This window comes from Streptomyces sp. NPDC055140, from assembly GCF_053607285.1.
Window position 1 is genome coordinate 213724 of the sequence record NZ_JBSGTG010000006.1, and the last position, 57436, is coordinate 271159.

Genomic DNA, 57436 nt, shown 5'->3' on the forward strand with positions numbered 1-57436 from the left:
CTCCTGCTTCGGCGCTTCCCCCGCGGGTGGCCGGGCGGGCCTCCCGGGGGGGCGCGCGGGTTTGGCGTTTTGACAACCGGCCCCCGCCCCCCACGACGGTGTCGACCCTGACGCCAGGGGTCTCCTGGATCGCCTGGTCGCCGTCTCGGGTGCGGGGACAGGCTGATGGGATCTTTGAATCTCCGCACCCTGTGCTGAGGATGGCCTCGGAGTTGCTCGCCTTGATTCCTCAGGCAAGCGTGAACTGATCTGCGGGTGGATGCCGAACGTTGAGGGCTGGCCCGGCGGTCGGGCGGCTGACGGCTGGGACGGGCGGCCCGGGGTGAGCGGGCCTTGTCGCGCAGGCGGCAGCGGATGAGCGGACTCAGGGCTCGATGACGAGGCGTTCGATGAGATCGTCGCGGAGTGTGAACTGGTAGCGCAGATCGATGGTGCCACCGGGGAAGTTGCCCTCGAGGTGGTGGGTGGCGATGTAGTGGGTCGCGTCGGACTGCTGGATACCGGCGAGCTGGATGGTGTAGGTGAATTCGCCGGCGGACCGGCCCAGCCACCCTTCGATCGCCTCAGTGCCCTCGTAGGTGTTGCCGTCGTCGATCACTGTGGCTTCGCGGGTGAACGCCGTGACTGCGGTGGCGGTGTCGTGGGCGTGGTGCGCTTCGAGGTAGCGGGTGACCACCTCGGGCAGGCTGTCCGGGGTGGTGGTTCGGGGCTGGTTGTCCTGCATGACGTTCCTTGGCGTGGTGGCGGATTCAGACGGTGGGGGTGGTGCCGCCGTCGATGACGTGTTCGGCGCCAACGATGGCCGAGGCGCGGTCGGAGACGAGGAAGGCGACGAGTTCGGCGACCTCCTCGGGCCGGTTGGGACGGCCGAGCGGGATGCCGCCCAGGGAGTCCATGAGTTGGCCCAGTGCCGCTTCCTGGGAGATGTCTGCGTCGTGGGCGATCCGGGTGACGAGGTTGTCGGCGGCCGAGGTCTGGACGAAGCCGGGCGAGACGGTGTTGACGCGGACGCCGTGCGGGGCGACCTCGTTGGCCAGGCCCTTGCTGTAGGTGGTCAGGGCAGCCTTGGCCGCGGCGTAGGCCAAGGTGCCGTTCCACAGCGGCATACGGCGCTGGATCGAGGTGACGTGCACGACCGCGCCCTTGCCCGCGGTGATCATGTGCGGCAGGAGCGCCCGGTCCAGTCGGACGGCGGCCAGCAGGTTCGTGTTCAGCTCCTTGGCCCAGTCGTCCTCACCGAGCGCCGCGAACCCTCCGGCCGGCGCCTCGGACCCGCCGAGGTTGTCGACCAGGATGTCGACGCCTCCCACGCGGGCCTCCACCTCGGCGACTACATGGGCCGCGCCCTGGGCGGTGGACAGGTCGGCGGCGATGAACGCCTTCTCCTCGACGTCGTCGGGGCGGCTGCGGGCGGTGACCAGTACGGTCGCGCCGGCCTGGGTGAGCCGTCGGGCGATGGCGGCTCCGGTGCCCTTGGTACCGCCGGTGACCAGAGCACGCCGGCCTTCGAGGGATTCACTGATGGATGCGCTCACGGTGTGCTCCGTTCCCGGGCGCGGGCGCAGAAGGCACCGCTCCCGTCATTACTGCTAACTGCTAAAATAGAAGCTACTAACTTCGACTTTAGCAGTAACTGAGGAGATGGTCGCCGTGGCAAGCCGGATCAGGCTGGAGGACCGGGAGTGCCCGCTGTCCACGACGGTGGAACACGTCGGCGAGTGGTGGACGCTGCTGATCCTCCATGACGCCTTCGACGGCTACACCCGATTCGACCAGTTCCAGGAGAGCCTGGGCATCTCCTCCAGCATGCTCACCACCCGGCTGAAAACCCTCGTCGCGGACGGACTCATGGAGCGCCGGCCCTACCGGACCAACCCGGTACGCCACGAGTACGCGCTCACCGAACTCGGGCAATCCCTGCGACCTGTGATCGTCGCCCTGGCCGCGTGGGGCAACTCCCGCCTCACACCAGCGGAACGCAGCATGATCCTCATCGACGCGCACAATGGCGAGGAAGTCGAGCCCGTCGTCGTCGACGCCAAGACCGGCCGCCGACTCGACGACAGTGACACCTATGTCTTCACCGCAGGTCCCGCAGCCAGCGACGCCATGCGCCACCGTTACGCGACACGGCCGGCCACCCCCGCGGAGGCGTAAGGCACCCCGGACAAGCACCGAACGGTCTCGAGCAGGGCCGGGACGCACAGGTCGTACCTGAACGACTGGGCAACACCTGCTCGCCGCCGGTGTCGCGCATGCCAATCATCCCGAGCCGTTGAAGACCAGATCAAGTGAGGCGAGGAGTCGCAACACCCCAGCTCAAGGGGTGCGATGACGTTCGACATCCGGAAGGATCGGAAGCCACATGGGCGCCGGATCCTGGTCCGTGAGCGGGAGGCCGGCGTACGGACCAGGGGGTGAGTAGTGGGGAAGCATGCCGGATTGTCGACCTCGGCGTACGGCCGGAGCCTCGGCGATGAGTGGAACTGGTCCAGGGGTTTCCTGATGGGGAGTCGTACGGGGACCTTCCCGAAGCCCGGTGGGGCACCCGGGCGGTGACGTCGGGCTTCGGGGAAGGCCCCCAAGGTTCAGCGTCGTGGCGCCGCAGACGATGAGCGCCGTGCCGCCCCAAGCATCCCCGTTCGTTCTGCTGCCAGGGAATCCGAGAGCCCGGGGTGCAGGTCCGTGCCCCGGCCATCGCCGCCGCTCTTGGCATCGACGGTGTTGGTCCGGGTCGGCTGGGTCAGTGCGGGCCCCGAGCCCGTGGTGGGCGAACCGGTTGCCGAGCCCTTGGCGGATTGCGCTGACTCGTGCTGGATGGTGGCCAGGCTGGTTCCGCCCGGCGCGAGGGTGATCGTCTCACCGACGGAGGTGTTCACCTTGATCGTGGTGCCCGAGAGGGTTCCCTTGCGGACACCGTTCGCGTAGTACTCCACGGACCGTCCGGGCCACGGGTTGGTGACCGTGAGTTTTCCCCCGGACCGACTGGTGATCCGGACGTATTCCACGGAGTTGTCCCGCATGCTGCTCGAGACCACGAAATTGCCGTAGGCGAGCAGACCGCCGAACTTGGCATCCGAGTCGGCAGGCCAGTTCGGGAAGACCTTGATGTCGTGCTGGAAGGATTGGAGGAGCATCTCGTCGAGCCCCGATGTGGTGACGTTGAGGTTCTCGACACCGCCGCCGTAGTGGTGCACCGCCATGTTCGGGTACGAGTAGGCGGTGGCCTCGGTGTGCAGTTCCTTCATCAGCGTGTCTGGGTCGTAGCCGACCATTGCCGCGGCCGCGTACAAGGTGGCCGGGGAATTGTCGCTGTGCCAGTTGTTCAGCTGCGTGATCGTGTTCCGCGCGGTCTGGAGCAGGTCGGGTGAACTGTTCAGACCCACCTGGAGGCCTGGGTAGACGGCCTGGACGGCGACGTCGTTGCCGTCGCTGACCCAGCCGGAGCCTTCAGAGGTCTGCCGGAAGACCGTCTGACCGTTTCTCGTCATCGTGGGCAGCGGTGCGAGGTTGCTGTCGATGTGCTGCCAGGTGGGGATGAGCGAGTCGTTGACGCCGAGGTCGTTGCTCATGTCGATCAGGCCCTGGAACAGCAGGTGCACCAGACCGAGCGAGAGGACGCTGTTGGTCTGCGGATAGACGCCGCCTTCCTGCGGGGCGTCGTTGTGGATGTTGTACGTGCCCGTGGCCTCGTCCCAGGTCAGGTACTCCTGCCAGAACAGCCCGACCTGTTCGAGATAGGGAAGGACCTTGCGCGCGTAGGAGGCGCTGCGGGTGTACTCGTACTTCATGACCATGTCGCTGGCCAGGTTCACGGCGTTGGACTTCTGGTTGTACAGGTCGTCGGCGGCACTGGTGCCGTTGGGCGAGATGCCCACGGGATAGAGCACGCCCTTGTAGCCGCCTGCCGCGGCTTTCGCCTTGCCCCGGGGCATCCAGTCCAGGATGGGGTCGTCGTAGGAATCCATCTGGGCAACGTGGTTCGAGGACAGCGCCGGGTAGAAGGCCGCTTCGTAGTTGTAGTTGGCGTGGTAGTCGCCGTACCAGTTCATGTTCCCGGTGATCCAGTTGCCCCACAGGCCCGGGGCGTACTTCCCGCCGCGCGAGACCGAGCCGAGCAAGTAGAGCGAGCCGTACCAGCTCTTCTCGACGGCCTGGTCAGGGATCTGCACGAACGACCGGGACCAGTACTTCCGCCACCAGGACTCATGGGCCGCACGCAGCTTCGCCAGCGAGCCGCCGGTCAGCTCGGTGACCGCGGAGTGGGCGACGGACCGGTAGCGGGGTGTGTCGTGGCTGCTCCGTATCGCCGCGGTGACGGTGTAGGTCACGCCGGGCTTGAGGGTCAGGCTGATCCGGTTGCCTGACGGTTTCGCGGCCGTGCCCTGCACCTTTGTCGCGATACGCGCCTGGGGGTTCCCCGGGGCGGAGGCGGTTCCGGCCTGCACGTCGGCGTCAAGTACGCCGTCCTCGACCGAGGTTGACGGAGTGTTCCCGAGCCCGTCCTGCAGGGTGATGGTCGCGTCCTGCGTGTACGAGCCGGACAGGCGCAGGGTGGTGACGAACAGGTTCTCGGTGGCCGAGACCCAGCTCCTGGATGCGAGTGTCTCGCTCCCCAGTGTATAGGTGCCCTCGACCTGTGCCTCAGCGATGTTCTGTACGACGTGGTAGTCGGCGTCGGCAAGGCCCGGGACGGACAGCACGATCCGGCCCAGCGGCTCGATGCCGTTGGTGGCGGTGGAGAAGAAGTCGTTCTTGCCGAGGTAGAAGGTCTGGTCGTCGACGGAGCCGCCGACCGCGACGCCGAGGTCGCCGTTGCCCAAGAGGGGGGCGTCGACGGTCCCACCGTTCGTCAAAGCGGTGGGCGGGGAGTCCCACTCGCCCTGGAACTGCGACACGGTGCGCAGCGCCCGGTCCGGGGTGGGATCGCTGAAGGTCTGTGCGGCTGCGGGCGAGCCGCTTTGAAGGGCTGTCAGGCCGAGGACCATCAGGGCCGAGGCCAGCGTGGTGCTGATGTGTTGCCGGTAACGAAGTGAGGATGTCACTGCGGTGTGACCTTTCTTCTCATCTCTCATCCGGGATCCCGCTCTTGATGAACGGGCGTTTCAGAGCGGCGCGGTCTGGCCACGGTGTTCGCACGCTGTGGCCAAGTACGCCGCATCAAGCAGCTGGGCGTGAGCCGGTTGTCGGGCCGCGCTGATGGCGATGCGTCTGTCACGGGCCGGGGCGGCCTCGGTGAGCCCCGCTCGCAACGGATCGGCTACGAGACCACAGGACGCGGCAATGGGGCCGCCGATGATGCTGTGGCAGGGGTTGGCTTCGTAGCCGTGAATCGTCGGCATGACGATGTCAGTCTCTGCGGGTGTCGCCAGGGTTGTTCAGCGGACCGGGCCGAGGTGCGTGAGCGTTCCCACGCCGTCGACGGACGAGGTGGCGGGCAGGGAGACCGGGCCGCCGGTTGCGAAGGTCGGGTTGATGTCGAACAGAGCGGAGAGCACCGCCTCGGCTCCGGCCGCACCTGCGATGCACTCGCGTGTAGCCACGCCTCGCTCGGCCACTCGGGCCCGCTGCTGCCCGTCGTCAGTGGTGACGATCTCCATGGCCTGGCCCCACAGCCCGCCCGAAGCGGCGGAGGGGAGGTCGCGCAGGAGAGCGATCGCCCGGTCGCGCCGACCGAGGCGGGCCAGGCCGTGGGCGGTGACGCCGGGCCAGGCGGCGAAGGCGCCGGCCGCGCCATGGTCGGGACGGTCGGACGCGGCGGCGATCGGGTCATCGGGACTGAGCGCGCGCATCCAACCGCCCACCAGCAGACGGTTCGTGACGAAGTCGGCCATCTCCCGCCGTATCCGGTCCGGGAGTTCACGGTGGAGGGCCGCCGCGACCAAGCCGAAGTCCAGGCAGTGCCCGATCGTGTCGGTCCCGTCCGGTCGGCGTACCTGCCAGCGGCCCGAACCGGCGTACAAGTCCAGGAGCCCGGCGGCCAGTTGACCGGCCTCGGCCTCGGCCTCCTCGGCCTCCTCGTGGCGGCCGAGCCGCCGGTACAGTCCGGCCAGCGAGCGCGTCGAGGAGACATAGGCGCCGTTGAAGGAAGCGACGACGCCGGTGTATGTGGGCACGCACTCAAGGAGCTGCCACGGATCGTCGCCGAAGTCGGCGAGCACGCCACCGGTGGCCGCGCTACGCCGCGCGCGCCACCCGAGCCCGAGCCGCTCCAGGTGTGCGAGGACGGTCGTTCCACCGGTCGTCTCGTCGAGGAAGGCGAGGTCGCCGGTGATGCAGACGTAGTGCTCGATGAGCCGGAACAGGGCGTAGTCGTTGGCGCTGTAGGCATTGCCCAGGGGACCTCCACCGAGGTTCTCGATGCCGAAGGAGTCCCGGTAGGGGCCGGCCAGAACGCGGAGGAGCCAGGAGCGCAGTCCGTCCGGTTCCAGCAGTGCGTACAGGCGACTCCACTCGCTGTGGTCCCAGAAGTAGGTGGTGGTCGGACCGAGCCGGGGGCCGCCGGTGAGGAACACCGGCTCGTCGGGCCGGATGCGGGTGTTGCGCTGATACAGCGCCTGAAGGGCGCCCATGTAGTAGGTGCGTGCGAGTCCGGTGTCCTCGGTGATGAAGGTCGGCAGATGTCCGGTGAAGTCAGCATTATTCGGAGTGAACATGCTGGCCCATAGCCGCCGCCAGCCGCCCTCCGAGGCGCTCATTGCCGCCTCGAAGCCTTCGACAGCGATACGGGCCTGTGCCGAGGCGGCGTCGGCGTCGGTGCCGTATGCGCAGCTGATCCCGATGGACATGCTCTGCCCCGGCTCGAGCCTGCAAGTCCATGCCGCCCAGCCGCCGGCGCCCTCGGTCCCCAGCTCACCGGATGGCCCGGTGAAGGCGTAGACAGCGCGCGCCGGTGACTGGGAGTCCGCGAAGGCGACCGTGCCGTCCTCGATCCGGGCCGCCCAACGGCGCGATGCGGTCCAGTGCCGTGTACGGGCGACTTCCGAGCCCGCGAGGCACAGCACGACGTGGTCGGGCTCGACGTCCACACGGACGTGATGCCAGTCGCCGACGGTGAGTTCGGCGTCGGTGAACTCCCGTTCTCCTGTGATGCCGACCCAAAGTCGGCCACGGTCGACCCCGATCTGCAGCGAGTCAGGGTGGTTGCCGTGCGTGAGAACCGTCCCGGACTGCTCCGCCGCCTCGAGCTGTAGCTCAAAGCCGATCTTCAGGCCGGAGGAGAGCACGAAGCGATCCGAACTCGTCTCGCCGTCGGGCGTCAGCGCGATCTCCTCATCACCCCACCGGATCACCTCGCCGTCGGCCCCTTCCACCCGAAGTCCGCGCAGGGCTCCGGCTACGCCGACCCGCGGCTCCGGCTCCGTGTCGCCGCTGACGTGCGCCGGGAGCGCGTCGTCCAGGAGCATCGGACCGTGATCCTCGTCGCGCTGGATTCCCGGAATACGGGGCCTGCCCAGCCTCAGCCGCCGTGGCGCCGGTGAGAGCAGGTAGTGCCGCTCGCCTCCGCCCGTGGTGGCACGGATGCGTTCCAGGGCCATGAAGTCGTGGTGCCGGCCGTGGTTCCACGGGCCGTCGTACAACCAGCCGTAGCCGACGTCGGAGTGGGCGACCATCGCGAAGAGATCCTGGGCCAGCTCGACCGTTCTTGTCTCGCTGCTCTCATTGGTGACCACGATCCGCCACAGGAGCAGGTCTTGGGACAGCGCCATCCGGGTGTCGGTGGTCAGGTGCAGCCCGTCCCCGCGGTACTCACGCAACACACCCCATGGCTTCCACAGGAAGTGCTGCGCAGCGGGGATCACGCCGTCCACGGACAGTTCGCCGGTGTGGTAGCCGAAGGTGAACGGCGGGGCGGCCAGCCAGGACAGGGAGGTCAGATCGTGGTTGACGTGGGCCTGGCCCTGCTGATTGCGAAGGGAGGGCAGATGCGCGATCTCGTCCGCGTCGACCCGGTGCCCGGCGACATCGCCCAGATCCGGGACACCCGTGCTGCCGATGCCCACGGTGCGGTCGGTGGCCTGCATGGTCACTTGGTGGCTCCCGAGGTCAGTCCAGCGATGAACTGCTTCTGCAGCGCGAGGTAGCCGGCGACGGGAATGACCGCCGCCAGAAGCATCACGCCGAACAACTGGGCGTAATTAGTGGAGAACTGACCGACCGACAGATACAGCCCTGTGGTGATCGTCTGACCATTCAGCGGACCGAGGATGAACTGCGGGTTCATGAAGTCGTTCCAGATCCACAGCGACAGGAAGATCGCGACGGTCGCGGTGGCCGGACGCAGCAGCGGCATGACGATCGTCCACCAGATCCGCAGCGACCCGGCGCCGTCCACGGTCGCGGCCTCGACGATCTCGCCGGGGATCGACCGCAGGAAGCCGGAGTAGACGAACACCGCGAACGACAGATAACCGCCTCCGACGTTGGCCAGGATCAGGCCCGGGTAGGTGTGGTCCAGGTGCAGGAAGGTCAGGACGCGGATGGTGGGGAGCAGCACTACCGCGGGCGGGATCATCAGGCCTGCGCCGAAGCCCGCCAGGACGATCCTGCGCAGGCGGGCCGAGCGGCGGGACAGCCAGAAGCTGAGGGCCGCGCCCAGCGGGATGATCAGTAGGACCGAGGCGAGGACGGTGACCACGGAGTTGGTCAGCCCGATCTGGACGATCCGGTCGGTACGGTCGAGAGCATCCGTCAGGTTGTGCGAGGTCGGCGGCGCGGGGGGAGCCGCAGGGTTGCGGATGATCTGGTCTTGTGGTTTGAAGGCGTTGACGAGCGTGAGGTAGACCGGGCTGACGAAGGCCAGGGTGAGCAGTCCGGCTGCCACGAGGTGCCCCCGAGCACCCCAGGCACGGCCGTTCCCGCGCGGAGTTGGCATGTGCCGTGGTGTCACTGTTCGCCCCTGGACTACGGGCCGTTGTGTTGTCGACGTGCTCACAGGTCCACCTCCCGGCGGCGCAGCAGGGCGGTCACCGACAGTGCGATGGCGGTGGAGACGACGAGGAGGAGCATCGCGACGGCCGAGGCGTAGCCGTAGCGGCTGTCCGTGAAGGCGAGCTGGATGATGTAAAGGGCGGTGGATTGTGTGGAGTTGGCCGGGCCACCGGAGGTGAGCACCGTGATGATGTCGTAGAGCTTGAGCATCGTGATCAGAGAGATGGTGACGCTGATGGTGGTGCCCGGGGCCAGCATCGGGAACGTGATCCGCCTGAACCGCTGCCACCGGCCGGCGCCGTCGACCATCGCGGCCTGGTACAGCTCGCCGGGGATCGACTGCAGTGCGGCCAGGTGGACGACGGTGGTGAACCCCGTCAGCACCCAGGCCGCGACGAGCCCGACGGACAGGACCGCCAGGTGCGGGCTGCCCAGCCACGTGATCGGCCGGTCGATGATTCCCAGCGAGGCCAGGAGGTTGTTGAGGATGCCGTCCTGGGCCAGGATGTAGCGCCAGACGTAGCCGACGATGACACCGGACAGCACCTGCGGCAGAAACGCCACGGTACGCATCATCCGGAAGCTCATCGAAGTCTTGTTGAGCAGCATCGCGAATCCGATGCCGACGGCGTTGGCGACGATGGTCACGGCGCCGGCCAGCAGGAGTGTGAAGCCGAGACTTCCGGCCAGGGCGCTGTCGTGCGCCATCTCCGTGTAGTTGGACAGGCCGACGAAGTCGGCCTGTGCCAGCAGCGGGTTCTCGTTCGTGAGGCTCTTCCAGGCGCTCATCATCACGGGAACGATGATGAACAGGGCGTAGAGGCCCAGGGCGAGGAGCGCGATCGAGGCCAGGGGCCGGTCGCCACGGCGTGGGCGGGCTCGGATGGTCATGGCACGGATGGACATGGCTCTTTCCTCGGAGAAGGTCTGGGGCGCCAGGGCCGGTGCGGCCGGGGCAGGTGAGGTGACTTACTTGGTCGCCGAGTCCCATGCGGCGTCCAGCTTGGCCAGCTGTCCGCCTATGTCGTCCGCAGAGAACAGCGCCTGACTGGCTGCGTAGAAGGAGTCGTTGAGCCCGGAGGGCATGGAGTCATCGTTGGTCGCCCAGCCGAACGCCGAGACCTTCGTGTTCCGCTGGGTGACGTAGGAGTAGGAGTCCTTGTAGACCTTGGTGACATCCACGTCGTAGTCGTCCAGGGTCTTGCCCTTGAGCATCGGGAACGCGCCGTCCCCCTCGATCAGGGCCTTGTAGTTGGCAGGGTCCAGGGACCAGGCCTCGGCGAACCTGGTGGCCTTGGCCGGGTCGGCTGTCCTGGCGCTGATCGCCATGGAGCCGCCCACCGAGAACGGCACCACGAGCGACCCGTCGTCGGTGGGGGTGAGGAAGGCACCGAAGTCGTCGGCGTGATCCTTGGGCACGGAACCGAGGAACCAGCTGCCCATCATGAACATCGCGGTCTTGCCGGACGTGAAGTTGGTGACGGAATCGGCATACTTGACGCCGAGAGCGCCGTCCTCGAAGTAGCCGTTCTTCGCCATCGTCCGGTACTTGCGTACCGCCGCCTTCACATTGGCGTCGGTGAAATGGACCTTTCCGGCGTAGCGTTCCTTCAGCCAGTTCGGGTTCTTGCCCAGTACGTCAGCGGAGAGGATGCCGACCAAAGGCATCGACGCAGAGAACGGATCGCCGCCGCCCAGTTCGATCGGTGTGGTACCGGCGGCCTTGAGCTTGGCGCATACGTCCATGAACTCGGACCAGGTCTTCGGCGGCGCGGCGATGTGAGCCTTGGCGAACAGCTTCTTGTTGTAGAAGACCTCGGGGATGATCTGCGAGTTGGTGGGCGGGATGTAGACCTCGCCCTTGTTGGCGTTGCCTTTGGGCAGCAGGAAGTTGGCGTTCACCCACTTCTGGTCGTACGGCTTGAGCAGCCCGGCCGTCGCGAACGTCGATGGAGTGATCGACTGAAGCAGGTCCGGGAACTGCCCGGAGGCCTGCAACTGCTTGGCGTATGCGTCCCGGTCCGTGCTCGGCGCGACGATCTTCTTCACAGAGACGTCCGGGACCTTCTTCTGCGCGTTGGCGATCGAGGTGTCCCAGAACTTCGCGTTGAGGCTGGGGGTCTCGAAGGTGAGGTACGTCAGGGTGCTGCGGCCCGTCCCGCTTCCGGTCGACGCAGCAGAGCATCCGGAGAGGGCGCACGCCACGGCTAGGCAGACAAGGGTCGGACGTTTGCGCCTCATGGAAGTCTCCTGGGGACGATGCGGCCCGATGGATGGGGCGGACCGAGCCGGTTCGACGCCGTGCCATCCTTCGAGATAACGTTATCGCGAGGATAGAAGCGGGTTGCGGGAATGTGTCAAGGGCCGGTTCGATATCGGTCCGATGTCTTCGAGGAGGAGCTGCCGGATGACGCGAGCACGGCGGGAGAACGGGGGGCGGCCCAAGCGTCCGACGATGGTCGACGTCGCACGCGAGGCCAGGGTGGCCCTGCGCACCGTCTCACGGGTGGTCAACAACGACCCCACGGTGGGGTCGGAGTATGTCGTCAAGGTCGAGGCCGCGATCGCCGCGCTGAACTACCGCCCTGACGAACGGGCCCGCCAACTGCGCACCGGCGTAGCCGGAACCATCGGCGCCGCCGTCCGCCGTATTGCCGAGGCCAACCCTGAACTGGCAGCCATCGAACGAACGGCCCGGGAAGCCGGCCTGACTCTCCTGGCCGCCTCGACGGACTTCGACGAGACCAGGGAACGCGACATCCTGATCTCCATGTGCCGGCAACGCCTCGACGGCATCATCGTCGAACCGTTCGGCGAGAACCACGCCTACCTCCAGCCCGAACTCGACGCGGGCGTGCCGGTGGTTGCCATGGACCGCCCGATGAGTGGGATCTCCGTGGACTGCGTCATGTCCGACAACGCCGCCGGCATCGGCATGGCTTTCCACCACCTCCACCAGCAAGGCCACCGCCGCATTGCCTTCATCGGCGACAGCGAACGCGTCTTCTCCGGGCGGGAGCGCGCCGTGGCCTTCCGCGCGGCTCTGCGTGCCCACGGCGAGGCAGCCGAAGGCCTGGTGCACTCAGGCGAGATCACCCCCGAGCGCGTGGCTGCAGCACTCGACACGGCATTGCGCGGACCCGATCCGGCAACCGCCCTGGTCACTGGAAACATGGACACCACACTCGCTGTCCTGAGACACCTCGGCCCGCAGGCGGCCTCCCGGCTGGCCCTCGTCGGCTTCGACGAGGTACCCCTGAGCGACCTCCTGCAACCTGCCCTCACCGTCGTCGCTCAGCAGACTTCCGTGATCGGCCGGACCGCCGTCGAACTGCTCCGCGCCCGCATTGCCGACCCCGAGCGCCCTGCGCAGACCGTGACCGTCCCGGTGGCCTTGAAAGTCCGCGGCTCCGGTGAGGTAGGCGCCTGACGCCCGGGGCGGCGCCGTCGATGCCTTGCGCCTCGTGCTCGCACGAAGGGGCACCCGAGTCGCGCGATAACGTTATACGGCGCGCGTCGCCGGAGGTGCCGGGTCACGGCGGCGCGCTCGACGGCCCGGCCGGGGTGCCGACGGCGTACGACACGGACATCGAGCGGAGCCATCTGCTCGAGTACGGTGCGCGGACCGTCGAGGAGACGGTGGGATGCTCGCGGAGAATCTGGCGGGCTACTGGGCGATCGTGCACCGCTGCCCCTCCGGCGAACTGGCGGCGACGGTGGCCCGACTGCTCTCCGAGCGGGGCGCCCGAATCGTGGTGACGCCGCCGGGCCTGCCCGACGCGTGGCTGCCCGACGCGAACGTGAAGCGCATCGCCGACGACGCCGCGCAATTCCCGGCCGCGCTCGACCGCGTCGACACTGTCGTCACCGCCTGCGCCGTCGCGGTGGCCGAGACCGGCGCCATCGTCCTCGACGGCGGCCCGGACCAGTGTGCCGCGCGGGCGAATAGACGATGTGACCGTCATCCCCGTCGGTGACGGTGAACTGGCTGATGGGGCGCAGCAGTCGGGTACTGCTGCCATAGCGGGTCAGGGTCAGTTCAACGGCGTGGTCTCCAGCGCCCCTGGACGTGAGTGACGACGCCCTGGTGCACGCAGTCACGGCTGGGCCGCTCGTTCTCGTCGCCGGCCCGGCTCTCGTGAGTGCGACCGCCACGCACATCCTCACCAGCGTGCGGATGTGCGTGGCCGATGTGTGCTCGTCCGGCCCTCAGTGCGTATCGGCGCCGAACAGTCGCTGCGCGAGAGGGTCCTGCCCAAGGAACGCCGCCAGTGCCGCCCGGTCCGGCGCGGTGGCGGGGCCGCGGCGGGCCACCGCGTAGGCTGCCGCCGCGTTGGCGCCGCGGGCGGCCGTCACGGGGTCGTGGCCCTGGCCGATCAGGGCCAGGAAAGAACCGACGTGGGCGTCTCCCGCGCCGTTGCTGTCCACAGCGTCGACCGGGAATCCCGGCACGTGCGTCGGTGCCTGGCCGGGCGCCGCCAGCCAGCAGCCGTCCTTGTCGGCCCGCACGAGCACGCCCGCGCCCGGGCTCAACCGGTCCCGCAGCGCCGTCACCGCGACCCGCGGATCCTCGTGCCCGGACATGAGGCGGGCCTCGCGGGCGTTGACACTGAGCCAGTCCACACGGGCGAGGACCGGCGCGAGAACGGCCTCGGGGATGTCGGCCACCAGGGGCGCCGGGTCGAGGCAGACGGTGATCTCCGACGGGAGCCCCGCCGTGAAGCCGGACAGCAGCGGGCCGTTGGCCGACAGCACCAACCCGTAGCCGGAGAGTTGCAGCAGATCACCGGGACGCAGCTCCGCGGCAAGCGTGTCGATGTCCGACGATGTCAGCGTGGCCTCAACTCCGAAGCTGGTGACGAAGGTTCGTTCCCCACCGCTGTCGATCAGGGCAACGGTGAAGCCGGTGTCGCCGTCCGTACGGACGGGCAGCAGCGTTCCGATGTCCTCGGCGGCGAGGGCGTCGCGTACGAGATCGCCGTACGGTCCCGTGCCGTGCAGCCCGGCGAAGACCGCTTCCGTGCCGAGGCGGCGGGCCGCGACCAGGGTGTTGAAACCGCCGCCGGCGGTCGTTTCGGTACGGGTGCTGATGACATCGCCGCCGCGTTCGGGCAGCGCGGGAACCTCGATCACGAGATCGGCGATGACGTTCCCGGCGAGGACGAGACGGCCGTTCATTGTCCGGCTTCCTGAAGAGCGGGGGCTGCGGATTCGTTCCCGCTGCCGGCGGCGGAATCGGCACGGCGGGCGAACAGCGCGTACGCCGCGGCACCGACGACCATGGATATCGCCCAGCCGAGACCGTTCACACCGAACCAGGTGCCGGAGAGCGGGCCCGCGAACCAGACGTCGGTCTCACTGGTCGAGGCCTTGGTGAAGAGCAGACCGGCCACGATGGCGGCGGCCCAGCCGAGGACGGCGGGCAGATGGAATCCGCCCGAGTACCAGTACCGACTGGTTCGGGTGGTGTCCATCAGCGCCTCGGGGGCGTACGTACGCCCGCGCAGCGAGTCCACCGCGATGACTCCGATCCACGCCGAGATGGGTACGGCCAGCAGGGTCAGGAACGTCGAGAAGGGCCCGTAGAAGTCGTCGGCGATCAGCATGAAGTAGATACCGCCGGCGAACATCAGCACCACGTCGAGGGCGACTGCGGCGGTGCGCGGCACCCGCAGCCCCAAAGTGATCATCGTCAGCCCGGCGGAGTAGGTGGACAGGTGGTTCGACATGAGCAGCCCGCCGAAGGCCGCGACGAGATAGGGGATCGCCATCCAGGAGGGCAGCATCGCGTTGATGGCGGCTACCGGGTCGGAGGAGGTGGCGAGCGTCCGGTCGCCCGCTGAGAGCAGCGAGCCGAGCGAGATCAGCAGCACGAGAGGGATGCCCGCGCCGAACGCGGAGGCCCCGATCAGCCGGCGGCCGGGAATCTCGCGGGGCAGGTAACGGGCGTAGTCCGCACCCGCGTTGGCCCAGCCGATCCCCGTGCCCGCGGCGATGAAGCCGACACCCGCGATCACTCCGCTGGTCGGCCCCGCCGGGACATGGAGGACCTTGGACCAGTCGACGGTGGCGACGAGGAAACCCATCACGACCAGATTGAGGACGCCGAAGACGACCGTGGCCCACTTGTTGATCCACATGATGGTGGCATGGCCGAGTCCACTGATCAGCAGCGTGCAGGTGATGAAGACCAGCAGACAGACGAGCGTGAGCACGGTGTTCCGGCCGATCCCGAAGGCGGTGTTCAGCATCGCCAGCAGCGCGTACGCGGCGGTCGTGGTGGTGATCGTCTCCCAGCCGACCCGGCTCAGCCAGGTGATCAGGGTCGGACCCGCGTTGCCCCGCTGTCCGAAGACCGCGCGGGACAGGGTGAGTGCGGGCGCGCCCCCCTTCTTGCCTGCCAGGCTCAGGGCTCCCACCAGCGCGAAGGAACCGAAGGAACCGACGACGGCAACGAGTATCGCCTGCCAGACGTTCAGGCCGCGGAAGGCGACGAGGGTCGCTCCGAGCGGGAGCCCGAGGATGCTGATGTTGGCGGCGAACCAGGTCCAGAACATCTGGCCGGCCTGTCCGTGCCGCTCGTTGTCGGGGACCGGTTCGATCCCTCTTGTCTCGATGGCACCGACGCGATCGTTCGCCTTCGAAGCGGCCATGACGGAACCTCCTTGCAGGGTGCGAAAAGGGCGGGTGGGGAGAGCGGGGAAGGTGTGCGCGTGTGCTGGGCGAAGCGGCGGGGCCTCGGGGCCCTGCCCGTGGCCGGGTTCCGGGCGGCTCAGCGGAGCGTGAGCAGCCGGGCGGTCAGAGGTTCCAGGTCGAGGGAGTTGACGTTGCGGAGCGTTCGGACGGCCTCGGGGGGCAGTCCCGAGAGCCCCGTGACCGACCCGGCGACCGCACCGGCGATCGCACCGATGGTGTCGCTGTCGCCGCCGAGGTTGGCGGCGAGCAGGGCAGCTAGCCAGGGATCGCCGCCGGCCACGGCGAGCACCGCGAACGCGGCGGGCACCGACTCCTGGCTTGCGACGCTGGTGCCGACGAGCGCGACGATCCGGTCCAGGGCCTCGGCCTCCGGGAGATCTCGCACAAGGTCCTGCGTCCACTGGATCCGGGACGCGATGTCGGCTCCCGCGATCCAGTTCCCGCGCCGTGCACCGGCGCGCGCCGCGGCCACAGCAGCGGCCACGGCCTCGCCCAGCGTGCCTCCGCCGACGCCCGTGCTGACGGCGGCAGCTACGGCGGCCGCGCCCGCGATCCCGATACTGGTGTCGTGGGTGACCTGGCAGGACTCCACGACATGGTCCAGGAAGGCGTCCAGCGGCTCGACGGCGAAAGCGATTCCGACCGGGGTGACGCGCATGGCCGCGCCGTTCGTCGTGCCGTGCCTGCCGGCCTCCTGAGTCGGGACACCACGAGCCACCGCGTCCAGAGCCGCCTTGGTGGACGGGCCGAGGAGATCGAAGGAACCCTTGGCCTTCATCTCCTTCTCCCAGTCGAGCAGTTCATGGGCGAGGCGCAGGGGGTCGATCCGACCGCGGCCCTCGTCGATCAGCCGGCCGACGATGACGGCCTGGTCGGTGTCGTCGGTGACGGACCCGGCCGGCATACCCGCGCTGACCGGATTGTCGGGGCGAGCGGGTTCGAAGCCGGTGAGCGTCCCGTACACCCGGACGACGTCCTCCCTGGACATCACCTGCGTGGGCATGCCGAGAGCGTCACCGAGGGCGAGTCCGTAGTAGGCACCGAGGGCGCGGTCGAGTCGGTCGGTCACAGTCGGCCTCCTCGGCCCGAGCGTACGTGCAGTTCAAATCTGGCGGGGTCGAGCAGGCTGGTGACATGCTCGACGACCGAGTCGTCGGCCGCCCGGTACACCTGGGTGAGCCGCAGAAAGGACTCGCCGGCTGAGCGGTGCAGTACGGCGGCCTCCGCCGCGTCGAGCCCGCGCACCGACACCACGCCTTCGCCGGAGTCGGTGGTCCGGCCCGCGGCGATCAGCGTCCGGCTCAGTGAGCCACCGTCGAGGCCGCGTTCGGGCAGCCCGGCCAGGCCCCCGGTGGCCGGGACTCTGCTGCGCTCCAGCGATACGCCCTGTCCGTCGGCGAGCCGCCTGACCCGGTCCAGGGCGATGAATGCACCCGAATCGAGTCCGAGCTCCTCGGCCAGATCGCAGTCGGTCACCTCTTCGAAGCGGAGGGTCTCGGTGTGCAGTGCGGTGTCCTGCTCGGCCAGCGCTCTGGTCCAGCCGAGGCGGTTGTCGAGTGGCGTTCCCTCGTAGGTGACGAAGGAGCCGATCCCGGCGTGGGTGGAGATGAGCCCTTCTTCGCCGAGGACCTGAAGCGCCTGCCGCAGGGTGGTGCGGCTGACACCGAAGCGCTGGGTGAGCGCGTACTCCCCCGGGAGTCGGCTGCCTTCAGTGTGGACCCCGGCTCGGATCTCGTCGGCGAGGACGCTCGCGATGCGTTGATGTTTGTGTACCTGTCCAGGCATGTCCAGACAGTAAATGGACAGGTCCTCTCAGGTCCATAGCTGCAGAGGATTTTTTCCGTGCGACCGCGGCTCCGGGGGCCGCTCAGGCCGGACCCGAGATCGCTGTCGGCCTGCGCACACTGAACATCGGCGCGTTACCTGGTCGATCGGTTCGGCCGGAACCGGGGACTGACTGGGGCGATGACCGGAGCTGGACTCGATATCCCGAGCACCATCGCCGACGAGTCCCGCAACCTGGCCGCCGCCGAGGCGGCTCTGCTGGCCGGCGCCAAGCGCGCGGGGTCCGTCCGGGCCGATCTGGCCGTCGCCGATATGCGGGCCCTGATGATCGGCTGCGTAACCCGCGACCGGGACCCCGCGGATCCGGGGGCCCGCGACCGTATGATCGACATCGCCTGCACGGGCGTGCGACCCAAGCGCTGAGCACGGCTATCGACGAGAAGACTCCCGCCCGACAGGCGAAGTGCTGAGCGCGGCTTTCCGCGAGAAGACCCCCCGCCCAAAGGCGGAGTAGGTCTGGGTCTCCGTTCGTCCCGGTTTTTTTCTGCGGTTTTCGTCGTGGCTGGTCGCGCAGTTCCGCGCGCCTCTCAAAAGCAGGTCGCCCGCGCCTAGCGGGACGCCAACAGATCGGCCAGCAGCGGGAGTTGTTCCGGGTCCTCCAGGGCTGAGCCCACGGCGACGACCCTGGCCCCGGCTGCCAGGTAAGCGGCAGCGTTGGACGCGTCGATGCCGCCCGTCGCCACGAACGGCACCTCCGGGAACGGGCCCCGCATGGCCTTGAACCAGCCCTGACCGAGCACGCTCGCCGGGAACGCCTTCAGCCAGGTCAGGCCGAGCGCCCGCGCCGCCTGGACGTCGGAGGCGGTGGCGACGCCGGGCAGGTGCGGCAGGCTCGCGTCGAGGCTGGCCCGCGCCACCTCGGCGGCGAGCCCGGGTGCCACCGTGAACGCGGCACCCGCCGACACCGCCCGGTCGAGGCGCTCGGTCGTGGTGACCGTGCCCGCGCCGACCGCCTTGCCGCGCTCGCGGCTCGCGGCCACCACGGCGGCGAGCACCCGCGCGGCCTCCTCGGTCTGCACCGGTACCTCGACGCACTCGATGCCCAGGTCCCAGGCTCGTACGGCGAGTTCCACGGACTTGTCCGCCGGCATGCCGCGCAGGATCGCCATCACGGGCGACTTGGCGAACAGCTCGTCGAACGTCGGCGTCTCGGGGTCTACGGGGGTCAGGGGCGCCATCCCAGCTCCTTGGAAATCGTCTCGGCGGTGGTCATCAGGTCGGGCAGTACGTCGGCCTCGAGGGCGGCCAGGTCGGCCTTCGCCTTCAGGGCGGTGACGGACACGGCGGCGACCACATCGCCGCCGCTGTCGCGCACGGGGACGGCGAGGCAGTTCACGTAGTCCTCGTACTCGCCGTCGTCGACGGCCCAGCCGCGCGCCCGGGTCTCGTCGAGGGCAGCGCGATAGGCGGCTGCGTCCGTGATCGTCGTACCGGTGTGCGGCGCGAAGTCGCAGCCGGCGAGAAGCGCGTCAGCCCGATCGCGGGGTACGTGGGCGAGGATCGCCTTGGCGACGCCCGCGGTGTGCAGCGTGACGGGTCGGCCGATCTGCGAGTACAGCCGCACTCCGTCCACCGGGTCGACCTTGTCGACGTACACGATCTGCTCGCCCTCCAGCGCGGCGAGGTGCACGGTGTGCCCGCTGCGCTCGCCGAGCCCGCGCAGGTGCTCGCTCGCGACGTCCTTCAAGCCGAACTGTTCCAGGGCGAGTTGGGCGAGCCCGGCGAGCCGGTGGCCGACCGCGTACCGCCCGTCGGGCAGGCGGCGGGCGAGTCCGCCCTCGGCCAGCGCCTCCAGCAGGCGCAGCGCGGTCGACCGGTGCACACCCAGGTGCTGGCCGACCTCGGTCTGCGTGCGCGGCCTGCGGGCGATGCACTCCAGGATGTCGATGGCCCGCCGTACGGTCTGTGACATGACCTCAGCTCCTGTCCTTTGGTGAGATGGGGACGTAGTCCTCGATGCTGCGCAGCGTGCGCCCGGCCAGACGGTGACCGAGGGCGAGGCGCTCACGCGGCGCCGCCCCGTCGAGCAGCCCGCTCAGGTATCCGGCGGCGAAGGCGTCACCCGCACCGACTGCCTCCACCACGTCAACGGCGGGCGCGGCCACGAACTCCTGTGTCCCGTCGGCGAATTCAGTGGCTCCCACGGCGCCGTCCTTGACGACGAGCGTGCCGCGCGGCGCGATGTGGTCGCGGATGTCCTGTGCGGTGGCGGTGCCCCACAGGGTCTCGCCCTCGTCGCGGCCGACGAGCACGATGTCGGCGCGGCGTGCCAGGGCGAGCAGCGCCTCGGCCGCCTCGCCGCGCGAACTCCACAGCGCGGGGCGGTGGTTGATGTCGAACGAGACCAGGGTTTCGGTGCCGGCCGCCCGCTCCAGAAGCGCGGCCACGAGCCCCGCGCACGTGTCGGACAGGGCGGGTGTGATCCCGGTCAGGTGCAGCAGCCGTACGCCGGTCAGGTCGATGCCGTCAGCGTCGGCCGCGCTCATCCGGGAAGCCGCCGAGCCGGCCCGGTAGTAGTGCACGCGCGTGCCGTGGGGCATCGGGTCCTTGAAGTAGACGCCGGTCGGGGCCGAGGTGTCGCGCCGTACGCCGGTGACGTCCACGCCGCGTGACGCGACCGCCGCGACGATCCGCCGCCCGAACGGGTCGTCGCCGACCCGGCTCACCCAGGCGGCGCCGTGGCCGAGGTCGGCGAGGTACTGGGCGACGGTCGACTCGGCGCCCGCGACGGCCAGCCGCAACTCCCCACTGTGCTCGAGGCCTGCGCCGTCGGCAGGCGTGACCTGCGCCATCGTCTCGCCGAGGCAGACAGCCGTAGCGGCCGTGGTGCTCATCGCGCCGTCCCTCCGTTGGCATGAGTGACATGCCATTGACATCCCGCAGTGGTGATGAAGAACGTTATCAGCCCTTGCGCAACAGGCGTGCATATGTTGCAACAGAGGGTGTGAGCCGCACAGAGTCCCCCACCAGCGTGAAGCGAAAGGGAGTGAGATAGGCGCGACGCCGAGCGCATCCACCCACCAGAACACCCATCAGGAGACCGGACCGCAGGCGGCGATGAGCGCCCGCACCCGGCAGCGCCGCACCGCCGCCGCCGCCGCCGGCGTCGTCGGCGTCGGCGTCGTCGGCTCGATCCTCGAGTGGTACGACTTCTTCCTGTTCGGTGCCTCGGCCGCGATCGTCTTCAACACGGTTTTCTTCCCGAGCGTCTCCCCGTTCGCGGCGACGCTCGCCTCCTTCGCGACCTTCGGCCTGGGCTTCGCCGTCCGCCCCATCGGCGGCCTGATCCTCGCCCACCTCGGCGACCGCATAGGCCGCCGCCCGGCGCTGATCCTCACCGTGGTCCTGATGGGCGCCGGCACCCTCGCCATCGGCTTCCTCCCCACGTACCACCAGATCGGCATCTGGGCCCCTGTGCTGCTCGTGCTCTGCCGGATGATGCAGGGCTTCGGCGTCGGCGCCGAACTCGGCGGCGCGTACGTCATGTCGACGGAGGCTGCGAAGGCCGAGAAGCGCGGCTTCTACGGATCACTGCCCGGCGCCGGCGAGTTCATCGGCTTCGTCATCGCCTCCGGCGCGGTCGCCGCCGTCTCCACGCTGCCCGAGGACGAATTCCTCGGCTGGGGCTGGCGCATCCCGTTCCTGGCGAGCGCCCTGGTCGTGATCATCGCTCTCGTCATCCGCAACGCGGCGCCCGAGACCGAGCAGTTCGAGGCCACTCGCGACAGCGGCAAGCGCGAGAAACTCCCCGTCCTCGCCGCGATCAAGAGCCGCCCCAAGGCAATTGCCCTGCTCATCGGCTCCGGCTGCGCCACCGCCATCGCCTCGTAGCCGATCCAGGGCTACCGGGATTGATTCGCAGTGCATCGGGCTTCAGCCCGCTGGTGAAGCGAATCTGGCGATCCCGACACGGAGCGTCGTAGCGTCCCTCCCTGCGGAGCAGGGACGCGTGGCCCTCTGGACTACCAGTGCGGAGCATCATGGCTCGTCCCCGGCGTCCAATGATCATCGGCGGGCGCGATAGGCCGACTTGAGCGCGAGCATCAAACGGGAGGACGAGCGTGATCAGTTCCGATCTTCTGGGGTGGTGCCCGGGAGGGCGCACCTAGGGTGGCGCCCATGCAGCTCCGGTACGCGTTCCGGTTGTACCCGGAACCGGGTCAACGCCTCGCGTTGGGGCGGGCGTTCGGGTGCGCGCGGGTCGTGTTCAACGACGCGGTGCGTGCCCGGAAGGACGCCCACGTGGCGGGTCTTCCGTATCCGAAGGCCGCCGAGCTGTCCCAGACCCTGATCACCCGCGCCAAGCGGACCGTGGAGCGGTCTTGGCTGGGCGAAGTGCGGCCGCTATTGCGTCGCGGCAATCACCACGATGACCGCGGCGACGGCGGCGAGTGCCGTGAGTAGATTGCGGGCCCGATCTCTCCCGTGCCAAGAGGCGCGTACCGCCCCACGGAAAACCGAGTTGAGGCCGCCGCGCGGGCGCCGCATCAGCCCCGGCCGGACGCCGCGCGAGCCTGGCCGCGCACGGCCAGGTCGAGGTCGCGGTCCGCCTTCGCCAGCAGGTCCGCCATGGCTGCTCCCGAGCGGGCGGCGTCGCCGTCCCGGATCGCGTCCAGGACCGCTCGGTGGCTGGGCGCCGGGTCGTCGGCGCAGCCGTGCTGACCGTGCACGATGCTGTCGCGCGCCCGCAGTGCGGGGGCCATCAGGTCGTGCAGCATGGCCAGCATCTCGTTGCCGGAGGCCACGAGGAGCGCGTGGTGGAAGTCGGAGTCGGCGGCCACCGCCTCGGCCGCGTCGTCGCCGGCCCGCGCCATGCGGTCGAGTGCCGCTTCGAGGTCTGCCAGTTGGTGTTCGGTGCGGCGCTCGGCGGCCCGGCGCACAGCGGCGGGTTCCACGATGGAGCGCATCTCGGCGAGGTCGCGCAGGACCGCGTCCGCCTCGCCGCCCTCGATGCGCCAGCGGATCACATCCGCGTCGAGGACGTTCCACTCGGCCCGCGGCCGGACGAAGGTGCCGCGCTTCTGGCGGGAGGCGACCAGGCCCTTGCCGGCGAGGACCTTGAGCGCCTCTCGGATGACGGTGAGGCTGACGCCCATCTCGTCGACCAGGGTGCGCGGATCGAGGGTGGCGCCGGCGGCCACCGCTCCCCCGACCACCCGGGAGCCGAGCGATTCGACGACGCCTCCGTGCACTCCGCGCCCGGCGTAGGACACCATGCTCCGCTCCCCTCTGGTGCGACGGGCCGACTGCCGGTCGCACCACCCGCGATCGACACGTTAATTCATAATTTTTGGAAGCTCAACCATGGAATCCCACTCGACCCCACCTGGAGAATTAATTATGAATAATCCTTGACGGGGACCGGCGCCGAGTGGTGCAGTCCTGGTCGTAGCCCTTCCGTACCGCCCCGAGGAACGACCGTTGCCCCACACCCCGCTGCCGCTGTCCGGCACCCAGCTCCCGCTCACTGCCGGACCGTACACCGCGACCGTTACGGGCGTCGGCGCGACACTGCGCGAACTGGCCTATGACGGGCGGCCGTTGATCCTCGGCTTCGACGCCGACGAACCGGCGCCCGCCGCCCACGGACAGATCCTCGCGCCCTGGCCCAACCGACTGGCGCAGGGACGCTACACATTCGACGGCGCCGAGCACCAACTACCCCTGGACGAACGGGAGCCCCCGTCCGCGCTGCACGGCCTCGTCGCGTGGCGGACCTGGACTCCGCAGCCGCATGACGACGCCCACGGGGTCCGTCTCGCCCTCGACCTGGCGGCCCGGCCCGGCTATCCCTTCGCACTGCGGCTGCTCGCCGAGTACCACCTGGACGCGGGGAGCGGGCTCACCGCGCGCGTCACCGTGGTCAACCGGTCGTCGCGGCCCGCCCCCTTCGGTCTCGGCGCCCACCCGTACCTGACCTTCGGCGGCTCCGTCGACCGGTGCTCCGTGCAGCTGGCCGCCGATCACTGTCTGCACCCCGATACCCGCATGCTGCCCGACGGGAACCCGCGCCCGGTCGAAGGAACCCCTCACGACCTGCGCAGCCCAAGGCAGTTGACCGGAACCGTGCTCAATCACGCCTACACCGGGCTGCACCGCGACAGCGACGGCCTGGCGTGGGCCCGCCTCCGCGCCCCCGAAGGCGGCGCCGTCGACCTCTGGGCCGACGTGTCCTTCGGCTGGCTCCAGCTCTACACCGCCGACCACTTCGGGCGGACCGGTCTCGCCGTGGAACCGATGACCTGCCCGCCTGACGCGTTCAACAGCGGCCATGACGTGATCGTCCTCGCCCCCGGCGAACAGCGGTCCGCCGCATGGGGCATCCGCGTGCCCTGACCACCCCCACCACACGTCCCGGCCCGCCCTCCGAAGCGGGCCGCCCATCCGGAAAGCCCTCTCCAGGACGAACCATCCGGGAAAGAACATGACGCACCTTCGAACACTTCCCCCCGCCTCGGCCTCCGCCACCGGACGCCCGCCCCACCTCACCCACGTCGTCTTCGTCGCCGCCGCGGCCGCGATGGGCGGCTTCCTCTTCGGCTACGACAGTTCGGTGATCAACGGCGCCGTCGAGGCCGTCCGTGACCGCTACGACGTCGGGCCCGCGGCGCTCGCCCAGGTCATCGCCATCGCCCTGATCGGCTCGGCCGCCGGGGCGGCGGTAGCCGGGCGCCTCGCCGACCGCATCGGGCGCATCCGCTGCATGCGCATCGCGGCTGCGTTGTTCACCGTCAGCTCCATCGGCTCCGCCGTGCCGTTCGGCCTGTGGGACCTGTCGCTGTGGCGGGTGATCGGCGGCTTCGGCATCGGCATGGCCTCCGTGATCGGCCCCGCCTACATAGCGGAGGTCGCCCCGCCCGCGTACCGGGGACGCCTCGCCGCGTTCCAGCAGGCGGCCATCGTCTTGGGCATCGCCGTGTCCCAGCTCGTCAACTGGCTGATCCTGACGCTCGCCGACGACGACCAGCGTGGCCGCCTGGCCGGCCTTGAAGCCTGGCAGTGGATGCTCGGTGTGATGGTGGTGCCCGCGCTCGTCTACGGGATCCTCTCCTTCACCATTCCCGAGTCTCCCCGGCACCTCATCGCCCGCGGCGCCACGGACGAGGCACGCCGGGTGCTCGCCCGCCTCGAGGGCGAGGGACCCGCGCTCGACGCCCGTATCACCGAGATCCGTGAGCACATGAGCCGCGACCGCCGCTCGAGCTTCCGCGATCTGCGTGGCAAGGCGGCGGGGCTGCGCGGCATCGTCTGGGTCGGCATCGGCATGGCGCTGTTCCAGCAACTCGTCGGCATCAACGTGGCGTTCTACTACTCGGCGACGCTGTGGCAGTCGGTCGGCATCGACCCGAGCAGCTCGTTCTTGTACTCGTTCACCACGTCGCTCATCAACATCGTCGGCACAGTCGTCGCGATGCTGCTGGTGGACCGCGTGGGGCGCAAGCCTCTGATCCTGGCCGGCTCGGCCGGTATGACGCTCGCGCTCGGCTGTGAGGCGTGGGCGTTCTCCGCTGACCTCGTCCACGGCCGGCTCCCCCACACCCAAGGGCTCGTGGCGCTGGTCGCGGCCCACGTCTTCGTACTGTGCTTCGCCTCGTCATGGGGTGTCGTGCTGTGGGTCATGCTCGGCGAGATGTTCCCGGCCTCGATCCGCGCCGCCGCGCTCGGTGTGTCCTCGTCCGTCGTCTGGGTGGCCAACTGGGCGATCACCGCGTCGTTCCCCAGCCTCTCCGACTGGAGTCTGGGCGGGACGTATCTGATCTACGCAGCCTTCGCGCTGCTCTCCCTGCCCTTCGCCGCGAAATGCGTGCGCGAGACCCGGGGCAGGACTCTCGAGGAGATGGGATGACCGGCATGCAACGCTTCACCGATCAGGTCGCCGTGGTGACCGGGGCCGCCGTCGGCATCGGCGCGGCCACGGCGGCCCGGCTCGCCGCCGAGGGCGCGGCCGTCGTGCTGAGCGACATCGACGCCGAGCGCGGCGAACGGACCGCCGCCGAGCTGCGCGAACAGGGCGCCCGCGCCTCGTTCGTACGGGCCGATGTGGCAGACGCGGCGGACTGGGAGCGCGTGCTGGACGCAGCCCACGCCTACGGCCCGGTGCGGGTGCTCGTCTCCAACGCGTACACCGTGGAGCTGGCCCCGGCCGGCGAGATGACCCAGGCCTCCTGGGAGCGGCAGGTCGCCGTCAACCTCACCGGTGGGTTCCTCGGCTTCAAGGCCGTGCAGCCCGACATGTCGGAGCACGGCGGCTCGGTCGTCTACACCTCGTCCGTGCACGCGCACATTGGGCTCCCGGGCCGGTCGGCGTACGCCGCGACCAAGGGCGCCGTGCTCTCCCTGTGCAGTCAACTGGCCGTGGAGTACGGCCCGTCGATCCGCGTGAACGCCGTACTGCCCGGACCGATCCTGACCGGCGCCTGGGACGGCATCGGCGAGGAGGACCGGGCGCGCAGCGTCGCCGAGACGGCGGCCGGGCGCTTCGGCACGCCGGAGGAGGTCGCGGCGGCCATCGCCTTCCTCGCCTCCGCCGAGGCCGGCTTCGTTACCGGCACCAGCCTGCTCGTCGACGGCGGCTGGAGCGTCGTCAAGGCCTCCTCCTGACACGCTCCGCGCTCTCCGAGCCCCCTGATCTCAACTCGCCGAAAGGTACCCACGCCCTGTGAAGATCGCTCGCATCGAGACGTTCCAGCTACCCCCGCGCTGGCTGTTCTGTCGCATCGAGACGGATGACGGCATCGTCGGGTGGGGCGAGCCCGTCGTCGAGGGCCGGGCCGAAGTGGTGCGTACCGCCGTCGACACCCTCGCCGAATACCTCGTCGGCCAGGACCCGTTGCGCATCCAGGACCACTGGCAGGTCCTCACCAAGGGCGGCTTCTACCGGGGCGGTCCGGTGCTCTCCAGCGCGGTGGCCGGGATCGACCAGGCGCTGTGGGACATCGCGGGCCAGGCCTACGGCGCGCCCGTGCACGCGCTGCTCGGCGGGCCCGTGCGCGACTCGGTCAGGGTGTACGCGTGGGTGGGCGGCGACGAACCGGCCCAGGTGGCCGAGGAGGTCACCGCCCAGATCGAGCACGGCTTCACCGCGGTCAAGATGAACGCCGCGGGCCGGGTCTCCCCGATGCCGGGCCCCGCGGAGGTCGACGCCATCGTTCAGCGCGTCGCCACCGCGCGCGAGGTGCTCGGCCCCGAACGCGACGTGGCCGTCGACTTCCACGGGCGGTTCACCCCTGCCGGGGCACGCCAGGTGCTCGACGAGATCGCGCCGCTGCGCCCCCTGTTCGCCGAGGAACCCCTGCTGCCCGAGCACGGGCATCTGCTGCCGCGCCTGGTGGAGGGCACGAGCGTGCCCGTCGCGACCGGTGAGCGTCTGTACAGCAGAGGGGAGTTCCTGCCCGCGCTGCAGGCGGGCATCGCCGTGGCGCAGCCCGATCTGTCGCACGCGGGCGGCATCTCGGAGGTGCACCGCATCGCTTCGCTGGCCGACACGTTCGGGGTGCTCCTCGCGCCGCACTGCCCGCTGGGCCCGATCGCCCTCGCCTCCAGCCTCCAAGTCGCTTTCGCCACGCCCAACTTCCTCATCCAGGAACAGAGCCGGGGCATCCACTACAACCGCTCGGCCGACCTGCTCTCGTACGTCCTCGATCCGGAACCGTTCCGCTTCACCGACGGACACGCGCACCGCACGACGCTGCCGGGCCTCGGGGTGCGGGTGGACGAGGCCGCCGTACGCAAGGCCGACAGCTCCGCGCACCGGTGGCGCAATCCGGTGTGGCGGCACGACGACGGGAGCTTCGCGGAATGGTGACCCCAAGCCCTGTGGGCACGGAACGACTGGAACTCGGCGAGGGCGTGCGCTGGACGGAGCGCGGTCTCGTCCTCACGGACATCCTCACCGGCCGGCTGCTGTCCGCCGACCTCACCGGCGCCACCTTGCGGGAAGAACTGCGTCTGCCGTTCCCGCTGGGTGCGGTCGCGCCCGTGGCCGGAGCGCCGCGCACGTGGATCGCCGCGGCCGACACCGGCATCTGCCTGCTGCGGGCGGGCGAGCCGCCTCGCTGGCTGCTGCACCCGGAGCAGGACCCGGCGCGGCCGTTCCGGATGAACGACGCGGTGGCCGACCCGTCGGGGCGCTTCTGGGCCGGCTTCATGGCGTACGACGCGGCTCCCGGCCGGGGCGGGCTGCTCCGCGTGGAACGTGACGGGACCGTCACCCAGGTCCTCGACGGGCTGAGCGTGCCCAACGGGCCGGCGTTCACCTCGGACGGCCGGACCATGTACCTCGCGGACAGCCCCCTTGGGCGCATCCTGCGCCACCGCGTGGACCCGGAGACGGGCGACGTCGACGAGGGCGAGGTCTTCGCGACCGTGGAGTCCGGCAGCCCGGACGGCATGGCGGTGGACCGGGACGGCGGGCTGTGGAGCGCCGTCTGGGGAGCGGGCGTGCTCCACCACTACCGCGCCGACGGGCAGCTGGACGAGGTCGTCCCCGTGCCCGTACGGCAGCCGGCCGGTCTGTGCCTGGGCGGCGCGGACGGTCGGACCCTGTTCGTGACGAGCGCGCACATCGGCCTCGATGAACCCGGCCCGCTGGACGGCGCACTGCTGCGCTTGCGGGTCGCCGTCCCGGGCACGCCCGCCTGCGCGTTCCGGCCCGGCTCCGGGCTGGTCGGCTAGGACGACAACACACGGCCGACGAGCCGACCGGAACGCCCCTGCGCGGGCGGCGAGTCCGGCCGGCTCGTCGGCATGCCCGGAGACGGTGGGACCGCACCACGGGCGCTGGGACCGCACGGACGATCTCGCTGGTCACATCCGCCTCTCGATTTTTAGTTAATTAGGAATTGTTATTGACAGGGTCGGCCCCTGCGGCAACAGTCGTCCGAGCGCTTCCCGTCCGGCATCCACACCGGCGGACGACGCCACCCACGTCGGTCATCACCTCAGGAGAGCTCTGTGACTTCACCCCGCGCAGCGACGACCCGGACGGCCGCCCTCGCCGCCTTCCTCGTCGCGGCCGTGCTGTCGCCGGCGGTCCCGGCCACCGCAGCCGACCGCGCTCCGGCATCCCACGAGCCCACCCCCACGCCTCTCGCCCCGACTCCGTACATGGGCTGGAACACCTACTTCGGCCTCGGCGCACCCACCGAGAAGGACGTCAAGAGCGTCGCCGACTTCCTCGTGAGCAGCGGCCTGAAGAAGAGCGGCTACGACATCGTGTGGCTGGACGGCGGCTGGCAGGCCGACACCCCGCGCGACACCGAGGGCCACCTCGCCGCGAACCCCGAGCGCTTCCCTTCCGGCATCCCGTCCCTCGTGGACTACTTGCACCGCCGCGGCCTCAAGGCCGGGATCTACACGGATGCCGGGACCTACGACGGCGGCAAGAGCTGCGGGCTCGGCAGCCGCGGTCACTACACCGAGGACGCCCGGCAGTTCGCCGGCTGGAAGGTCGACGCGATCAAGGTCGACTTCCTGTGCGGCATCGCCGAGAAGGCCGATCCCGAACCGGCGTTCAAGGAGTTCAGCGCGGCCGTCCGCAAGACCGGCCGGCCCATGCTGCTCAACCTGTGCAACCCGCTGACCGACGACTGGGGCGTGCCGCACACCCCGGCGCAGGACGCGCACAACTCGTACCGTTTCGGGCCGCAGCTGGCGGACTCCTGGCGCACCGGCACCGACGTCGCCTGGGGCACACCGCACGAGAACCAGTGGCCCAACATCCTGCGCAACATGGACGCCAACATGGCGCACCCGGAAGCGCAGGGCCCCGGCCACTACAACGACCCGGACTACCTGATCCCGCTGCGTCAGCTGGAGGACGGCACACCCGAGCTCACCACCGAGGAGTCCACGACACAACTCGTCATGTGGGCGCTGATGGGTTCGCCGCTGGTCATCGGCTCCGATCCGCGCACCCTGCCGCAGGACATGATCGACACACTGCGCAACCCGGAGATCATCGGCGTCGACCAGGACCCGCTCGCCGTTCAGGGCGTGCGCGTGGCGAGCGACGCGACCGGCGACGTCTACAGCAAGGTCCTCCAGGGGGCGGGCCACCGCGCCGTCGCCCTGCTCAACCGGTCCGACCATGCGGCGCGCCTCACCGTCGACTTCGCCGACGCGGGTCTGACCGGTCCTGTGCGGGTGCGCGATCTGCGGGCTCGCACCGACCGCGGCGTCCACGACGGCTCGTACACGGTCGAGGTCCCCGCCCATGGCACGGCCTTCCTGAAGCTGGACGGCAAGGACACCGCGCCGGGCACACGTCTGGGTGTGCGCTCGCCCGCCGATCCGGCCGTCGTCGGCGACGACGTGTTCTCAACCACCGCCTCCGGAACGGTGGTTGAGAACAAGACCTCGCTGGGCCGTCCCGGCGAAGGTCGTGTCACGGGCAAGCCAGTGGCTCGCGCCGACGGCAAGGGAGGTACCGAGGTGTACGTGCGCGCCACCGACGGCCACCTGTACCGCAGGCAGCTCACCGACGGCCGGGCCGCCGGCGACTGGCGGCGTGTCACGGGCCCGGCCGTCTCCTCCGCTCCCGCGACGGCCGGAACCGGCACGGCCCCCGACACCCTCGCCGTGCGCGGCGAGGACGGCGGCCTCCTCGTCCGCTCGGCCGCGGGTGACTGGCAGCGCCTCGGCAGCCCCGACGGTCTCGGCCTGTACGACGACCCGGCGGCCGTGACCGATACCGACGGGCGCGTGCATGTCGCGGTGCGCGCCACCGACAGCTCCGTGTGGACCCGGGTCCGCGCCACCGACGGCACCTGGTCGCCATGGGCATCGCTCGGCGGCGCCACCAGCGCCTCGCCCGCCCTCGCCCTCGACGGCGACACCGTGCGACTGGTGGCCCGCGCCGGCGACTACACCGTGTGGCAGCGCTCGCTCGCCGCGGGCCGGGGCGACGACGCGTGGAGCGGCTGGTCCAAGCGCACCGAGTTCGCCAGCGGGGCCCTCGCGGGCACGCCCTCCCTCACCGGCACGCCGCTGACCGCCACGTTCCGGGGTGTCGACGGGCAGCTGTGGCAGGCCCCGCTGCCCGCATCCGACTGACCTACAGGCCTTCTCGCCCACCCGCACACCGCCCGGGACCGCCACCGCACGGTCCGGTCCCGGGCCTTCCAGGAGTCACCATGTCCCCCTTGTCCACCGGTAGTTCGCGTCCCAGCAGACGGCGCCTGCTCACCGGCGTCGGAGCCCTCGGCGCCGGCGCCGCCCTGAGCGGCTGCGTCACGTCCGTGCGCTCCAACGTCTCCTCCGGCGGCGACGTCACCCTGCAGTCCAACCTCTCGGCACCGCAGGCGAAGTCCGCGCTGCAGAAGGTCGTCGACTCCTTCAATCAGCGCGGCGGCGCCTCGGCCTCGCTGAACACCGTCGCCTCGGAGACCTTCCGCACTCAACTGCCCACCTACCTGACGTCGGCCAACCCGCCCGATCTGTACACCTGGTACCCGGGTTCGGTGGCCGACGCGTACGCGCGCCGCGACCTCCTGCTCAACCTCGACGACGTGTGGCAGAGCCCGGACCTGTCCCGCTACAGCAAGGCGCTCAAGAGCTTGTGCACGTCGCGCGCGGGCCACAAGGTGTTCGTGCCCACGAGCTACTACTGGTGGGGCTTCTTCTACCGGAAGTCCAACTTCAGGAAGTGGGGCGTGGACGAGCCGCGCACCTGGGACGACTTCCTCGGGCTGTGCGAGACCCTGCAGCGCAAGAAGGTCACCCCCATCGGGCTGGGCGCGGGCAGCGGCACCGCATGGGTCGCGTCCTCCTGGTTCGACTACCTCAACATCCGCATCAACGGCGCCCAGTACCACCGCGACCTGCTCGCCGGCCGGCACCGGTTCGACGACACGGAGGTGCGGCGCGTCTTCGACCGCTGGGACGAGGCACGCCCCTTCATCGACAAGCGCGGCACCGCCCTCGCCTTCCAGGACGCCACCACCGAACTGCTCCAGGGACGCACGGGAATGATGCTCATCGGCACGTTCTTCGCAGACTCGGTACCCAAGGACCAACTCGACGACATCGACTTCTTCCGGTTCCCGGAGATCGACCCGAAGGTGCCGATGGCCGAAGAGGCGCCCACCGACGGCTACTTCGCGAGCGCCCGCACCCCGCGCGACCACCAGACCAAGGAGTTCCTGCGCTACCTCGCCACCGCCGAGGCGCAGGAGACCTACCTCAAGGGCTCCTCCGGCACCGCGCTGCCGACGCATCCCGACGCCAAGGACAGCGGGACCGCCCTCGTGAAGAAGGGCCGCGAACTCGTCGAGTCGGCCGCCGAGGTCACCCAGTTCTTCAACCGTGACTCCAGCGACGAACTCTCCCCCACCGCCGACACCGCCCTCATCCGCTATCTGTCCGAGCCGGACCGCATCGCGTCGACCCTGACCACGTGGCAGCGGGACGCCGAGAAGATCTGGGGGAAGTGACATGGCCCTCCTCGACACCGACGCCCGCCCCGCCGCGGGCACGCGCAAGACGTCGTCCGCCCGCCGCCCGCGCCGCGGCGCCGCCACCCGCGTACCGCCCCTCGTCGTCGCCTTCGTCCTCGTGCCCCTGCTCGCCGAGGGCTTCTGGGTGTTCTGGCCCGCCCTCCAGGGCTTCTATCTCGCGATCACCGACTGGGACGGCATCTCCGCCGCGCACCTGATCGGCCTCGGCAACTTCCGCGAGATGGCGCACGACACGGTCTTCTGGCACGCCCTCGCCAACACGGCGAAGTGGCTGGTCCTGTTCGGCGGTCTGTCCGCGGTGCTCGGGCTCGGCGCCGCGCTGCTGCTCCAGCAGGAACGCCGCGGCGTCGGCTTCTACCGCGCCGCGCTCTTCCTGCCCGTCGTCTTCTCGCTCGTCGCCACCGCCCTCGTCTGGCAGGCGATGTACCAGCCGGACGGACTCATCAACCAGGTCCTGGAAGGCGTCGGCCTCGACAACCTCACCCGCTCCTGGCTCGCCGACCGCGACACCGCCCTGTACGCGGTCCTGCTGCCCGCGCTGTGGCGGCAGATCGGGTACGTGATGGTCCTCTACCTGGCCGGGCTCAAGGGCATCGACCCGATGCTGTACGAAGCCGCCAAGGTCGACGGCGCCAGTCGCCTCCAGCAGTTCCGGCACGTCACGCTCCCCCAGCTCAAGAGCGTCAACGCGGTCGTCCTCTCGGTCATCATCATCGACTCGCTGCGCTCCTTCGACGTGGTCTGGTCGCTGACCCGCGGCGGCCCGTACCACTCCTCCGAACTCCTGAGCACCTACATGTACTCGACGGCGTTCCAGTCGCTGCGCCTCGGCTACGGCTCCGCGCTCGCCGTCGTCATCTTCCTGCTGGCCTTCGGCGTCATCGCCTCCTATCTCGTCCGCGCCTTCCGGGAGGCCGACTGATGAACAGCCCTACCTTGCTGCGCCGCCGCGCCGCCACCGCCGGGTTCCACCTCGGCGCGGGAGCCCTCGCCGTGCTCTGGCTCGTCCCGATCGTCCTCGTCGTGATCACCGCGACCCGCACCTTCGACGACATCGCCGCGAACGGCCTCGGCTCGGCACCGCACTCCTTCAGCCTCGACGGTTTCCGTCAGGCCTGGACCGAGGGCGGCCAGAAGCAGGCCCTGATCAACAGCCTGCTGGTCACCATCCCCAGCGTCCTGATCTCCCTGCTGCTCGCGTCGATGGCCGCGTTCGCACTCAGCCGCTACGCCCTGCCGGGCCGGCGCACCCTGCTGCTCGTCATGCTGGCGGGCAATCTGCTGCCCCCGCAGATCCTGCTCATCCCCGTCTCCAAGATGAGCGAACTCGTCGGCATCTACGACTCGTTGTGGGCACTCATCGGCGTGCAGGTCGGCTTCGGCATCGGCTTCTACGTCTTCGTTCTGCACGGCTTCATGCGGTCGATCCCACCGGAGGTGCAGCAGGCCGCGGTGATCGACGGGGCCGGGCCGGCGACGATCTACTGGCGGATCGTGCTGCCGCTGGCCCGCCCCGCGCTCGCCGCGCTCAGCGCCCTGTCCTTCACCTGGATCTTCAACGACCTGCTGTGGGCGATCAGCGTGCTCCGCACGGAGACGCACATGCCGATCACGGCGTCGCTGATCAATCTGCAGGGCCAGTACGTCTCGCAGTGGAACGTGATCGCGGCGGGCTCCGTCATCGCCGCGGCCCCGACCGTCCTCGTCTTCCTCCGCTTCCAGCGCCACTTCGTGGCCGGCCTCAATCTTGGAGCAGTCAAGTGAGCACCACCGACCGCCCGTCGGACCGCTGGGTCCTGCGCACGGCCACCACCGTCTACGCCGTCACGCTGGGCGGGGACGGCGAGGGCGACGGTCCCGGCGCGGGGATATGGCCCGAGCTGGCGGTATGGGGGCCGACGGGCGCGGAGGACGGCCCGGCCCCGCTGGAATGGTCGCGCCGCACGCACTTCGTCACGCCCGCCGACCTGGCGCCGGCCGAGTACATCCCGCACGGTCTTCGGCCGTTCAACGGCGCCGACCTGATCGCGAGCCGCCCCGGGCACGAACGCGGTGTGTGGTGGCGCTTCTCCGAGGCGCACCAGGAGGACGACACCGCCCTCGACCTCACCTTCGACGACGACGTCCTCGGCCTGCGCGTGACCGTCCGCTACGCCACGGTCGCCGGCACCGACGTGATCCGCCGCTGGTCCGAACTGACCTGCACCGGCGACGAGCCGCTGCGCCTGGAGCGGATCGACTCGGCCGCGGTCAACGTACCCGTGTCGGCACAGGGCGCCCGCGTGACGTACCTGACCGGCCAGTGGTCGCAGGAGTTCAGCTTCACGCAGACCCAACTGACACGCGGCACACTGGGATTCGGCAGCACCCAGGGCGTGCCGGGCCACGCCTACGCGCCGTGGCTCGCCGTCCAGGACGCGGCGCACCCGGACCGCGGCGCCGACTCCCCCACGTACGGCATCGCCCTCGAATGGGCGGGCAACTGGCACATGGCCGTCGACGCGGAGCCCGGTGGCGCGGTGCGGGTGCGCGCGGGCCGGGTCCCGCACGAGGGTGCCGTGCTGCTCACCCCCGGCAAGACACTGGTGACGCCCAAGCTGGCCTGCGCGTTCAGCCCGGAAGGTCTCGACGGCCTGTCCCGCGTCTGGCACCGCTACGAGCGCCACCTGGCGGGCGACCGGCTCACCCGTCGCCGTCCCGTCCTCTACAACTCGTGGGAGGCGACCGAGTTCGACGTACGGGCCGACCAGCAGCTCGCGCTCGCCCGCCGGGCCGCGGAGCTGGGCGCGGAGCTGTTCGTGGTCGACGACGGCTGGTTCACCGGTCGACACGACGACACCGGCGGCCTGGGCGACTGGGACCCCGATCCCGCACTGTTCCCCCAGGGCTTCGACCATTTCATCGACGACATCCGCGCCCTCGGCCTCGACTTCGGCCTGTGGGTGGAGCCCGAGGCCGTCAGCCCGGCATCGAAGCTCTACGCCGAACACCCGGACTGGGTCTACCAGTTGCCGCATCGCACGGGCCGCCGTGTCCGCAACCAGCTCCTCCTGGACCTCGGCCGCGAGGACGTCCAGGACTTCGTCCTCGCCACCCTCGACCGACTCCTTGGGCGCTACGACATCTCGTACCTGAAGTGGGACATGAACCGCCCGCCCACCGAACGCGGCCGCCCGGGGCCGAAGCCGGCGCAGCAACTCGACCTCGACGGCGCGCACGTGGCGGGCTACCTGCGCGTCCTGGACCATCTGCGCGCCCGCCACCCGCACGTCACCGTCGAGGGTTGCGCGGGCGGTGGAGGCCGGATCGACCACACCACGCTCGCCCGCACCGACGTGGTGTGGCCGAGCGACAACACCGCCCCGCTGGACCGGCTCCGCATCCAGTACGGCTACCTCCACGCACACGCGCCGCACACCATGAGCTCCTGGGTCACCGACGCACAGGGGCTGTTCGACCCGCGGCCGCGCTCCCTCGCGTTCCGTTTCGTCAGCGCGATGACGGGCGTCCTCGGCATCGGTGCCGACCTCGGCACGTGGAGCGAGGAACAACGGGCGTCGGCCGCACGGTGGATCGCTCGCTACAAGGACATCCGGGACGTCGTCCACCACGGCGACACATACATCCTGGGCTCGCCGGACGAGCCGACATTCGGCGTCGAGTCCGTCGCGCCCGACGGGGCCCGCGTCGTGGTCGCCGCCCTGAGCACGGGCCGGCTCGACGGATCACCGCTGGTCCCGGGCCGCCCCGATCGCCTGCGCCTCAAGGGAGTCGACGCCGGGGCCCGGTACCGGGACGAGACCGGCGGCAAGGAGTACGGCGGCGCGTACCTGCGCCACATGGGCCTGCCGTTTTGCTGGAGCGCCGAGCACGACGCCGAACTCACGGTGCTGCGCCGCCTGTGACGCACGTCGAAACGGCGGGCCTCCGGCCGGATCCGAGGGGCGCGTTGATTCCGCTCAGGCTGTCCGGGTGGTCAGGTAACACGCGTCCAACTCGCCGTCACAACCACCAGGTTGGAAGCGGCTCCTGTACGCGATCCTCCGTGATCGACGCCCCTGGCAGGTAAGGCCACCTCCGGGGAAGGCCGTGCGGCGGACCTCCCCGGTGCACTCGTCCACGGGATGGTTGACAGTTGCCCCTACCGCCCAACCACAAGTTCCAACGAAGCGAATGCATCTACTACGAACTCCGGTAACACACTCGGTAGTTGCTCGCCTCACGAAGTCTCATGCCGGCACCATTGTCCCCGGCCAGTCGATATCGGCACAGCTGACCGAACTGCTAGATGGTCGTCCATCCGCCGTCGCTGGGAAGGATGACGCCGTTGATGTTCGGGGCGTCGTCGGAGAGCAGCCACAGCAGTGGGTGGACGATCACCTCGGGGGTGACCGAGGGCGTTCCGGCGGCGATCGACGGCGCGGTCAGCTCTTGGGCATAGGCGGACCGGAAGGCGGTGTCCATTCCCGTGTCGACGCCGCCGGGGGCGACGGCGTTGGCACGGATGCCGCGTCGGCCGTAGTAGAAGGCGACGGACTTGACGTAGCCGTTGAGTGCGTGCTTGGAGGTGGTGTAGGCAGCGCCGGAGAGGGAGGAGCGGAAGCTCGCCTCGGAGGAGACGTACACCAGAGCACCCGTACCGCGCTCCAGCATCTGCGGCAGGACGGCGCGGGTCAGGCGCATGGGTACGGTGACGTTGAGATCGAATACACGCTCCCAGGTCCTGTCGTCCATCTCGGCGGCGGGCAGCCAGCCGTCCGTGATTCCGGCAATGTTGGCCAGGGCGTCGACACGGCCCTCGCCGGCGGCCACCACCTCGTCGACGACGGACTGCTGGGTGAGATCGCCGGGGACGGCGACGACAGAGCCCTTGCCCTGCGCGTCGCGGGCCAGGGACTCCAGACTTTCGGCCGAGATGTCGGCGGCGATGACCCGCGCTCCCTCCGCGACGAGCTGAAGCGCGGTGGCGCGGCCGATACCGGCTCCGGCGCCGGTGACGACAACGGTACGGTCGGCGAACCGGGATATGGCGTCTTGCATGGTGATGTCTCCTCTGCGCAGGTGCTCCCACAGCCGCCGGTCGGCGGCTTTGAGAGCGATGGGATGTCAGACGGCTGCCGGCTGGAAACGGCCGGTGGTGATGGCGGCGATGGCGCCACCGTCCACGGTCAGGTCGGTACCGGTGACGAAGCCGGCGCTCCGCCCGAGCAGGAACTCCGCTGCCGCGGCGATCTCCTCGGCAGCCCCGGGACGCTTGATCGCGGATGCCTCGATGAGACCGCGTACCAGAACCTGGTCACCGCCGACGAGCTCCGCCCGTCCCATAGGAGTGGAGATGACCCCCGGGCTGATCGAGTTCAGTCGAGCGCCACGGTCGCCCCATGTGCCCGCCGCGACCGCTCGAACACGCAGCTGGGCGGCGTGCTTGGCGAACTGGTATGCGATGCTCCCGTCGGCGTAGCGCTCCGGGCTCAGCAGCGGGTGGGCGGCGAGGTCCTCGGGGGACAGCGTGCACAGCGCGTGGATGTCCTCGGGGGACAGCGGGCCCGGGTAGAAGTGTCCGGCGTTGCTGGCGATGACGACACCCGCGCCGCCGGGTGCGATCACCGTCGCGAACTCGTCCAGCACGAGCGCGGGGCCGAGGACGTCCACCCCCAGGATTGCCGGTACGGATCCCTGCGCCGGGGAGACACCGGCGGTGTGGACGAGGCGGGTGACGCTGCCGAGCTCCGCCGCGGCGCGTGCGAGCTCCGCCACCGCCGCGCGTGAGGTGACGTCCACGCTTCGAGTGGTCACCTCGAACCCGTCGTCGCGCATCTGCTCGGCGACCGGCTCCAGCGCCTCTTCCCGGTAGTCGGCGATCAGCAGATGGTGCCCGGCACCGATCCGGCGAGCGATGGCGCGTCCCATCCCTCCGGTTCCAATGACAACACTGACTTCGGCGTTCATGTACGGCTCCTGAAGTGCCTGGGTTGCGGACGGTCGATAATTCGATTCGAGTCGTCTCGTTTTGAAACGTATACCTGCTCCACCTGGGCCGCAAGGGCCTTGTGACAAGGGGTGCGCCAGCCGCCGCCCTATACTCGAGCGATGAGCGATCATGGCCACCGCACCGCGGCGAACACGGGAACGCCCACCGCTCCGGGGCGGAAACGCAGCGAGGCTTCGCGGCTCGCGATCTTCGCCGCGACCCGCACCCTCATCGAGGAACACGGCTACGAAAAGTTGACGATCGCGGGGATAGCGGCTCGCGCGGGCGTGGGCAAAGACACCATTTATCGCTGGTGGCCCTCGAAGAGCATGGTCGTGGTGGACGCCGTCCTCTCCGAGTCCCACCCCTTCCACACAGCGCCTCCAGCCCGCACCGGATCCGTGCACCGGGACGTCCAGAACTGGGTGCACACGCTCGCGCGGGACTACGTGGAGCCCGCCGGGGCCAGCCGGGTCAGGGCGCTGACCGCCGCGGCCAGCGAAGACCCCGCCACAGCGGAACTGCTCTACGCGCGCTACACCCAGACCCAGAGGACCGTCCTCATCGACCGCCTACAGGAGGCAGCCGATGCCGGGGAGCTGCGGCCCGACGCAGACTTCGCAGCGGTCGCGGACGCGGTACTCGGCTCGCTGTTCTACTGGGTCACCACCCGCCGCACCGACCTTCACATCAAGTCGGCGGACTCGCTCGTGGACATCCTTCTGCGCGGCCTGCGGCCCTGAACCCGCCTGCCAGGCGCACCTGAGCAGGGTCTTCCGGCAGCAGCGAACGCGGCCGTTGGCCAGCCGATCGCCATCGGCGCCACCGAGGGCACATGCCGACATCTGACGGGCGATCGTCTCGACAACACCGGCGCCGGATCACAGCATTCCCTTGAGGGGAACTGCACCCCCCGACTCCCTGCCAGGGCACTTGACGACCCATCTGCCGTTACTGGCAGATCTGCCGGAGCCCTACCCTCCCGTCATTGGGACAGCTCTGTGAGCGCCCGGCGGGAGGTGCGCACGCCCGTCATCATGATCGCCATCGATCCGGCCGTGCAGCACGCCAACGCCCAGAACACCGCGCGCGGCCCGGCCGTTGATCAGACACCCTCTCCAATGGGAGGAACCCCCGCCCACCGGACAAGGGTTCCGTCTCCCACCGCGCTCTCAGTCAGCGAGAGCGCTGGCCCCGGCGATCCGCCGGCGGAATGCCGACGTCACGACTTCCAGCAGGACGACCGCCCCACCGTCCACCTCAGCGATCGCCTTCTGCAGCGTCGGACCGACGTCACTCGGATCGGAGACCCGGTATGCCTTCGCGCCGAGCGCTGTGCCGATCTCTGTGTACTGACCGCCAAGCTTCTTGAGGCCGAACCGCTCATCGGCGACGGGCTGGTGCTCGCCGTAGCCGGTCATCTCGTTGTTGTTCGTCAGCACGATCAGCACCGGGATCTCGTTGCGCACGGCGGTCTCGATCTCCAGGCCGCACTGGCCGAACGCCGCGTCGCCGAGGTAGCAGACCGAGAGCTTGTCCGGCGCCGCCACCTTGGCGCCGAGCGCCAGACCGAGTGACGAGCCCAGCGGTGTGCTGTTCCCCCACCCGAGGTACCCGCGCGGCTGGGTCGCCTTGTAGTGCGGCGCGAGATGGTCCCGCGGATATCCGGAGTCGTGAGTGATGATCGTACGGTCGGGATCCAGCGACGTGATCATCTCGTGCACCAGGCGCAGCGGGTTGATCGGGACCTCATCCGCCTCGAAGTACGGCGCCCACTCGGCAGCGACCTTGGTGCCGTGATCCGCGACCGCCCGACGGAAGTCGGTCTTCGCGCTCGCCGGCCTACGCGACCGGAGCTGGCGCCGGAGTTCTTCGGTGACCTGGCTGAGTACCAGCTTGGCGTCCCCCACGAGCCCACAGGCGATCGGGTACTGCAGCGACAGATCGTCCGGGTCGTTGGTCGCCTGCACGATCGTCTTGCCTGCCGGGATGCGGAACGAGCCGAGGGTGTGGAGCAGACTCGCGCCGACGCTGAAGATGAGGTCGGCGTTGGGGACGAACTCGGCGATGCCCGGGCTGATGCCCGTGCCGCCACTGCCGATGGAGAGCGGGTGATCCTCCGGGAAGGCGCTCTTGGCGATATAGGTCGTCGCGACCGGAACGTTGATCGTCTCGGCGAACTCGACGAGTTCGGCCGTGGCTTCGGCCCAGAGCACACCCTGGCCGACACGGATCACCGGTCGTTCGGCGTCCAGCAGCAGGGCGACCGCCCGTTCCACGTCCGCCGGATCGGCGGCACTGCGGAATCGGCGGGGCGGATCGTACTCGAGGAGAGAGTCGTCGATCTCCTCCTCGGCGACGTCAAGCGGCAGTTCGAGCAGCACCGGCCCGGGTCGACCTGACCGCATGAGCTGGAACGCGCGCCGGAGCTGTGCCGGAATCGTCTGTGCGCTTTCGAACCGGGCCGACCACTTCGTGATCGAGCGGAACGAATCGACGGCGTCGAAGGTCGTACGCAGCCCGAGCTCGCTGAGCGGGTTGCCGTTGGGCAGGTACAACAGCGGCACGGAGTCGCTGTAGGCCTGGGCGATGCTCCCGAAGGAGTGCTCGGCCCCAGGGCCGTGCTGGGTCATGGCGACACCAATGTGTCGGCCATTACTGGTCCGGCTGTAGGCGTCGGCCATGTTGATGACGCTGCGCTCCTCGCGCCCGACGATCGGCCGGATCCCGACGGCCGCCGCAGTGTCGATCATCTTGTTGGCCGGGAAGCAGAACACGTTCTCCACGCCTTCCCGGCGCAGCACCTCGGCAACTGCCTCGCTCCCGCGCATCGCGTTTCCTTTCCCTGCCGTTCTGCACGGCTCCTTGTAGACTGCAGTTCTTCGTACGCAATTTTGCATACATTAGTGGCGACCGCAAGAGTCTGAGCTCTGATCCGGACGTCGACCGCGACGCGGGTGGTGGCTGTCCAGTTCGTCTCACCGGCGACTCAAAGAGGGAGGCTTACGCGGCCGGAGCCGCCGCGGCTCACGCCGCCTACTCCCTCAGTAGTGCTCACCGACCTGGTTCACGAGCTCCCTCCCCTCGCGCAGGCGCAGAATCTGTTCGCGCACGAGCCGGTAGGCACGCTCCTCCCAGCCACGGATCGTGCCGACGTGCGGAGTGATGAGTACATTCGGCGCGTCCCACAGCGGATGGCCGACGGGAAGCGGCTCCGGGTCGGTGACGTCCAGGAACGCCCGGATCCGCCCGCAAAGCACTTCGGCGACAATCGCCTCGGTGTCGACCACCCCGCCGCGTGAAACGTTCACCAGAAGCGCGTCGTCGTGGAGCGCTGCGAGGAACTCGGCGTCGACCAGGTGGTGCGTGTCCTCGGTGTGCGGCACCGCGAGTGCGACCACGTCCTGAGAAGGCAGCAGCTGCTGCAGCTCCGCGATGCCGGACACGCCAGGTCGTGCGCGCCGGGCGACGAGCGTGACATCGGCTCCGAACACGCGGACCGCGGTGGCGATACGCGTACCGATGTCGCCCGCGCCGATGACCGCCACACGCCGGCCGTCCAGCCCCTCGGTGAATCCGTGCTCCCAGCGATGGGCCCGCTGCGCCATGGCGAACGGGACGATGCCCCGCAACATTGCGATCATCCCGCCGACCGCGAGCTCCGCGGTCGATCCCCCGTGTACGCCCCTCCCGTTGCACAGGACGACGCCGTCGGGCACCACGGAGAGCCACGGTTCGACCCCCGCCGAAACCAGTTGCACGGCCCTGAGTCGCGGAAGGGACTCCAGCATTTCGCGGCTCGGTCGCGTGTTGAAGCGGCCGGCGAAGAATTCGATCTCGTGACCATGGACCGGAATCTCACCGACGCCGTCCCACACGAGCACCCGGACATCGCCCGGCAACACACCCAGCGCGATACGTGCGGCTTCATCGGGAACGCTCACCGTCAACATCGGACCGCCCATGGCAACTACCTTTCCGTTTCTGGCATGAGCCCCTGATCCACCCGCGGTGACGTGTCCGTCGCCGGTTCCACCGACACGCTGCACATACGAAAGGCGCTGATCACGAGACACAATGCCGCCGTCATGCAGGCGCACGAATTTCCAGGCCGCCTGGCTCCCCTAGAGCCACCCGCCGTCGACGTCGAGCTGCAAACCGGTGATGTAGCCCGATGCGTCCGTCGCCAGGAACAGCGTCACGGCAGCAATCTCGTCCGGTCGGCTGATTCCCGGAATCGCCATCCGGCCGAACCACGCGACTTTGTCGAGAGCAGCGATGTCGGGGCCCGAGTTCAACGCCGCCGGGGTTGCAGCAGGTTGACGCGGATGCCGTACTCGCCCCGTTCAGTGGGGGCCGCCGCAGGCGCAGATTGGGCGTCGCCAGCTTTGCTGACCACGTACTTGATGACGCCCGGACATCGAGGCGATGGAGGAGATGACGACCACTGACCCGCCGCTGGATCGCCAAGCTTGGCCGCCAGGGCGGCGCCCACGTCATCCACTCGCATGGAACATGTGCAATTTTGCATACATAACATAGGTGGTGACTTCGCCGACCGTCAAGAAGGGGCAGCGGGAACGGCGGTGCTTCGCTGGTCGAGGGCAGGCCTCCGAGGCGCTCGACGTTCACGGCGACGGCCGTGAGGATGTGCTGCCGGGGCGCCTTGGGTTGGCCGCAGTAGCAGTAGCGGCGCACGCCATGTCTGCGAACGAACTCATTGGCGGTGCCACACCGCAAGCGCCCCAGGTGGGAGGACAGCGCCGAGCACCGCAGGGCCCGCGACGGGGTGGAACATGAGGATGCCGTTGGCGTCGAGACGGGACTGCCAGTCCCACGTGGCGTTCCAGCCGGCGTCCAGGTCGATGTTGGTGTAGCCGGAACGCCTCACGACATACACAGGCGCATCAGGGCTGTGCCCTACACCCCCGGCAGCCGGTAGCGCTGCTGGGCGTTATGTCCGAAGACCTGCTCGCTCTCCGCGGCACTCAGGCCGCCGAGGGTGTCGGCGAGCGCGTCTGCGACATCGCCGTAACTTCCGGCCGCGAGGAGGCAGACGGGCCAGTCCGAGCCGAACATCACGCGTTGGACGGTGAAGACGCTGAGGATGTGGTCGACGAATGGCTGAAGTGTGCTTGACGTCCAGTCCTGCCAGTCGGCCTCGGTGACCATGCCGGACAACTTGACGTCGACATTGGGGTGTTCGGCCAGGCGCGCGACGGCGGACGCCCACGGGCTGTCCCAGCCGGCGGCTATGTGTGGCTTGGCGATGTGGTCGAGGACGAAGTGCAGGTCGGGAAGGGCAGCCGCGGTGGCGATGGCCGCCGGGAGCTCACGGGTGCGCACGAGCAGCTCGAAGACAAGGCCGCGGGCCGCGATCTCGCGGAGTCCGTGCCGGACGTCCGGCCGGTCGAGCCAGTGCGGGTCGTCCTCGTCGTGGACCTGATGACGGATGCCGACAAGCAACCGGCCGTATTCTGCTAGCAGTTCGTCGAGCTCATCGCCGACGTCCGGGGCGGTGAGATCGACCCAGCCCACGACGCCGTGGACGAACGGGGTCTCGCGGGCGATGTCGAGGAACATCCGGGTCTCGGGAAGGGCGGACACGGTCTGTACCAGGACCGTGCCGTCGATGCCGTGGGTCGCGAGATCCTGGGCGAGGTCATCGGGTGTGAAAGGGCGGCGCACGGGGTCCAGCGCAGCGCCCTCCATCCACGGATAGGTGAACCGATTGGGGTCCCAGAAGTGTTGGTGTGCGTCGATGCGCACGGCGTGCCGCGCGGTCATCGGGCAGTCCTCTCCAGGCCGGTGGCCAGGGGGCCCGACGGGACGGGGACGTCATCGGGCAGCAACCCACTCGCGCGCAGGTCGTGCCAGAGGGCGTCGGGTATGACCACTTCCAGCAGACCGACGTCCATGTCCAGCTCCGCGACGGACCGGGCACCGACCAGAACACTGGCGATCTGCGGATGGGCGAGGGGGAACTGCAGGGCGGCCGCCGCGAGAGGGACGTCGTACCGGTCACAGACGGCTTGAATCCGTGCTGCCTTTTCGATGACCGCGGCTGCGGCCGGGACATAGTCGTACCGGGCCTGCGGCGATGGATCCACGAGGATGCCGCTGTTGAACACGCCGCCGACGACGACCTTGGTGCCGTGTTCTCGGCAGGCGGGGAGGAGATCTGCCATCGCACTCTGGTCGAGCAGGGTGTAGCGGCCGGCGAGCAGGACGACGTCGAGGTCGCAGTTCTCCACCAGCCGGGTCAGCACCGGAGTGCGGTTCATTCCGGCGCCGATTGCCTTGACCGTTCCCTCGGCGCGGAGGTCCCGCAGGGCCGCGTAGGCGGTCGAGGAGGCCTGCTCGTAGTGGTCGTCGGGGTCGTGCAGGTGCAGGATGTCGACGCGGTCCAGGTCGAGCCGGTCGAGGCTCTCCGCCAGGGAGGTACGTACCCCGTCGTAGGTGAAGTCCCAGACGGGGCCGGTTGCGGGGACGTCGGTGTAGAAGGGTTGTCCATCCGCGTACTGGCTCTCGTCCCGGGGCGCGTCGGCCCGCAGCAGTCGGCCGACCTTGGAGGAGATGACGAGGTCCTCCCGCGGCGTGTCCCTCAGGGCGCTGCCGACGCGCTGTTCGGCCAGGCCGTGGCCGTAGAGCGGCGCTGTGTCGACGTAGCCGATTCCGCAGTCGCGTGCATGGCGAATCGTGTCGACGGCCTGTTCGTCGGTGACGGCTCCGAGGAAGTTGCCGAGGGACGCGGTCCCGAGTCCGATACGTGGCAGGCGCAGGCCGTGCTCGCCGATCTCGACACGCGCGGTGCCGGTCGCGGCGGTGTCGCGGGGTGTGTTCGGCACGCTGTCTCCCGACTTCAGAGGGCGGAGGTACGGACAGAATTCAGCCAGGCCCGGCCACGGCGGACAACATCGAAGTGCGGATGGCCGACTTTCGCGAAAGGAATCGACGCGGGGGTTCAGTGGTCCGGTGTCACGTCGCAGGATTGTCCCGGGAGGAGGCTCAGGGTGAGGGAGTTGTCCCGGTATCGGACCCGGACCTGTCGCGGCTCCGCGGCGCGGAGAGTGGCGCGCTGCAGTCGGCCGCCGGACCAGGTGATGTCCACGTGGATGCCGCCTCGCGCGCGCAGCCCGCGCACGTGCCCGTGCGGCCAGGCGGCCGGCAGGGCCGGAAGCAGTTCGATCTCAGCGCCGTCGGACTGCAACAGCATCTCGGCGATGCCCGCGGTGCCGCCCGCGTTGCCGTCGAAGGAGTAGATGTTCTGGGCGGCGCCCGCCACGCCACCGCGTGAGAAGGAGAGCAAGTTGGCCTCGCTCGCGTCCGCGACAAGGCTGCGGACGTGGTGGAGTGCGGTGTCGCCGTCGAGGAGCCGCGCGTAGTAGGCGATGAAGTTCGCCTCGGCCCACTCGGTCTGTTCCCAGCCGGGTGCAGCCTCGCGCCGGTCGATGGTCACGCGTGCCGCCTCGGCCAGCTCGGGTGTGGTGCGCGGTGAGATCTGACGCTCGGGATAGAGCGCCATGAGGTGGGAGGTGTGGCGGTGGCTCGGCACGGCTTCCTCGAAGTCGTGGAGCCATTCCTGCAGCTGCCCGTGGCGTCCGATCCGGAACGGGGCGAGCCGGCGGCGGGCCTCGGCGACCCGCTCGCGAAACGCGGCGTCGACGTCGAGGCGTTGGGCAGCCTCCTCGCACATCCGGAAGACCCCTTCGACGAAGACGCGGTCGGAGGTCGGTCCCATGGAGACGGAGCATTCGGCGCCGGAGGGTGCGAGGTACCAGTTCTCCGGTGAGTCGGAGGGGCCGGTGACCAGCCAGCCGTGCTCGGGCTCGGGAACGAGATAGTCGAGGAAGAATTCGGCGGCTTCCTTGAGGACGGGGTAGGCCCGTTCTCGTAGGAAGTCCGTGTCCTGCCCGTACTCCCATCGCTCCCAGTGCTGCAAGGCGATCCAGGCGCCGCCGGTCACGTTGAGGCCCCAGCCCATGCCGCGGCCGGGGGCGGTGTACCCCCAGGCGTTGGTGACGGTGTGGGCGACCCAGCCGCGAGCGCCGTAGAGCCGCGACGCCGTGTCCCGCCCGGACCGGCGCAGGTTCTCGACGAGGCGCAACAACGGCTCCTGGCATTCGGGGAGTCCGGTCGGCTCGGCCGCCCAGTAGTTCTGCTGGGTGTTCATGTCAAGGTGGAAGTCGTTCGTCCACGATGCGCTGCTGGCCAGGCCGTCGTTCCACAGTCCCTGCAGCGCGAGCGGCAGCGGTGAGTCATGGCGGGACCCGGCGACGGTGAGATAGCGCCCGTACTGGAAGTAGAGCGCGAGCAGTTCGGGGTCCTCGCCGCCGCGGGCCAGCAGATCGCGGCGTTCATCGGTGGGCAGCGCACGCAGGGCGGGCTCGGTGCGACCGAGGTCGAGAGCCGCGCGTCCCATCAGCGCGGACACGTCGGCGCCATGGGCGGCGCGCAGGTGAGGCCATCCCTGCCGGGCCGCCGCGTTCAGAGCGGCGGCCGCGTCGGTCTCCGGGGTGCCGCCTCGCCAACTGGTGCCGACGGCGACGAGGAGGGTCGCGGCGTCCGCGCCGTCGAGGCGCAGGGTGTCGTCGTCCGTGTCCTGGGTGCCGCCGTCGGACAGGAGGCGGATGCGGATGGTGAGGTCGACGCCGTCCCGGCCGTTGCTGTGCAGCGTTTCGACGGCCCGCCCCGACAGCACCAGATCGCCGTCGGTGGTGCGCCTCGTGAGCGGGAAGACGGCTTCGCCGACGCGGACTTGGAGGCTGAGGGCTCCGGGTTCGGAGGCGGTAACCCGGTAGGCCACGACGCGAGCGGGGTGCGACGCGAGCACCTCGGTGGCGTAGGTGACGTCGGAGCGGGTGAAGCTGGATCGCACGATGCCGTCGTCGAGGCTGAGGCTGCGGCGGTAGTCCTGGACGGGGCCGGTGGCGAGGTGCTCGATCCGTACCTCCGGGAGCGGCAGGTTGGTGCCGAAGGACGTCGGGTGGCCCAACAGGTGTTCCGCCGACAGTTCTTGTGCCTTGGCGTACTCACCGGCGAACAGCAGTGCGCGGATGGTGGCGAGTTGTTCACGGCCGCTCTCGCTGACGTCCGTCTCGGACGGTGAGCCGGACCAGGCGGTGGATTCCGACAGTTGGATGCGGTCGACATCCGTGCCGCCGTAGACCATGCCGCCGAGCCTGCCGTTGCCGATGGGCAGGGCCTCGAACCACCTGGTGGCCGGTGCGCTGTACCAGAGCGAGCCGGCCGGCAAGGGCGTGATGGGGTCGGAGCGGTCGGTCCCTGCGAAGGCGTTGAGGGGCATGTGCCTGGCTTTCAATGTCATGGTGCGGGCCGGTCAGATGGCGTCGAACTGCAACAGCAGCGCCTGTTGGGGCTGGAGCGTCGGCATGGGCAGGCCCAACGTGGACAAGGTGTGGCCGCTGAGCCTCAACGAACCCTCGTCGGCTGCGGTGAGCCAGCCGGGCGGGTGCTCGTTCAGCACCGGCAGGCCGATCTCGGCGCGTGTGCGGACCTTGTAGCGGCGATCCGGGGCGAGGCCGGGCACCGGGACCCGGCCCGAGGTGACCGCGGCCGACGTGCCGAGCCGCGCCCAGGCAAAGAGCGCGGATGTCCCGTCGTCGGCGACGACGCCGTGCAGCAAGGTCTGTTCGTCCGCGAGGTCGGCCCGGACGACCCGCCCGCTGTGCAGGAGCGGTCGCAGCTCCTTGTAGAGCTCGGCCCAGGCACGGATCGTGCCCAACTCGTCGCCATCGCACGTATTCAGGTTCTGCTCGATTCCCGCGTGCCCGAACAGCGCGGTGGCGAGCCGGAACGACAGCGAGGTGACGCGGCGTGTCGTGTGCGCCTCGGTGGCTCCCACGTGGGTGCCCATCAGCTCGGGTGGGAGGAGCTGACCGGTCCATCGCTGGATGTGCTGGCGTTCGACGGGGTCGTTGCAGTCGGAGGCCCAGACGCGGTCGGTGTGCTGGAGGATGCCCAGGTCGATGCGGCCGCCGCCGCTGGCGCAGGATTCGATCTCCAGACCGCGGTGCCGGGTGCGCAGGGCGTCGAGCAACCGGTAGAGCGCCTCGGTCTGGGCCCGGACACCCGCCCGGCCGCCGCCGTCGGCGCGGCTGCTCGCTTCGTGGAGTTCACGGTTGTGGTCCCACTTGATGTAGTCGATCCCGTACTGCGACACCAGGGCGTCCATCCGTTCGTACAGGAACTTCCAGGCATCCTCGTGGGCGATGTTGAGGACGTGCTGGTGCCGGATCGAGGGTCCCGCGCCGGACGGCGGGGCCAAGATCCAGTCGGGGTGTTCCTGTGCAAGCCGTGAGCTGAGATTGATCATCTCGGGTTCGAACCAGAGGCCGAACTCCATGCCGTGCGAGCGCACCCGCTCGACCAGTGGGGACAGGCCGTCCGGCCATACATCTGGGTCGACGAACCAGTCGCCGAGGCCGGTGCGGTCGTCACGGCGGCCGAGGAACCAGCCGTCGTCGAGGACGACGCGTTCCACACCGACTGAGGCCGCGCGGTCGACGAGTTCCGACAGGGTTTCGAGATCGTGGTGGAAGTAGACCGCTTCCCAGGTGTTGAGCACCAACGGCCGAGGGCTTGCCGGGTGGTGCGGCCGAGACCTGAGGGACTCGTGGAACCGGTCGGCGATCCCGTCCATGCCCCGGTCGGACCAGGCGAAGTAGAGCGTGGGGCTGTCGTACGAATCGCCGTCGCCGAGGGTGACTTCGCCCGGCAGCAGGAGTTCTCCTCCACCGATGACCGAACGGTGCACACCGGCGCCCTCCGGGAGCTGCTCGACGAAGTAGCGCTGGTTGCCGCTCCAGGCAACGTGCATGCCCCAGACCTCGCCGGAGCGGAAGCGGAATCCGCCCGTGCCCGCCATGAGCAGGTACGGGGAGTCGAGCGAGGGCCGTCCGCGCCGGCTCTCGCGCAGGTGGGTGCCGAACGGGAGGGAGTGGCGCTGCGGGCTGCGCTCACGCGACCACTTGCCCGTGAAGTCGACGATTTCCGTTGCCCGTTCGGGCAACGGCAGCAGGAAAGTGAGGGCGGTGAGGTCGAAGGCATCGACCTCGTCCGCAGTGCCGGCCAGGCGGTGGAGCCGGCCGTCGACCGCGAGGATGCCGTGTGCGTCGAGCCGGTAGCGCAGTGACAGTTCGAGGCCGAGGTCGCTGTGGAGCCGGAGAGTGAGACTCGATGCCTGCGCGTCATGCGTGTGCCCCGTGAGGCGGAAGCGCGGGTAGGGCATTCCGGTCGAGCGCAGGTGACCCTCGATGCCGGGGGTGCCCGACCAGGCGTCCGCCTCGGTGGGCAGCACCGTCAACAGGCGGGGCGTGTCGGTGGAGTTGTGGGTGACACTGGGTGTGGCCGTGGCACGGATGGTGTCGAGCTCGGCGGTGGAGAGTTCGCCGAGGTCGGCACCCCAGTGCAGGACGCGCGGCAGCGGGGCACCGAGCTCGACGACGAAGCTGGTGGAGCCGCCCCGCAGCTGGATCACGGGTGCGGAGTGGTCGAGGTCGGACACGGTTCCTCACGTGGGTCGTGGAGTGGTGCCGGCCGGTCGGGAGCGATGCCCGCCGACCGGCCGTGTGCGGGGCGGTGCGGGAGTCAGTCCGCGATGATCGACTTCGTCTGCTTCTGCAGCGCCGGCCAGAACTTCGCAGTCTTCTGATGCATGAAGAACGCCTCGAACTGCGGCCTGATCTCTGCCTCCATCTTGGAGCCGTTACTGTAGGCCGGAGCCGGGAAGAGCTCCCCCTTCGTCTGGTACGTGCCGAAGACGGACAGGTCGAGACCGTTCTTCGCGGAGGCCGCGACGAGGGCGTCCATTGAGGTCTTGATGGAGGGGAAGAACGAGCCGTTGACGACGGCCGCCTTCGACTGACACCGCGCGGAGCCCATGTAGGAGACCCACTTCCAGGTCTGCTCGGGCTTGTCGGTGCCGGCCCAGATGTTGTTTCCGTTCATGTTGCTGAGAACGGAGCGCTTGCCATCGGGCGAGGACACCACGGGGGTCGTGCCTACCTTAACGCCGGACAGCTTGGCCAGGGCGGGCGCGTCCCAGGAACCCCCGGCGACCATCGCCACCGAACCCGAGCCGATCTGGTCCGCGGTGCCGGTGGTGAACTGGCCGAGCTTGGGCGCGTAGCCGTCGTCCGACAGCCCCCGTATGAAGTCCATCGTGTCGATGAACCGCTGGTCCTTGTAGTTGAACTGGCTGGGCCAGTTGGGCTTGTCGGTGAGCTTGAAGCCCGTGCTGGAGGCAAAAGGCCCCCAGGTCGTCTGGCCGAGGTTGTCGTCCGAGGCCATCGTGCCGATGCCGTAGACCTTGACCTTCTTCTTGTCGAAGCCAGGTTCGTCCCCGCGCACGCCGTTCTTGTCGACGGTGAGGTGCTTGACCACCTTCAGGAAGGTGCCGCCGTCCTTGGTGTTCCAGGTGAGGTTCTGGAGATCCTTCTCCTTCAGCCCTGCCTTCTTGGCCATGTCCCGGTTGAAGTAGAGGGCGCTGGCCGCCCAGTCCAGCGGTAGCGCGTACTGCTTTCCGTCGGTGTACTTCCACAGGTCGACGCCGTCGGCGAAGGCACCGAGGTCGTAGTGGGTCTTCTTGATGAGGTCGTCCAGGGGGAGGATCTGCCCCTGGCTCGCATAGGACTGGAAGTAGGTCACGCTGTTCTGGAAGGCGTCGGGGGCGTCCTTGGCGACGAAGCCGGCGGTGAGCTTCGTGAAGTAGTCGTTCACGTTGTAATTCGTGATCTTTACTTTGATGCCGGGGTTGGCCTTCTCGAAACCAGGTATGCACTTGCTGTAGGCGGCGGCCTGGTCGGGGGACCAGGTCCACCAGTCGACCGTGGTACCCGCGCCCTCGGCGCTGCCGCCCCCGCCGCAGGCGGTGAGGGTGAGCAGGGCGGCGACGCCGGCAGCGGTGGCAGCGAACTTCCTGGTTCTCATGGATTGCCTCAAGTGGGTGTTGGGCGGGGTCACTTGATCCCGCTGAAGCCGATGGAGTTGACGATCCGCTTACCGAAGGCGACGAAGAGCAGCAGCATGGGAATCGCCGCGACCAGCGTCGCGGCCATCAGGCCGGAGAAGTCGGGCTGTGTCGTCGGGGACGCCTGCTGGAACACGCCGAGCGCCAGTGTGAGCGGCCTGACCTGCTCGTTGTTGGCGACGAGCAGGGGCCAGAAGTAGTCGTTCCAGGCCCCGATGAAGGTGAGGATGGCCAGCGTGGTGAGCGGCCCCGACGTCATCGGGAAGGTGATGCGGAACATGATTCGCAGAGGGCCGGCGCCGTCGATGACCGCGGCCTCTTCCACTTCCCCGCTCAGCCCGAGCATGAACTGGCGGAGGAAGAAGATGTTGAAGGCGGAGAACAGAGCGCCCGGCAGGACGAGTCCGGCGAAGGTGTTGATCAGACCGAGGTCGTTGATCAGCACGAAGTTGGGCAGCAGCATCAGAATGCCGGGCACCATCAAGCCGGAGAGCAGGATGGAGAAGACGACGTTGCGTCCTCGCCATTGCAGCCGCGCGAAGGCGTAGGCGGCGAAGGCGGAGAAGGTGACCACACAGACGGTGAGCAGGCCCGCGTAGATCACCGAGTTGCGCAGGAAGAGCGGGATGTCGAGGGAGGCGCCCGAGCCGCCCTGGGCTATTGCCGCGGCCTGATCGGTCATGCCGAAGACGCGCTCGAAGGCGTTGAGCGAGAAGCCGGTCGGCAGCAGGGAGGACGGGTCGCTGCTCAGCGCGTGGTTGTCCGACAGTGCGGTCCGCAGGATCCAGTAGAACGGAAAGATGGTCACCAGCAGGAATCCGGTGATGTAGATCCAGGCGACGGCCCGGCCCACCGGTGGACGCCGCCGGCGTCTGGACGCTACGTGATCCTTTGACACCTGGACTTCTGGAGCGATGACGGCTGTGGCGGTCATGACCGGCCTCACTTCGTGTCGGATTCGTCGGCGCGCAGCAGGCGCATCTGGAGGAAGGTGATGGTGATGAGCATCGCGAAGAGGGCGAGCGACATCGTGGCTGCGTAGCCGAAGTCGAACTGGCCGAAGGCCTTGTCGTAGATGTACATCTGCAACACATTCGTCGCGTCGGCCGGGCCGCCCTTGGTGGTGACCGCGACGATGTCGAACACCTGGAACGAGCTGATGACGCTGAGGACGACGACCATCGCCATGATCGGCCGCAGCAGCGGCAGGGTCAGTCGCCAGAACATCTGGATCTCGCTCGCGCCGTCCAGGCGGCCCGCCTCGTAGACGTCGGGCGAGATGGTCTGCAGGCCCGCGACGATCAGTACGGTGCTGTAGCCCATGGACTTCCACACGCTGATCAGGGCCACCGAGGGGATGGCCCACGTCTGTGAGCCGAGGAACTCGATCGGCGAGCCCGTGATCTTCTCGATCAGCACGTTGACGATCCCGAGCTGTGGGTCGAGCATCCACTGCCACACCAGCCCCGCGACCACTCCGGAGATGAGGAACGGCAGGATCACCAGGCCCCGGATCACCGTCGACCTGGTCAGACGGTGCAGTACGACGGCGGTGATCAGCGAGACCGTGAGGCCGATCCCGACGGAGAGGGCGACGAAGTACAGGGTCACACGCAGGGAGTGCCAGAACTTCTCGTCACCGATCAGCGTCCTGATGTTGTCAAGGCCGGTCCAGACCGGCGGAGTCAGGATCTTGAAGTCCGTGAAGCTGAGGTAGACGCCCCGAAGCGTCGGATAGACGGCGAACACCGCGAAGCCCAGCACGGCCGGTGCGATCAGCAGCAGCGCGAGCCGCCAGTCGTTGCGATGCGCCGGGTTGCGCAACTGGCCCTTGCGGAGGGCATGTTCACGCCTCCCCGGCCGGGTCCTCAGCATCGTTGCCATGAAGTCTCCCTTGAGCAGCCGCACTTCGGCAGCGCACTGGCAGCTCGCCAGCGTGAGGCGACCATAGGTTCAATACATTCCGTTGTCCAGTAATCATTCGAGTCCATGCTGGGCAGATACGATTGCCTTTCATGGCAACGGAAACCAAGATGGCGGGCAACAGGGCGTTGCCGCAGCGGACACCGGGGAGAGACATGAGCGATGTGCCAGCAGATCGCGAACGCGGCTCGATGGACGGCGCCCCTCTCGCGTCGGCCCTGGAGTGGGGCAGGCTGCCCACAGCGCCTGCTGTGACGACGGTCCTGACGGAGATCCTGAAGCGCGGCCCGATTCCTCGGATCGAGGTCGCCCAGCGGACCGGGCTGTCCCAGACCGCAGTCACGAAGGCGGTCGCCCGCCTCACCGAACAGGGCCTCATCTCCGCCCACGACCACCGCCGTTCATCGGCGCCCGGCCGCCCCGTACAGCCGCTCAGCGTGCAGGCGCAAGCGGCACTGGCGATCGGGATCACGGTGCGCGTCGACGAGATCTTCGGCGTCGCCACCACCCTCCGTGCCGAGGTGCTGCAGTCGATCCACCGTCCGCTCGCCAGCACGGTGCCGGCGGCCGTCGCCGACAGCGTCGCCTCCGTGATCGACGCGCTGCTCGCCGATCTCGGCCCGGACGCCGAGCGAGTCCTCGGTGCCGGGGTGGCGGTGTCCGGCGAGGTCGACAGTGCCTCGGGGATCGTGCGCACGTCACCACGGCTCAACTGGCGGGACGTGCCGCTGCGCGAACTGGTCCACGAACGCCAGGGTCTGCCGGTGTACGTCGACAACGACGTCCGGGCGCTGTCGATCGCAGAGGAGTGGTTCGGCATCGGCGTCGACGTGAACTCGTTCGCCATCCTGACCATCGGCGCCGGCATCGGCTGCGGTCTGTATGTCAACGGAGACGTCGTCGCGGGTGATCACGGGGTGGCCGGCGAGATCGGACACCTGCCGCTCGGCCCAAGTGACCTGCTGTGCACGTGCGGACGGCACGGCTGCGTCGAGACGGTCGCCTCGTCGAGTGCCATCATCCAGGCCATCCGCGCGGCCAAACAGGACCCGCTGCTCACCATGAGGGAGGCCGTCGCGTTGGCGCGCGACGGCGACGCCGAGGCCCGCGGAGCGTTCGAGCGCGCCGGGTCCGTGCTCGGGCTCGCGCTGGCCACCGTGGCCAACCTGGTCGGCCCCGGCAGCATTCTCGTGGCCGGTGAATCCGTCACCAACTACGACCTCTTCGGCGTCCGGCTGCGCGAAGCGTTCGAGGCGCACGCGTTCGGTTCGGCGGGCGACTGCACTATCGTCGCGAAGTCCCACACCTTTGAGGACTGGGCGCGCGGCTCGGCGGCCTCGGCGATCCAGGCGCTGGTGGAAGGGAAACTGGCCGCGCAGTCCTGATTCGGAGATCGCCATGGGGATAGAGCTGGTGTGGTTGAAGACCTGGCTCGACGTCGTCGACACCGGCAGCTTCGCCAAGGCCGCCGAAGCCATACCTCTCTCACAGCCGCGCGTCTCCGCACACGTGGCCAACCTGGAACGGGCGCTGGGCTGCACACTGATCGAACGCCGGGTCCGGCCGCTCGCGCTGACCGAGGACGGACGCGCCCTGCTGCCCAAAGCCAGGGCGGTGCTCGCCTCGGTCGACGACCTCACCGGCCATCGCCACGGCCGGGATCCGCTCACCGGCCTGCTCAAGGTCGCCAGTTTCGCCAGCGCGAGCGACGCCTTCCTGCCGACCATCGTGCGACAACTGCACAAGGATCATCCGGAACTTGAGGTCGGCATCTTCGACGGTGACGTCCAGTCCACCGAGACCGCGCTGACCGACCGGCGCGTCACCGTCGCGCTGCGGCCGCTGCGCCCCGAACCCGTCGACCGGGCCCTGACCTGTCTCCCGCTGTGGCGAGAGCCGTTCGTGGTCCTCCTGCCCACCGGCCACGCCTTGCTGGCCGAGGAGTCCGTCGCGCTGGAACAGGTCGCCGCCCATCGGGTCATCACCATCGGAAACCCCCTGCTCGACAACTATCTCGGCTACGAGGCCGAGGCCGCGCTCCACGCCAGCTACGTGGAGGTACCGATGGGGCAGGTGTCACAACAGCCCACCACGCTGGCCGCCATGGTCCGGGCCGGGCTCGGTGTCGGTGTCGTCAACCTGCTTGCCGCGTCGATGGTCCGGCAGGACGGGCTCGAGCATCGTCCGATCCGCGACCTGCATCGCCATCGCGACGTCGGAATCTGGTGGCACAGCGAACGGCCGCTTCCGCGTGCCACCAGGACGTTCATCGACCTGGTGGCGGCGGCGCCACCGCCCAAGGGCACTGTGCCGGTCCCGCCGAGCGGCTGACCGGGCATTCCTCGGATCGCGGATGGCCGCCATCCGCGATCCACTATTGCCCGGTGAGGTGGGTGCTGGCTGCAATGAACTGGCCGCCGGAAAGCGCCTGTGTCCACCATCGCCCCCGGTGCCTGCCGAAGCCACGGGTGGACACTGCGGGGCTGCGGCCCGGTTCAGATACGTAGTGAAGGAGAAAGACACCTCATGCCCGATGCTGCTCCGCAGGTGCTCGGTGTGCTGTCGCCCACCCTCAGCGACCTGGTCCACGGTGACGAGGCCGCCGAGATCGTCTCGGTGGAGACGTACGCGCTCGCCGTGCCGCTGGCCCGCCCCATCGCGGACGCCACCGCGGCCATGGACCACTGGACGGTGCCGGTCGTCGAGATCCGCACCCGCGACGGCCTGGTCGGCACCGGCATCTCCGGCGTTCACACCGCTCCGGAACTTCTGTGCTCCGTCATCGACGACTACTACGCCACCAGCCTGCTCGGTGCCTCCAGCGCGGACATCCTCGGTACCTGGAACCGCCTGTACTGGCTGCCGACCCACTGGATAGGGCGCGCCGGCCCCATACACATGGCCCTCGGCATGGTCGACATCGCGCTCTGGGACCTCGCCGCACAGCGCGCCGGTGTCCCCCTGTGGCGACTCCTCGGCGGATCTGCCGACCCCATCGAGGCGTACAACACCGACGCCGGCTGGCTCAACGCCCCCGTCGATGAACTCGTCCGCGGACTGACCGGCCTCATCGACCAGGGTTGGCGCCGGGTGAAGGTCAAGGTCGGCAAGCCGGACTGGCGCGAGGACGCCGCCCGGGTCCGAGCCGTACGCTCGGCACTCGGCGACGATGCGACCCTGATGTGCGACGCCAATCAGCGCTGGGACCTGTCCACCGCCTGCCGGATCATGCCCGTCCTCGAGGAGACCCGCATGGACTGGGTCGAGGAACCGCTCCACGCCGACGACCTCAGCGGCCATGTCACCCTCCAGCGGTCGACAGGCCTCGACATCGCCGCCGGTGAAAGCATCTACAGCTACCAGCAGTTCAACAGTTTCATCAGCCATGACGCGATCCGCGTCGTCCAGCCCGACGCCACCCGGCTCGGCGGTGTGACCGAATGGCTGCAGGTGGCCGGACTTGCCGCAGCGCGCGGCCTGCGCGTCGCACCGCATGCCGGCGACATGATGCAGCTCCACCAGCACCTCGTCGGCGTCGGCCTGTCGGCCGCCCCGCCGCTGATCGAGTTCATTCCCTGGACGCAGGACGCCTTCGCAGAGCGCAGCGTCGTCCGTGAGGGATACCTCCAGCGCCCACAAGCCCCCGGCGCCTCCACGGCCATTGCCCCCAAGGCCCGCCACAGCTGGCAGGTCCGTGGGGTCGGGGCGCTGCGTGCGGGATAGCCGACGGTCTGTGTCGGGCCGGAGGCCCGGGAGATCCTCAGGACGGGTCGGCGGGCCCGCTCCTGGACGTACTTCTGCGCGGCCTCCGGCCCTCCCGCACGCCGGCCATGGCCGCCCCCGGCCGGCGTGCGGGAGGGGGCAACCTCTCGATCAGCGGGACCGCGTGGCGATGCGGAGGCGGAGAGCGGCCGTGGATCGGCCCCTGACGGCGGAGAGCCAGACCCCTGCGCCGTAGGCGAGGTCGTCAAGGCGGCGGGCGGCAGCGTAGCGCAGGGGGCCGAGTCCGCCGGCACTGTGGCTCCCGTACTCCAGGGCCACGTCGGCAACGGCCGCCACCGCGGCGGCGCGGCGGACCCGGCGGGAGATCAGGCATCCGACCGCGGTGGCGGGCCACCAGTGCCGGGTGAGCAGGGCTCCGCCCTGGGCAAGAACGTTGACGGCTCCACCCGTGGTCAGGCGGGCGGCCTCGCTCACGGGGTGCGCTGTGCCGTGGAGGGTGCGCGCGATGCGCAGAGTCGCGGTGGTCCACAGGGCCGTGGCCACCGGCAGGGACCAGCGGCGCTGTGCGGCGACCGCGACCAGCAGGGCTGCGCTCCACGGAGCGAGCACGGCCGTGGCGGTGTCCCGGGGGTGGCGGACGGCGAGGGGATGAGCGCCGGTGCCGTAGTCGATCTTGCGCCGGAACCATGCGACGAGCTGCGCTCGGTGCTCATGGTCGGCGTGCACGGCGGGTTCGTAGCGGATGCGCCGCCCGTTCTCGACCAGCCGCCAGCACAGATCGACGTCCTCCCCGACGCGCAGGGACTCGTCGAAGCCGCCTGCTGCCAGCAGCACGTCGACGCGCGCCACGATGCAGGCACTGGGCACCCACGAGACGGGACTGCCGGGACGCACCGACGC

At 69.4% G+C, this 57436-nt stretch carries 49 protein-coding genes (1 of these 49 cut by a window edge); 20 read left to right on the top strand and 29 right to left on the bottom strand.

Annotated elements, in window-relative coordinates; genetic code table 11:
* Positions 1-364 precede the first annotated feature (364 nt).
* Together ACWFR4_RS14780 and ACWFR4_RS14785 are read right to left on the bottom strand one after the other, a co-directional pair.
* Positions 365-724 (bottom strand): nuclear transport factor 2 family protein, encoded by a 360-nt coding sequence (locus tag ACWFR4_RS14780; protein ID WP_453458117.1) that lies wholly within the window; start codon positions 722-724, stop codon positions 365-367.
* 25 nt (positions 725-749) lie between these two features.
* A complete protein-coding gene (locus ACWFR4_RS14785; protein WP_453458120.1) occupies positions 750-1535 on the bottom strand; it encodes an SDR family oxidoreductase in 786 nt (261 codons plus the stop codon).
* Positions 1536-1641: 106 nt separating this feature from the next.
* Here ACWFR4_RS14785 and ACWFR4_RS14790 point away from each other — a divergent pair, with 106 nt between their 5' ends.
* Complete coding sequence (locus ACWFR4_RS14790) at positions 1642-2157, top strand: winged helix-turn-helix transcriptional regulator (protein WP_453458123.1); 516 nt, start codon at positions 1642-1644, stop codon at positions 2155-2157.
* Between the two features lie 431 nt (positions 2158-2588).
* Here ACWFR4_RS14790 and ACWFR4_RS14795 read toward each other — a convergent pair whose 3' ends face one another.
* The 5 genes from ACWFR4_RS14795 to ACWFR4_RS14815 all read right to left on the bottom strand — a co-directional run bounded on the left by ACWFR4_RS14795 (position 2589) and on the right by ACWFR4_RS14815 (position 11172).
* Positions 2589-5045 (bottom strand): glycosyl hydrolase family 95 catalytic domain-containing protein, encoded by a 2457-nt coding sequence (locus tag ACWFR4_RS14795; protein WP_453652714.1) that lies wholly within the window; start codon positions 5043-5045, stop codon positions 2589-2591.
* 333 nt (positions 5046-5378) lie between these two features.
* On the bottom strand, positions 5379-8024 hold the full coding sequence (locus tag ACWFR4_RS14800) for a hypothetical protein (RefSeq protein ID WP_453652854.1): 2646 nt from the start codon (positions 8022-8024) through the stop codon (positions 5379-5381).
* A 2-nt stretch (positions 8025-8026) separates the two neighbouring features.
* Positions 8027-8824, bottom strand: a complete 798-nt coding sequence (locus tag ACWFR4_RS14805; RefSeq protein WP_453458128.1) for a carbohydrate ABC transporter permease — start codon at positions 8822-8824, stop codon at positions 8027-8029.
* Between the two features lie 107 nt (positions 8825-8931).
* Entirely contained in the window at positions 8932-9837 is a 906-nt protein-coding gene (locus tag ACWFR4_RS14810; protein ID WP_453652716.1) for a carbohydrate ABC transporter permease, read from the bottom strand.
* 63 nt (positions 9838-9900) lie between these two features.
* Positions 9901-11172, bottom strand: a complete 1272-nt coding sequence (locus ACWFR4_RS14815; RefSeq protein WP_453458133.1) for an ABC transporter substrate-binding protein — start codon at positions 11170-11172, stop codon at positions 9901-9903.
* Positions 11173-11338: 166 nt separating this feature from the next.
* On the opposite strand from ACWFR4_RS14815, the gene ACWFR4_RS14820 reads away from it, so the two are divergent.
* Together ACWFR4_RS14820 and ACWFR4_RS14825 are read left to right on the top strand one after the other, a co-directional pair.
* The gene (locus ACWFR4_RS14820; protein ID WP_453652718.1) at positions 11339-12361 is read left to right on the top strand and encodes a LacI family DNA-binding transcriptional regulator; all 1023 of its coding nucleotides are present in this window, start codon (positions 11339-11341) and stop codon (positions 12359-12361) included.
* A gap of 214 nt (positions 12362-12575) precedes the next feature.
* Entirely contained in the window at positions 12576-12908 is a 333-nt protein-coding gene (locus tag ACWFR4_RS14825; protein ID WP_453458138.1) for a hypothetical protein, read from the top strand.
* Between the two features lie 232 nt (positions 12909-13140).
* On the opposite strand, the gene ACWFR4_RS14830 is transcribed toward ACWFR4_RS14825, so the two are convergent.
* From ACWFR4_RS14830 to ACWFR4_RS14845, 4 genes are all read right to left on the bottom strand, one after another.
* Positions 13141-14109, bottom strand: a complete 969-nt coding sequence (locus tag ACWFR4_RS14830; RefSeq protein WP_453652720.1) for a PfkB family carbohydrate kinase — start codon at positions 14107-14109, stop codon at positions 13141-13143.
* On the bottom strand, positions 14106-15584 hold the full coding sequence (locus tag ACWFR4_RS14835; RefSeq protein ID WP_453458143.1) for a purine-cytosine permease family protein: 1479 nt from the start codon (positions 15582-15584) through the stop codon (positions 14106-14108). The genes ACWFR4_RS14830 and ACWFR4_RS14835 overlap by 4 nt, the downstream gene beginning before the upstream one ends.
* 119 nt (positions 15585-15703) lie before the next feature.
* Positions 15704-16696: an ADP-ribosylglycohydrolase family protein gene (locus ACWFR4_RS14840; RefSeq protein WP_453652722.1), complete on the bottom strand. Its 993-nt coding sequence runs from the start codon at positions 16694-16696 to the stop codon at positions 15704-15706.
* Positions 16693-17412, bottom strand: coding sequence for a GntR family transcriptional regulator (locus tag ACWFR4_RS14845; protein ID WP_453652724.1), 720 nt, complete (start codon positions 17410-17412; stop codon positions 16693-16695). Before ACWFR4_RS14845 ends, ACWFR4_RS14840 begins: the two co-directional genes overlap by 4 nt.
* A gap of 138 nt (positions 17413-17550) precedes the next feature.
* Here ACWFR4_RS14845 and ACWFR4_RS14850 point away from each other — a divergent pair, with 138 nt between their 5' ends.
* Positions 17551-17835 (top strand): SbtR family transcriptional regulator, encoded by a 285-nt coding sequence (locus ACWFR4_RS14850; RefSeq protein WP_453458242.1) that lies wholly within the window; start codon positions 17551-17553, stop codon positions 17833-17835.
* 185 nt (positions 17836-18020) lie between these two features.
* Here ACWFR4_RS14850 and ACWFR4_RS14855 read toward each other — a convergent pair whose 3' ends face one another.
* The 3 genes from ACWFR4_RS14855 to ACWFR4_RS14865 are packed head-to-tail and all read right to left on the bottom strand — an operon-like array spanning position 18021 to position 20306.
* Positions 18021-18650, bottom strand: coding sequence for a bifunctional 4-hydroxy-2-oxoglutarate aldolase/2-dehydro-3-deoxy-phosphogluconate aldolase (locus tag ACWFR4_RS14855; protein ID WP_453652726.1), 630 nt, complete (start codon positions 18648-18650; stop codon positions 18021-18023).
* On the bottom strand, positions 18638-19384 hold the full coding sequence (locus ACWFR4_RS14860; protein ID WP_453652728.1) for an IclR family transcriptional regulator: 747 nt from the start codon (positions 19382-19384) through the stop codon (positions 18638-18640). Before ACWFR4_RS14860 ends, ACWFR4_RS14855 begins: the two co-directional genes overlap by 13 nt.
* A gap of 4 nt (positions 19385-19388) precedes the next feature.
* Positions 19389-20306 carry a sugar kinase gene (locus tag ACWFR4_RS14865; protein ID WP_453652730.1) on the bottom strand — a complete coding sequence of 306 codons (918 nt, stop codon included), beginning with the start codon at positions 20304-20306 and terminating at the stop codon, positions 19389-19391.
* 223 nt (positions 20307-20529) lie between these two features.
* On the opposite strand from ACWFR4_RS14865, the gene ACWFR4_RS14870 reads away from it, so the two are divergent.
* Together ACWFR4_RS14870 and ACWFR4_RS14875 are read left to right on the top strand one after the other, a co-directional pair.
* Positions 20530-21303, top strand: coding sequence for an MFS transporter (locus ACWFR4_RS14870; protein ID WP_453652732.1), 774 nt, complete (start codon positions 20530-20532; stop codon positions 21301-21303).
* Positions 21304-21591: 288 nt separating this feature from the next.
* Positions 21592-21876 carry a helix-turn-helix domain-containing protein gene (locus ACWFR4_RS14875; protein WP_453652734.1) on the top strand — a complete coding sequence of 95 codons (285 nt, stop codon included), beginning with the start codon at positions 21592-21594 and terminating at the stop codon, positions 21874-21876.
* A gap of 83 nt (positions 21877-21959) precedes the next feature.
* Here ACWFR4_RS14875 and ACWFR4_RS14880 read toward each other — a convergent pair whose 3' ends face one another.
* Positions 21960-22688: a FadR/GntR family transcriptional regulator gene (locus ACWFR4_RS14880; protein ID WP_453652736.1), complete on the bottom strand. Its 729-nt coding sequence runs from the start codon at positions 22686-22688 to the stop codon at positions 21960-21962.
* Positions 22689-22893: 205 nt separating this feature from the next.
* Between ACWFR4_RS14880 and ACWFR4_RS14885 the strand changes: the two genes are divergently transcribed.
* The 10 genes from ACWFR4_RS14885 (at position 22894) to ACWFR4_RS14930 (ending at position 35833) form a co-directional block, all read left to right on the top strand.
* Positions 22894-23808 (top strand): aldose 1-epimerase family protein, encoded by a 915-nt coding sequence (locus ACWFR4_RS14885; RefSeq protein ID WP_453652738.1) that lies wholly within the window; start codon positions 22894-22896, stop codon positions 23806-23808.
* Between the two features lie 88 nt (positions 23809-23896).
* Positions 23897-25318 (top strand): sugar porter family MFS transporter, encoded by a 1422-nt coding sequence (locus ACWFR4_RS14890; protein ID WP_453652740.1) that lies wholly within the window; start codon positions 23897-23899, stop codon positions 25316-25318.
* Positions 25315-26073, top strand: coding sequence for an SDR family NAD(P)-dependent oxidoreductase (locus ACWFR4_RS14895; protein ID WP_453652742.1), 759 nt, complete (start codon positions 25315-25317; stop codon positions 26071-26073). Before ACWFR4_RS14890 ends, ACWFR4_RS14895 begins: the two co-directional genes overlap by 4 nt.
* Positions 26074-26131: 58 nt before the next feature.
* Positions 26132-27277, top strand: a complete 1146-nt coding sequence (gene dgoD, locus ACWFR4_RS14900) for a galactonate dehydratase (RefSeq protein ID WP_453652744.1) — start codon at positions 26132-26134, stop codon at positions 27275-27277.
* Positions 27278-27288: 11 nt separating this feature from the next.
* Positions 27289-28146 (top strand): SMP-30/gluconolactonase/LRE family protein, encoded by an 858-nt coding sequence (locus ACWFR4_RS14905; RefSeq protein ID WP_453652746.1) that lies wholly within the window; start codon positions 27289-27291, stop codon positions 28144-28146.
* Positions 28147-28425: 279 nt separating this feature from the next.
* Positions 28426-30525, top strand: a complete 2100-nt coding sequence (locus tag ACWFR4_RS14910) for a glycoside hydrolase family 27 protein (RefSeq protein ID WP_453652748.1) — start codon at positions 28426-28428, stop codon at positions 30523-30525.
* Between the two features lie 80 nt (positions 30526-30605).
* Complete coding sequence (locus tag ACWFR4_RS14915) at positions 30606-31904, top strand: ABC transporter substrate-binding protein (RefSeq protein WP_453652750.1); 1299 nt, start codon at positions 30606-30608, stop codon at positions 31902-31904.
* A gap of 1 nt (position 31905) precedes the next feature.
* The gene (locus ACWFR4_RS14920; protein WP_453652752.1) at positions 31906-32850 is read left to right on the top strand and encodes a carbohydrate ABC transporter permease; all 945 of its coding nucleotides are present in this window, start codon (positions 31906-31908) and stop codon (positions 32848-32850) included.
* Positions 32850-33692 carry a carbohydrate ABC transporter permease gene (locus ACWFR4_RS14925; RefSeq protein WP_453458189.1) on the top strand — a complete coding sequence of 281 codons (843 nt, stop codon included), beginning with the start codon at positions 32850-32852 and terminating at the stop codon, positions 33690-33692. The genes ACWFR4_RS14920 and ACWFR4_RS14925 overlap by 1 nt, the downstream gene beginning before the upstream one ends.
* On the top strand, positions 33689-35833 hold the full coding sequence (locus ACWFR4_RS14930) for an alpha-galactosidase (protein WP_453652754.1): 2145 nt from the start codon (positions 33689-33691) through the stop codon (positions 35831-35833). Before ACWFR4_RS14925 ends, ACWFR4_RS14930 begins: the two co-directional genes overlap by 4 nt.
* A 379-nt stretch (positions 35834-36212) precedes the next feature.
* On the opposite strand, the gene ACWFR4_RS14935 is transcribed toward ACWFR4_RS14930, so the two are convergent.
* The gene (locus ACWFR4_RS14935) at positions 36213-36968 is read right to left on the bottom strand and encodes an SDR family NAD(P)-dependent oxidoreductase (RefSeq protein ID WP_453458195.1); all 756 of its coding nucleotides are present in this window, start codon (positions 36966-36968) and stop codon (positions 36213-36215) included.
* A 66-nt stretch (positions 36969-37034) separates the two neighbouring features.
* Complete coding sequence (locus ACWFR4_RS14940) at positions 37035-37877, bottom strand: SDR family oxidoreductase (protein WP_453652756.1); 843 nt, start codon at positions 37875-37877, stop codon at positions 37035-37037.
* Positions 37878-38018: 141 nt separating this feature from the next.
* Here ACWFR4_RS14940 and ACWFR4_RS14945 point away from each other — a divergent pair, with 141 nt between their 5' ends.
* Positions 38019-38642 (top strand): TetR/AcrR family transcriptional regulator, encoded by a 624-nt coding sequence (locus ACWFR4_RS14945; RefSeq protein ID WP_453458201.1) that lies wholly within the window; start codon positions 38019-38021, stop codon positions 38640-38642.
* 429 nt (positions 38643-39071) lie between these two features.
* Here the strand turns inward: ACWFR4_RS14945 and ACWFR4_RS14950 are convergent, their stop codons facing one another.
* From ACWFR4_RS14950 to ACWFR4_RS15000, 11 genes are all read right to left on the bottom strand, one after another.
* Positions 39072-40799 (bottom strand): thiamine pyrophosphate-requiring protein, encoded by a 1728-nt coding sequence (locus ACWFR4_RS14950; RefSeq protein ID WP_453458204.1) that lies wholly within the window; start codon positions 40797-40799, stop codon positions 39072-39074.
* A gap of 144 nt (positions 40800-40943) precedes the next feature.
* Positions 40944-41864, bottom strand: coding sequence for a 2-hydroxyacid dehydrogenase (locus tag ACWFR4_RS14955; protein WP_453652758.1), 921 nt, complete (start codon positions 41862-41864; stop codon positions 40944-40946).
* Positions 41865-42023: 159 nt separating this feature from the next.
* On the bottom strand, positions 42024-42197 hold the full coding sequence (locus tag ACWFR4_RS14960) for an SDR family oxidoreductase (RefSeq protein WP_453652760.1): 174 nt from the start codon (positions 42195-42197) through the stop codon (positions 42024-42026).
* A gap of 419 nt (positions 42198-42616) precedes the next feature.
* Complete coding sequence (locus tag ACWFR4_RS14965) at positions 42617-42790, bottom strand: hypothetical protein (protein WP_453458209.1); 174 nt, start codon at positions 42788-42790, stop codon at positions 42617-42619.
* Between the two features lie 29 nt (positions 42791-42819).
* Complete coding sequence (locus ACWFR4_RS14970; RefSeq protein WP_453458212.1) at positions 42820-43686, bottom strand: amidohydrolase family protein; 867 nt, start codon at positions 43684-43686, stop codon at positions 42820-42822.
* A complete protein-coding gene (locus tag ACWFR4_RS14975) occupies positions 43683-44747 on the bottom strand; it encodes an aldo/keto reductase (protein WP_453458215.1) in 1065 nt (354 codons plus the stop codon). The genes ACWFR4_RS14970 and ACWFR4_RS14975 overlap by 4 nt, the downstream gene beginning before the upstream one ends.
* Before the next feature lie 116 nt (positions 44748-44863).
* Positions 44864-47206, bottom strand: a complete 2343-nt coding sequence (locus ACWFR4_RS14980; RefSeq protein ID WP_453652762.1) for a glycoside hydrolase family 95 protein — start codon at positions 47204-47206, stop codon at positions 44864-44866.
* A gap of 33 nt (positions 47207-47239) precedes the next feature.
* Complete coding sequence (locus ACWFR4_RS14985; protein ID WP_453652764.1) at positions 47240-49426, bottom strand: alpha-galactosidase; 2187 nt, start codon at positions 49424-49426, stop codon at positions 47240-47242.
* 83 nt (positions 49427-49509) lie between these two features.
* A complete protein-coding gene (locus tag ACWFR4_RS14990; RefSeq protein WP_453458223.1) occupies positions 49510-50850 on the bottom strand; it encodes an ABC transporter substrate-binding protein in 1341 nt (446 codons plus the stop codon).
* A 29-nt stretch (positions 50851-50879) separates the two neighbouring features.
* Positions 50880-51824 (bottom strand): carbohydrate ABC transporter permease, encoded by a 945-nt coding sequence (locus tag ACWFR4_RS14995; protein WP_453458225.1) that lies wholly within the window; start codon positions 51822-51824, stop codon positions 50880-50882.
* An 8-nt stretch (positions 51825-51832) separates the two neighbouring features.
* Complete coding sequence (locus ACWFR4_RS15000; protein ID WP_453652766.1) at positions 51833-52774, bottom strand: carbohydrate ABC transporter permease; 942 nt, start codon at positions 52772-52774, stop codon at positions 51833-51835.
* Between the two features lie 194 nt (positions 52775-52968).
* Here ACWFR4_RS15000 and ACWFR4_RS15005 point away from each other — a divergent pair, with 194 nt between their 5' ends.
* The 3 genes from ACWFR4_RS15005 to ACWFR4_RS15015 all read left to right on the top strand — a co-directional run bounded on the left by ACWFR4_RS15005 (position 52969) and on the right by ACWFR4_RS15015 (position 56536).
* The gene (locus ACWFR4_RS15005) at positions 52969-54198 is read left to right on the top strand and encodes an ROK family protein (RefSeq protein WP_453458231.1); all 1230 of its coding nucleotides are present in this window, start codon (positions 52969-52971) and stop codon (positions 54196-54198) included.
* 13 nt (positions 54199-54211) lie between these two features.
* A complete protein-coding gene (locus tag ACWFR4_RS15010; RefSeq protein WP_453458234.1) occupies positions 54212-55144 on the top strand; it encodes a LysR family transcriptional regulator in 933 nt (310 codons plus the stop codon).
* A 195-nt stretch (positions 55145-55339) separates the two neighbouring features.
* Positions 55340-56536 (top strand): mandelate racemase/muconate lactonizing enzyme family protein, encoded by a 1197-nt coding sequence (locus tag ACWFR4_RS15015; RefSeq protein WP_382708252.1) that lies wholly within the window; start codon positions 55340-55342, stop codon positions 56534-56536.
* A 150-nt stretch (positions 56537-56686) separates the two neighbouring features.
* On the opposite strand, the gene mftF is transcribed toward ACWFR4_RS15015, so the two are convergent.
* A protein-coding gene (gene mftF / locus ACWFR4_RS15020) for a mycofactocin biosynthesis glycosyltransferase MftF (protein WP_453468008.1) crosses the window boundary here: on the bottom strand, positions 56687-57436 show its 3' portion. 672 nt of this gene lie beyond the right edge of the window; only the last 750 of its 1422 coding nucleotides appear in the window; its start codon lies off the right edge, out of view — the gene reads right to left on this strand; the stop codon is at positions 56687-56689.

Bases quoted from the DNA above. Each gene is read 5' to 3' on its own strand.
- ACWFR4_RS14780 (WP_453458117.1), bottom strand. From the start codon at position 724: ATGCAGGACAACCAGCCCCGAACCACCACCCCGGACAGCCTGCCCGAG.
- ACWFR4_RS14790 (WP_453458123.1), top strand. From the start codon at position 1,642: ATGGTCGCCGTGGCAAGCCGGATCAGGCTGGAGGACCGGGAGTGCCCG.
- ACWFR4_RS14800 (WP_453652854.1), bottom strand. From the start codon at position 8,024: ATGCAGGCCACCGACCGCACCGTGGGCATCGGCAGCACGGGTGTCCCG.
- ACWFR4_RS14810 (WP_453652716.1), bottom strand. From the start codon at position 9,837: ATGTCCATCCGTGCCATGACCATCCGAGCCCGCCCACGCCGTGGCGAC.
- ACWFR4_RS14815 (WP_453458133.1), bottom strand. From the start codon at position 11,172: ATGAGGCGCAAACGTCCGACCCTTGTCTGCCTAGCCGTGGCGTGCGCC.
- ACWFR4_RS14820 (WP_453652718.1), top strand. From the start codon at position 11,339: ATGACGCGAGCACGGCGGGAGAACGGGGGGCGGCCCAAGCGTCCGACG.
- ACWFR4_RS14825 (WP_453458138.1), top strand. From the start codon at position 12,576: ATGCTCGCGGAGAATCTGGCGGGCTACTGGGCGATCGTGCACCGCTGC.
- ACWFR4_RS14830 (WP_453652720.1), bottom strand. From the start codon at position 14,109: ATGAACGGCCGTCTCGTCCTCGCCGGGAACGTCATCGCCGATCTCGTG.
- ACWFR4_RS14835 (WP_453458143.1), bottom strand. From the start codon at position 15,584: ATGGCCGCTTCGAAGGCGAACGATCGCGTCGGTGCCATCGAGACAAGA.
- ACWFR4_RS14845 (WP_453652724.1), bottom strand. From the start codon at position 17,412: ATGCCTGGACAGGTACACAAACATCAACGCATCGCGAGCGTCCTCGCC.
- ACWFR4_RS14855 (WP_453652726.1), bottom strand. From the start codon at position 18,650: ATGGCGCCCCTGACCCCCGTAGACCCCGAGACGCCGACGTTCGACGAG.
- ACWFR4_RS14860 (WP_453652728.1), bottom strand. From the start codon at position 19,384: ATGTCACAGACCGTACGGCGGGCCATCGACATCCTGGAGTGCATCGCC.
- ACWFR4_RS14865 (WP_453652730.1), bottom strand. From the start codon at position 20,306: ATGAGCACCACGGCCGCTACGGCTGTCTGCCTCGGCGAGACGATGGCG.
- ACWFR4_RS14870 (WP_453652732.1), top strand. From the start codon at position 20,530: ATGAGCGCCCGCACCCGGCAGCGCCGCACCGCCGCCGCCGCCGCCGGC.
- ACWFR4_RS14875 (WP_453652734.1), top strand. From the start codon at position 21,592: ATGCAGCTCCGGTACGCGTTCCGGTTGTACCCGGAACCGGGTCAACGC.
- ACWFR4_RS14880 (WP_453652736.1), bottom strand. From the start codon at position 22,688: ATGGTGTCCTACGCCGGGCGCGGAGTGCACGGAGGCGTCGTCGAATCG.
- ACWFR4_RS14890 (WP_453652740.1), top strand. From the start codon at position 23,897: ATGACGCACCTTCGAACACTTCCCCCCGCCTCGGCCTCCGCCACCGGA.
- ACWFR4_RS14895 (WP_453652742.1), top strand. From the start codon at position 25,315: ATGACCGGCATGCAACGCTTCACCGATCAGGTCGCCGTGGTGACCGGG.
- ACWFR4_RS14915 (WP_453652750.1), top strand. From the start codon at position 30,606: ATGTCCCCCTTGTCCACCGGTAGTTCGCGTCCCAGCAGACGGCGCCTG.
- ACWFR4_RS14920 (WP_453652752.1), top strand. From the start codon at position 31,906: ATGGCCCTCCTCGACACCGACGCCCGCCCCGCCGCGGGCACGCGCAAG.
- ACWFR4_RS14925 (WP_453458189.1), top strand. From the start codon at position 32,850: ATGAACAGCCCTACCTTGCTGCGCCGCCGCGCCGCCACCGCCGGGTTC.
- ACWFR4_RS14935 (WP_453458195.1), bottom strand. From the start codon at position 36,968: ATGCAAGACGCCATATCCCGGTTCGCCGACCGTACCGTTGTCGTCACC.
- ACWFR4_RS14940 (WP_453652756.1), bottom strand. From the start codon at position 37,877: ATGAACGCCGAAGTCAGTGTTGTCATTGGAACCGGAGGGATGGGACGC.
- ACWFR4_RS14945 (WP_453458201.1), top strand. From the start codon at position 38,019: ATGAGCGATCATGGCCACCGCACCGCGGCGAACACGGGAACGCCCACC.
- ACWFR4_RS14950 (WP_453458204.1), bottom strand. From the start codon at position 40,799: ATGCAAAATTGCGTACGAAGAACTGCAGTCTACAAGGAGCCGTGCAGA.
- ACWFR4_RS14955 (WP_453652758.1), bottom strand. From the start codon at position 41,864: ATGGGCGGTCCGATGTTGACGGTGAGCGTTCCCGATGAAGCCGCACGT.
- ACWFR4_RS14970 (WP_453458212.1), bottom strand. From the start codon at position 43,686: ATGACCGCGCGGCACGCCGTGCGCATCGACGCACACCAACACTTCTGG.
- ACWFR4_RS14980 (WP_453652762.1), bottom strand. From the start codon at position 47,206: ATGCCCCTCAACGCCTTCGCAGGGACCGACCGCTCCGACCCCATCACG.
- ACWFR4_RS14990 (WP_453458223.1), bottom strand. From the start codon at position 50,850: ATGAGAACCAGGAAGTTCGCTGCCACCGCTGCCGGCGTCGCCGCCCTG.
- ACWFR4_RS14995 (WP_453458225.1), bottom strand. From the start codon at position 51,824: ATGACCGCCACAGCCGTCATCGCTCCAGAAGTCCAGGTGTCAAAGGAT.
- ACWFR4_RS15000 (WP_453652766.1), bottom strand. From the start codon at position 52,774: ATGGCAACGATGCTGAGGACCCGGCCGGGGAGGCGTGAACATGCCCTC.
- ACWFR4_RS15005 (WP_453458231.1), top strand. From the start codon at position 52,969: ATGAGCGATGTGCCAGCAGATCGCGAACGCGGCTCGATGGACGGCGCC.
- ACWFR4_RS15010 (WP_453458234.1), top strand. From the start codon at position 54,212: ATGGGGATAGAGCTGGTGTGGTTGAAGACCTGGCTCGACGTCGTCGAC.
- ACWFR4_RS15015 (WP_382708252.1), top strand. From the start codon at position 55,340: ATGCCCGATGCTGCTCCGCAGGTGCTCGGTGTGCTGTCGCCCACCCTC.